Annotated in this window: 41 protein-coding genes (1 of these 41 running past the window's edge); 8 read left to right on the top strand and 33 right to left on the bottom strand. The window is 72.8% G+C overall.

The window, feature by feature from the left end; genetic code table 11:
• Positions 1 to 648: 648 nt before the first annotated feature.
• Both DVR05_RS23540 and DVR05_RS23555 read right to left on the bottom strand, forming a co-directional pair.
• The gene (locus DVR05_RS23540) at positions 649 to 999 is read right to left on the bottom strand and encodes a MerR family transcriptional regulator (protein WP_116248091.1); all 351 of its coding nucleotides are present in this window, start codon (positions 997 to 999) and stop codon (positions 649 to 651) included.
• 2,340 nt (positions 1,000 to 3,339) lie between these two features.
• Positions 3,340 to 3,975 carry an NAD(P)H oxidoreductase gene (locus DVR05_RS23555; RefSeq protein ID WP_116248093.1) on the bottom strand — a complete coding sequence of 212 codons (636 nt, stop codon included), beginning with the start codon at positions 3,973 to 3,975 and terminating at the stop codon, positions 3,340 to 3,342.
• Positions 3,976 to 4,055: 80 nt separating this feature from the next.
• On the opposite strand from DVR05_RS23555, the gene DVR05_RS23560 reads away from it, so the two are divergent.
• Both DVR05_RS23560 and DVR05_RS23565 read left to right on the top strand, forming a co-directional pair.
• Positions 4,056 to 4,904 carry an AraC family transcriptional regulator gene (locus tag DVR05_RS23560; RefSeq protein WP_304598602.1) on the top strand — a complete coding sequence of 283 codons (849 nt, stop codon included), beginning with the start codon at positions 4,056 to 4,058 and terminating at the stop codon, positions 4,902 to 4,904.
• A 342-nt stretch (positions 4,905 to 5,246) separates the two neighbouring features.
• On the top strand, positions 5,247 to 6,242 hold the full coding sequence (locus DVR05_RS23565; RefSeq protein ID WP_157982519.1) for a LuxR C-terminal-related transcriptional regulator: 996 nt from the start codon (positions 5,247 to 5,249) through the stop codon (positions 6,240 to 6,242).
• 13 nt (positions 6,243 to 6,255) lie between these two features.
• Here the strand turns inward: DVR05_RS23565 and DVR05_RS23570 are convergent, their stop codons facing one another.
• The 7 genes from DVR05_RS23570 to DVR05_RS23595 all read right to left on the bottom strand — a co-directional run bounded on the left by DVR05_RS23570 (position 6,256) and on the right by DVR05_RS23595 (position 21,459).
• Entirely contained in the window at positions 6,256 to 9,006 is a 2,751-nt protein-coding gene (locus DVR05_RS23570; RefSeq protein WP_116248096.1) for a LuxR family transcriptional regulator, read from the bottom strand.
• A gap of 76 nt (positions 9,007 to 9,082) precedes the next feature.
• Positions 9,083 to 9,292: an MbtH family protein gene (locus tag DVR05_RS23575; protein ID WP_116248097.1), complete on the bottom strand. Its 210-nt coding sequence runs from the start codon at positions 9,290 to 9,292 to the stop codon at positions 9,083 to 9,085.
• Between the two features lie 27 nt (positions 9,293 to 9,319).
• Positions 9,320 to 10,600, bottom strand: a complete 1,281-nt coding sequence (locus tag DVR05_RS23580) for a hypothetical protein (protein WP_157982520.1) — start codon at positions 10,598 to 10,600, stop codon at positions 9,320 to 9,322.
• Between the two features lie 190 nt (positions 10,601 to 10,790).
• On the bottom strand, positions 10,791 to 10,952 hold the full coding sequence (locus tag DVR05_RS26775; protein ID WP_157982521.1) for a hypothetical protein: 162 nt from the start codon (positions 10,950 to 10,952) through the stop codon (positions 10,791 to 10,793).
• A 441-nt stretch (positions 10,953 to 11,393) separates the two neighbouring features.
• Positions 11,394 to 12,770 carry a serine hydroxymethyltransferase gene (gene glyA / locus DVR05_RS23585; protein ID WP_116248099.1) on the bottom strand — a complete coding sequence of 459 codons (1,377 nt, stop codon included), beginning with the start codon at positions 12,768 to 12,770 and terminating at the stop codon, positions 11,394 to 11,396.
• The gene (locus tag DVR05_RS23590; protein ID WP_116248100.1) at positions 12,767 to 16,090 is read right to left on the bottom strand and encodes a non-ribosomal peptide synthetase; all 3,324 of its coding nucleotides are present in this window, start codon (positions 16,088 to 16,090) and stop codon (positions 12,767 to 12,769) included. Before DVR05_RS23590 ends, glyA begins: the two co-directional genes overlap by 4 nt.
• Complete coding sequence (locus DVR05_RS23595; protein WP_198659322.1) at positions 16,087 to 21,459, bottom strand: non-ribosomal peptide synthetase; 5,373 nt, start codon at positions 21,457 to 21,459, stop codon at positions 16,087 to 16,089. Before DVR05_RS23595 ends, DVR05_RS23590 begins: the two co-directional genes overlap by 4 nt.
• A gap of 202 nt (positions 21,460 to 21,661) precedes the next feature.
• Between DVR05_RS23595 and DVR05_RS23600 the strand changes: the two genes are divergently transcribed.
• The gene (locus DVR05_RS23600) at positions 21,662 to 22,924 is read left to right on the top strand and encodes an MFS transporter (RefSeq protein ID WP_116248102.1); all 1,263 of its coding nucleotides are present in this window, start codon (positions 21,662 to 21,664) and stop codon (positions 22,922 to 22,924) included.
• A gap of 51 nt (positions 22,925 to 22,975) precedes the next feature.
• Here DVR05_RS23600 and DVR05_RS23605 read toward each other — a convergent pair whose 3' ends face one another.
• From DVR05_RS23605 to DVR05_RS23655, 11 genes are all read right to left on the bottom strand, one after another.
• Complete coding sequence (locus DVR05_RS23605) at positions 22,976 to 24,595, bottom strand: condensation domain-containing protein (RefSeq protein ID WP_116248103.1); 1,620 nt, start codon at positions 24,593 to 24,595, stop codon at positions 22,976 to 22,978.
• On the bottom strand, positions 24,592 to 27,933 hold the full coding sequence (locus DVR05_RS23610; protein ID WP_116248104.1) for a non-ribosomal peptide synthetase: 3,342 nt from the start codon (positions 27,931 to 27,933) through the stop codon (positions 24,592 to 24,594). Before DVR05_RS23610 ends, DVR05_RS23605 begins: the two co-directional genes overlap by 4 nt.
• Positions 27,934 to 27,960: 27 nt before the next feature.
• Positions 27,961 to 29,304 carry a M20/M25/M40 family metallo-hydrolase gene (locus tag DVR05_RS23615; protein WP_116248105.1) on the bottom strand — a complete coding sequence of 448 codons (1,344 nt, stop codon included), beginning with the start codon at positions 29,302 to 29,304 and terminating at the stop codon, positions 27,961 to 27,963.
• A gap of 2 nt (positions 29,305 to 29,306) precedes the next feature.
• Positions 29,307 to 30,485, bottom strand: coding sequence for an acyl-CoA dehydrogenase family protein (locus DVR05_RS23620; RefSeq protein WP_116248106.1), 1,179 nt, complete (start codon positions 30,483 to 30,485; stop codon positions 29,307 to 29,309).
• 1 nt (position 30,486) lies between these two features.
• Positions 30,487 to 31,662, bottom strand: coding sequence for an acyl-CoA dehydrogenase family protein (locus DVR05_RS23625; protein WP_116248107.1), 1,176 nt, complete (start codon positions 31,660 to 31,662; stop codon positions 30,487 to 30,489).
• Positions 31,659 to 34,961, bottom strand: a complete 3,303-nt coding sequence (locus DVR05_RS23630; RefSeq protein ID WP_116248108.1) for a non-ribosomal peptide synthetase — start codon at positions 34,959 to 34,961, stop codon at positions 31,659 to 31,661. The genes DVR05_RS23625 and DVR05_RS23630 overlap by 4 nt, the downstream gene beginning before the upstream one ends.
• Positions 34,958 to 35,812 (bottom strand): [LysW]-aminoadipate kinase, encoded by an 855-nt coding sequence (locus DVR05_RS23635; RefSeq protein WP_116248109.1) that lies wholly within the window; start codon positions 35,810 to 35,812, stop codon positions 34,958 to 34,960. Before DVR05_RS23635 ends, DVR05_RS23630 begins: the two co-directional genes overlap by 4 nt.
• 10 nt (positions 35,813 to 35,822) lie before the next feature.
• On the bottom strand, positions 35,823 to 36,845 hold the full coding sequence (gene argC / locus DVR05_RS23640) for an N-acetyl-gamma-glutamyl-phosphate reductase (protein ID WP_116248110.1): 1,023 nt from the start codon (positions 36,843 to 36,845) through the stop codon (positions 35,823 to 35,825).
• A 34-nt stretch (positions 36,846 to 36,879) separates the two neighbouring features.
• Complete coding sequence (locus DVR05_RS23645; protein WP_116248111.1) at positions 36,880 to 37,050, bottom strand: lysine biosynthesis protein LysW; 171 nt, start codon at positions 37,048 to 37,050, stop codon at positions 36,880 to 36,882.
• A 200-nt stretch (positions 37,051 to 37,250) separates the two neighbouring features.
• Positions 37,251 to 38,255, bottom strand: coding sequence for a BtrH N-terminal domain-containing protein (locus DVR05_RS23650; RefSeq protein ID WP_157982522.1), 1,005 nt, complete (start codon positions 38,253 to 38,255; stop codon positions 37,251 to 37,253).
• Complete coding sequence (locus tag DVR05_RS23655; RefSeq protein ID WP_198659323.1) at positions 38,240 to 38,812, bottom strand: hypothetical protein; 573 nt, start codon at positions 38,810 to 38,812, stop codon at positions 38,240 to 38,242. The genes DVR05_RS23650 and DVR05_RS23655 overlap by 16 nt, the downstream gene beginning before the upstream one ends.
• A gap of 39 nt (positions 38,813 to 38,851) precedes the next feature.
• On the opposite strand from DVR05_RS23655, the gene DVR05_RS23660 reads away from it, so the two are divergent.
• Positions 38,852 to 39,724: a GNAT family N-acetyltransferase gene (locus DVR05_RS23660; RefSeq protein WP_116248114.1), complete on the top strand. Its 873-nt coding sequence runs from the start codon at positions 38,852 to 38,854 to the stop codon at positions 39,722 to 39,724.
• Between the two features lie 16 nt (positions 39,725 to 39,740).
• On the opposite strand, the gene DVR05_RS23665 is transcribed toward DVR05_RS23660, so the two are convergent.
• From DVR05_RS23665 to DVR05_RS23725, 13 genes are all read right to left on the bottom strand, one after another.
• The gene (locus DVR05_RS23665; RefSeq protein WP_116248115.1) at positions 39,741 to 40,748 is read right to left on the bottom strand and encodes a transketolase family protein; all 1,008 of its coding nucleotides are present in this window, start codon (positions 40,746 to 40,748) and stop codon (positions 39,741 to 39,743) included.
• A complete protein-coding gene (locus DVR05_RS23670) occupies positions 40,748 to 41,560 on the bottom strand; it encodes a transketolase (protein ID WP_116248116.1) in 813 nt (270 codons plus the stop codon). The genes DVR05_RS23665 and DVR05_RS23670 overlap by 1 nt, the downstream gene beginning before the upstream one ends.
• Complete coding sequence (locus DVR05_RS23675; protein ID WP_116248117.1) at positions 41,557 to 42,861, bottom strand: DegT/DnrJ/EryC1/StrS aminotransferase family protein; 1,305 nt, start codon at positions 42,859 to 42,861, stop codon at positions 41,557 to 41,559. Before DVR05_RS23675 ends, DVR05_RS23670 begins: the two co-directional genes overlap by 4 nt.
• Positions 42,858 to 43,190 carry a hypothetical protein gene (locus DVR05_RS23680; protein WP_157982523.1) on the bottom strand — a complete coding sequence of 111 codons (333 nt, stop codon included), beginning with the start codon at positions 43,188 to 43,190 and terminating at the stop codon, positions 42,858 to 42,860. The genes DVR05_RS23675 and DVR05_RS23680 overlap by 4 nt, the downstream gene beginning before the upstream one ends.
• Positions 43,187 to 44,065: a lysine biosynthesis protein LysX gene (lysX, locus tag DVR05_RS23685; RefSeq protein WP_116248119.1), complete on the bottom strand. Its 879-nt coding sequence runs from the start codon at positions 44,063 to 44,065 to the stop codon at positions 43,187 to 43,189. The genes DVR05_RS23680 and lysX overlap by 4 nt, the downstream gene beginning before the upstream one ends.
• Positions 44,062 to 45,162 (bottom strand): M20/M25/M40 family metallo-hydrolase, encoded by a 1,101-nt coding sequence (locus DVR05_RS23690; protein ID WP_116248120.1) that lies wholly within the window; start codon positions 45,160 to 45,162, stop codon positions 44,062 to 44,064. Before DVR05_RS23690 ends, lysX begins: the two co-directional genes overlap by 4 nt.
• Positions 45,162 to 45,911, bottom strand: coding sequence for a 2OG-Fe dioxygenase family protein (locus DVR05_RS23695; RefSeq protein WP_116248121.1), 750 nt, complete (start codon positions 45,909 to 45,911; stop codon positions 45,162 to 45,164). Before DVR05_RS23695 ends, DVR05_RS23690 begins: the two co-directional genes overlap by 1 nt.
• A 140-nt stretch (positions 45,912 to 46,051) precedes the next feature.
• Positions 46,052 to 46,831 carry a thioesterase II family protein gene (locus DVR05_RS23700; RefSeq protein ID WP_116248122.1) on the bottom strand — a complete coding sequence of 260 codons (780 nt, stop codon included), beginning with the start codon at positions 46,829 to 46,831 and terminating at the stop codon, positions 46,052 to 46,054.
• A 141-nt stretch (positions 46,832 to 46,972) separates the two neighbouring features.
• A complete protein-coding gene (locus DVR05_RS23705) occupies positions 46,973 to 47,773 on the bottom strand; it encodes a phenylalanine 4-monooxygenase (RefSeq protein ID WP_116248123.1) in 801 nt (266 codons plus the stop codon).
• Positions 47,774 to 47,804: 31 nt separating this feature from the next.
• Positions 47,805 to 48,539 carry a sulfotransferase family protein gene (locus DVR05_RS23710; protein ID WP_116248124.1) on the bottom strand — a complete coding sequence of 245 codons (735 nt, stop codon included), beginning with the start codon at positions 48,537 to 48,539 and terminating at the stop codon, positions 47,805 to 47,807.
• A 59-nt stretch (positions 48,540 to 48,598) separates the two neighbouring features.
• Entirely contained in the window at positions 48,599 to 50,908 is a 2,310-nt protein-coding gene (locus tag DVR05_RS23715) for a M20/M25/M40 family metallo-hydrolase (RefSeq protein WP_116248125.1), read from the bottom strand.
• A complete protein-coding gene (locus tag DVR05_RS23720) occupies positions 50,905 to 51,867 on the bottom strand; it encodes a GNAT family N-acetyltransferase (protein ID WP_198659325.1) in 963 nt (320 codons plus the stop codon). Before DVR05_RS23720 ends, DVR05_RS23715 begins: the two co-directional genes overlap by 4 nt.
• Entirely contained in the window at positions 51,864 to 52,835 is a 972-nt protein-coding gene (locus DVR05_RS23725; RefSeq protein ID WP_116248126.1) for an alpha/beta fold hydrolase, read from the bottom strand. The genes DVR05_RS23720 and DVR05_RS23725 overlap by 4 nt, the downstream gene beginning before the upstream one ends.
• A gap of 183 nt (positions 52,836 to 53,018) precedes the next feature.
• Here DVR05_RS23725 and DVR05_RS23730 point away from each other — a divergent pair, with 183 nt between their 5' ends.
• From DVR05_RS23730 to DVR05_RS23745, 4 genes are all read left to right on the top strand, one after another.
• Positions 53,019 to 55,061, top strand: a complete 2,043-nt coding sequence (locus DVR05_RS23730; RefSeq protein ID WP_116248127.1) for an amino acid adenylation domain-containing protein — start codon at positions 53,019 to 53,021, stop codon at positions 55,059 to 55,061.
• A 60-nt stretch (positions 55,062 to 55,121) separates the two neighbouring features.
• The gene (locus DVR05_RS23735) at positions 55,122 to 55,694 is read left to right on the top strand and encodes a TetR/AcrR family transcriptional regulator (RefSeq protein WP_232832283.1); all 573 of its coding nucleotides are present in this window, start codon (positions 55,122 to 55,124) and stop codon (positions 55,692 to 55,694) included.
• A 70-nt stretch (positions 55,695 to 55,764) separates the two neighbouring features.
• Complete coding sequence (locus DVR05_RS23740) at positions 55,765 to 57,573, top strand: alpha/beta fold hydrolase (RefSeq protein WP_116248129.1); 1,809 nt, start codon at positions 55,765 to 55,767, stop codon at positions 57,571 to 57,573.
• 91 nt (positions 57,574 to 57,664) lie between these two features.
• Positions 57,665 to 57,671, top strand: partial view of a hypothetical protein gene (locus DVR05_RS23745; RefSeq protein ID WP_116248130.1) — the 5' portion only. 758 nt of this gene lie beyond the right edge of the window; only the first 7 of its 765 coding nucleotides appear in the window; its start codon is at positions 57,665 to 57,667; its stop codon lies off the right edge, out of view.

A 57,671-nucleotide genomic window follows, 5' to 3' on the forward strand; every position in this document is an offset into this window, starting at 1 on the left:
GCACCGAACTCCCGCGAACGTGATCAACACGGTTCAAACCAGAAGTCCAACTGGAGTACCGGGGACAGCTAGGGGACACACGACACCCCTACCTGCGAATTCTCGCGTTTTCTCAGGTCATGACACTTGCCGACCCCAGTTCGATTCCCGTCATCCGCTCCGTTCGAAAGACGGCCCCTGAACTGCGAACATCGTTCGCACACCAGGGGCCGTCTTCGTGTTGGGGGTGCACCAGCGGGTGCACGGGGTCAGGATTCGGCCGGTGGGTGTCCTCCGCCCATCCCGTCATACACACCCCGGGCCCACCGATCTGACGGCCGTGCCCGATCCGGCGCTCGCGCGGCTATCGGGGTCTCACTGGCCCCGGCAACAGCCGATGGCCCGCACCCACGCAGAACGCGTCGGTGCGGGCCATCGGTGCGGCGCGACCCCGCAGGGCCGTGGTGGAGCGAGTACCGCCTGCCTCCGCCCCCGTGCGGCCCGGACACGGCCCAGCACGCGACACGAGATGGATCCGGGGATCGCTGTCGAACCCGTCATGACGACGTGGCGGATGGCCCGGTTCTTCCGGGGCCACGTTGGGGGCGAGGTATCCCTGAGTAGCCGCGAGAGGACTGCGGACGTACCGAAGGCGGGTGCGGTGCGCGCTCAGGCCTGGTCGTCGTCGACCTTGTCGGGGTCCTGTCCCCGACCGGTGGCGCGCAGCTCCTCGTTGATCCGGTGGGCTTCCTCCAACTGGTCCTCCAGGATGATGATCCTGCACGCGGACTCGATGGGTGTGCCCTGGTCCACGAGTTCCCGTGCCCGGGCGGCGAGCCTGAGCTGATAGCGGGAGTAGCGGCGGTGCCCGCCCTCCGAACGCAGGGGCTCGATCAGTTTGGCCTTGCCCAGGGCGCGCAGGAACGCCGGTGTGGCGCCGATCATCTCCGCCGCGCTGCCCACGGTGTAGGCGGGGTAGTCGTCATCGTCGAACCGGTCACCGGTGTCGGGACGGGACAAGTGCGTGTCTTCCTTCTCGTGAACGCACGTCGAGGGCCCCAACGCCGTTCGGCGCTGGGGCCCGAGAGTTCAATACCACCTACCGGCAGCTGCCGGTCTTCCGCTTCCCGAGGTCAAGCTGGGACGGGATAGCGGGGATCGCGGTTGTGTGACCGTGGACCACCCTCTTCCAGACCAGGGCCCTGCGGTACCCGAGCGGGATTCTCGCCTCGCCCGGGCGATCCTGATGGCATCTACTCCTCTCGATCTCATTTCGTGCACTGATCCGACCGCGGTCCTGGCGGCTCGACCGGCGCGGTTGGAGCGTGCGCCGGTCGAGCCCGACCGCGTCCTTCTTCCTGCTGCGGCCTTCCCCTGTACGAGCGGGAGGCCGGTACTGCGGTACTGCTTGACCTTCTGTACTGCGGTCCTACCGGCTCCCGACGCCATACAACCAAGCGCGCCGGTCGAGCCGTCCTGCTCCCACCGGCGTGTCCGGTGGTCCAGCCGTGTATCTCGATGGCTACGACAGAGAAGTTAGCAGTGCGGGGAGGCCATGTCTACTCTCGCCACTACAAGTTTCCTGTGTTTGTCGGGGAAGGCTTCCTAGAATCCCGAGATCGTTCGGCTGATGCCCGGCTCGACCTCCCGACGGGACCGCGAGGAGTCGGCAGATCCGCGCTCACCGACACCCGTGTGCGGGGCCGGCGCGTTGGGGAGTCGCGCGGCAGGGCGGGCCCACCGCCGATCGGTAAGGCCCGGCGTCAGGGCATGCGTACATGCCTCGCGTCGGGCTTCCGCGGGAGCTACCGGAACCCCGGGCACACGGATCGGACGCGTGAGTGCGGCATCCTGCGCGAACACGGATGGATCGCCCACCCTGGCAGCCGGTTCGAAGGTTCTCGAAGGAGCTTCGCGGATTCCGTCCCGGCGCCCACCCAAGCGATGGTCCACGCATGGCAGCCGTCAAGCAGCGCACTCCGGGCGGAGTGCGCGCACAGCCGGCCTTCCGGCCGACCACCGCAATCGTGTGGGGACTGCGGATCGCGACAGCGACGACCCAGGCGTTCCGCACCTACCGAGCATCGCCGCTGTAGCGGTGGCGAGTAGGCGGCCGAGAGAGCGCCGGCCGCCCCGAGGCCCCGCGTATGCAAGGCTCACACGCAGCACGTCCGTCCCCGAATGGCTGAGCGCGCAGTAGTGCTGCGCGGCGGCTTGGGACCGCCCCGCACTGACCGCCCCCTCGCGCTCACCCCTTCTCCCGGGTCCTCGAGAGCCGGTTCCGCGAACGCGGCCAGCACCGGGTCCGTGGACCGTGCGAGAACCTCCGCCGTACCGACGACGGCCGCCGCCCGGGGTCTGATCCGCGTATCGATCATCAGGGCGTACTCGGCGTCGACGGACTCACAGGTCTGCCGACCGTTCAACGGCTCCTCTGGGCTGAGGGACGTCCTCGGCGGACCGGTCGGCGCCTGATGCGCGACCACGCGCTGGGCGAGGGAGTCGATCGTCAAGGGGAGGGAGGGGTCAACGCACATCCGCCTCGAGGGTCGCGAGAACGCTGTTGTGTGAGAACACGAGGTCACCCAAGCCCCGAAAATCGGACCTTTTCCGACTTGCAATAACAGCCCCAGATGCAAACACGAACTCAGACACCGTCACTGTCACGGGGCCGTGGTTCCGGGCTCTCACCAGGAAATCCGGGTGCACAGCGCGATCATCCGTCAGCCTACAGAACCTGCCCTGCAAGGTGACGCCCACCAACAGCCTTCCCACGCAGCAACAAAATTTCACATACAAGACAAATGAGTTATAGGTGAATCCATTGTCCAAAATGGCCAATACACATGAGCTGCTTCTCCAAGGCGTGGCTCAGATCGACGGCCGCCCATCGTGGTGGCCGGGACGGGAGCGGGCCCGAGGGGGTAGCCGCCCCCGGGCCCCGTGATGCCACCCCGTGCGCACACCGGCAGGCGGGCAGGGCACCGGAGAACTTCACGGTGGTCCAGTACCCGATGGGCATGTCCTCGCAGTACAGCTCGGCCTGCGCCGGGTGCTTGTCGGTGGCCTCGGCCTTCACCTGGACCCGTGTCGATTCGAGGGGCGACTGCTCCCCCGACTCGTCCTCCGGCTGATACGCACGCGAGACTCCAGCCGACAGCGCGGGCTTTCGCGGCCCGTGGTGGGCAGCGGTCAGTTCCTGGTGAGATCTGGACTTGACGCCCTTCTCGACCGAGATGATCTGGTTGAGTTTCACCACGACGCGAACGCCAGCAGCCCTGGGCGGACATTCTCGAACAATTTCTTTCGGAGACCTCCCCCGGGCCCCTGGGGGTTCCGTCACCGCGCGCCGCGCTCCTCTCACCCGGCGACGAGTTTGTCGACCGCGGTGTCGACGTCGGCGAGGAGCCCCCGGTAGTGGTGCTCGCGCGCCTCGCCGGTGAGCCCCTGCCCCTCGCTGTCGAACAGGACGGCCGTGTGCACGCCACGGACCCCGCAGAACTCCGAGATCCCCCGCCGCAGCGTCCCGTCGAGCAGCCCCACGATGAGGTCCGCGTTCGGGTCCTCCTCGGTGAGCCCGGCCAAGCCCACCCACAGCATGCGCTTCTGCGCCATCCGCGACTCCCTGCGCCCGTAGGCCAGACCGTAGTTCCACACCCGGTCGAACCAGCCCTTCAGCAGGGCCGGGAGGCCGAACCACCACACGGGGAAGACGGGGACGACGACGTCGGCGTCGCGGACGCGGCGGAAGTGGGCGTGCACCTCCTCGGAGTAGGTCTTGTCGCGGTCCTCGTAGTCCGGTTCGTCGGCCACGCGGTTGCGGGGGTCGAACCCGTCGGCGTGCAGGTCCAGCAGATCGACGCGGAATCCGGCGGACGCGAGGCGGTCAGCGGCGCGCGCGGCCGCGGCCGCGGTCAGGGAGTCGGAGCGGTGGTGGGCGAAGACGACGAGGGCGGTGCGCCCGGAAGTCGCGGTCTCAGGGCTCTCTTGGGTCATGGTCCCAGTACAGCCCAGGAGCCGTGGACGATCCATGGCTGAGAAGCCGCATTTTCTTGGCGATCGTCTACGCTCCTCCTGTGGACCCCTTGAGTGACATGCTGAGCGGCATCCGTGCGCGGGGAGCCTCCCTGTGCGAGGCGTCGCTCAGCCCTCCGTGGACGCTCCGGTGCGCGGACGGCGCGTCGCTGACCATGGTCACGGTGCTCGACGGCGGCGCCTCGCTGCTCCCGTCCGGCGGTCCCACCCTCACGGTGGGGCCGGGCGACACCGCGCTGGTGCGCGGCCCCGCGCCGTTCCGGCTGGTGGACGCCTCGAAGGAGCGCACCAGCCTCGTCATGGGCGGCTACCAGTCGGCGCGGGGCCGCCACGACCGGCTGTTGGACACCCTGCCGCCCGCGCTGGTGCACCGGGAGGAGTCCGACGACGTCCTGTGGCTCGCGTCGGCGCGGGACGCCCTGGAGCGAAGGGACCGGCCGGGCGGTCAGGCCCTGGTCGACCGCGCCCTGGACATGGGGCTTGTCTGCACGCTGGGCTGCTGGTTCGAGCGGGAGGGCGCGAATGCCCCCGCCTGGTACCGGGGGACCCGGGACCCCGTGGTCGGGCCCGCGCTCGACGCCATCCACGAGCACCTCGACCAGGCGTGGACGGTCGGCTCACTGGCGGCCAGGGCCGGGGTGTCGCGGGCGCACTTCGCCACGCGCTTCACCGAGGTCATGGGGCAGACACCGCTGGGGTACCTCACCGAATGGCGCATGTACACCGCCGAGGAGCTTCTGGCCGAACCGGACGCGGGTGTGGCCCGGGTGGCCGACGCCGTCGGGTACTCCGACGCGGCCGCGTTCAGCACGGCCTTCAAGCGGCTCCGGGGGATGAGCCCGAGAGAGTTCCGCCGGCGCGCGACCGCGGTCGTTCCGGGGTCCGGCTGACACCTGCCCGGAACAGCCCACGCCCCGGACCGGAGGCCCCGCGGCGCCCGGACCCGGCTACACCTCGTGACGTAGGTGATGGCGAGCACAGAACACCCCCGGAGTGAAACAGGTGCTGTTGTCCGATTCCGGACACAGTGCCCCATCGCGAGTATTCTGTCTCACCTTTAGCATGCCTTGTCAACGAAGCCCCGAGTCGCTGTCGGGATCCCCCACACGATCAGCGACCCGCGTTCACCCCCGGTGGCGCCCGGTTCCGCCGGTCCCACCAGGAACCAGGCGCACGGCGCGGACAGTGACCCGGGTTGGCGGTCCACTCCTTCCAGAACGGCTCTTCACACGATGGACGTAGACAAGCCGACCATCCCTCCCGAAGCAGTGGAGCTCTACCGACTATCGGTGGAACACCCCTCCTGGACCACGGAGGATGCCCTTGAACGCCTTCAGGTCAGTGAGGCCCGGCTGACCGAACTCGTCGACCTGCTCGTCGACCTCAGGCTGCTGCGGCCGTCCCAGGACTCCCACCGCGAGTTCTCCACCAGCGGCCCTGAGTCGGCGGCGGTGGAACTGCTGAACGAGGACCGCAGGCGTCTCCTCGAGGAACAGCTCCGGATGGAGCGTCTCCGGGACGAGATCCTCGCGCTCCAGCCCACGTACTTCAAGGCCCGGCAGACCCGGCGCAGTTCCGAGGCCTTCGACGTCATCGAGGACGTGCACCTGGTCCGGCTCCTGCTGTCCGACCAGGCGCAGAGGACGGAGCAGGAGCTGTGCATCGCTCATCCCGGCGGCGGCATGAGCGAGGGCGGGCTCTCCCGGAGCATCGCCCTGGACCGCATCATGCTGGAGCGCGGGGTGGTGATGCGCTCGGTCCTCCAGCACGCCACCCGCCACCACACCCCCACCAAGGAGTACGTCAACGACATCACCAAGTACGGCGCCCAGGTACGCACCATCCCGGTGGTCCCCCGCCGCATGATCATCTTCGACCGGAAGGTCGCCTTCATACCGAAGGAGGGCGGCGAGGTGACCCAGGGGGCCGTCCTGCTGCGCGAACCCTCCGTCGTGGACAACTTCCTCGCCTCCTTCGAGCTCATGTGGCAGAACGGGCGCCAGTTCCCCGTGGACACGGCGGACAAGCGGACCGAGGCCACGGAGGACATCCGCCAGACCATCCTGGAGTACCTCGCCACGGGCACCAAGGACGAGGTGATCTCCCGCAAGCTGGGCATCTCGGTACGCAGCTGCCGACGCCACATCGCCGAGATCATGAGCGACCTGAAGGCGGAGAGCCGGTTCCAGGCGGGGGTGCTGGCGCACCAGCGCGGGCTGGTCACCTGAGGCCCCGCCCGGTTCACTCGGCGGCCGAGGTCTCCCGGGCCCTCCGGCGGAAGGGGCGCACACCGATCTGCGAGCGACCCATCATCGCCGCGATCTCCGTGCGGGAGGACACCTCCAGCTTGCCGAAGATCCGGCCCAGGTGCGTCTCCACGGTCTTGTGGCTCATCCCGAGCTGGCGGGCGATCTGCCGATTGGTTCGCCCCTGGCTCACCAGTCCGGCGATCTCGAACTCACGCTGACTGAGCTGGTACCGCTCCTCCTCCGGGGGCTGCCACACGTCCTCCGTGCGCGCGATTTCCGCCCGCAGCGCCGATGACAGCCCGGCGAGGGAGCCCGCGCCGGTGCGCTCGGCTACCGAAGCCAACCGGTCAGCGTGCCGTCGCGCCGAATCCGGGTCTCGCAGTTCCAGGAGCGCGCGTGCCGCGACCGCGTGCGCCCGCCCCGCCTCGAGAGAGCAGGTCAAGGCGCCGCCGCCGACGGCGATCGCGTCGAGCGCGTGCACGAGGGACTCCGTGGGACGCCGGGCCGCGGCGGCGTGCGCGAGATCGGCCAGGCACCTGCCCCTGGCCGTTCCCAGCCGCTCGGCCGCGTCCGTCGCCCACGCCGCCCACGCCGCCGCGGCCTCGTGGTCGTTTCGGGCCGACTCCGCCCGGCACAGCAGCTCGGCGACGGCGGGGTGGTCCCAGACCGGCGACTCGGAGAGACCGCCCCCCGCGCCGTCCAGCAGTGCCGCGACGGCCGCGTCGGCGTCACCCCCGGCCAGACGGGCCTCCCCGTGGATGATCCGGGAGTGCCGCCACCAGGGACTGTCCGGGGAGACCTCGTTGCCCGCCCGCTGGGCGTCGGCGAGCGCCGCGAGCACCGCGCCGTCGGCCAGCCACACCCGCGCACGCGCGGTCAACGACATGGCGATCAGGTCCGCGGCCTCCGCCGACTCGGCCAGGCGTACCGCCTCCTCGGTGTGGGAGAGGGCCTCGGCGACCCGCCCCTGGCGCAGACGGCAGGCGCCGAGCCCGACGAGCATCGGAACCGTGTCCAGGTGGCGCCCGCCCCGTCGGGCGACGGACAGCCCCCGCGCGAGGTGTCGGATCGCGGCGTCGCAGGCGTCCAGGTGCGTCTCGACCCAGCCGAGGTGGGTCAGTGCCTCGGGTCGGCGCGAGAGTTGCCCGTCCGACTGGCTCTCCAGCACCCGCGCGGCCTCGGCGGCGCTGTGCCCGGCGGTTTCGACGTCTCCGTGCGCCAACCGGTTGGTGGCGTGGACGCCGAGCACGACCGTCTGTGTGGCGGGGTCCGCGCTGCACACGGCGGACAGGACCGCCCCGTCGGACCAGTCCCATCCGGTGTCCCACAGGGAGGTGGCCGCCAGCGCGGTACGCAGCCGGAGGGCGTTGCGCGTGCCCGACCGGCGGATCCCCGTACGGAGGACGGAGCGGGCCTCGGTGTAGCGGCCGGCCATCTGGGCCAGCACGGCCCTCAGTTCGATCAGCTCGGTCTCGTACTCCGCGTCCGCGCCGGCGGGGTCCAGGAGGGCCTCCGCGTCGTCCAGGAAGACGCGGGCCCGCCCGATCCGCCCGCAGGTCGTGTACGCCCGGGTCAGGCCGACGGCCGCGGTCAGCCGCCGTGCCCGGTGCGCGGCGCCGTCGCCCAGCCGGTCCAGGACGTTCTCGTACCACCGGGCGGCCGCGCCGGGGTCGGTGGCCTCCACTTTCCCAGCCGCGTCGAGCAGGTGTTCCCGGACGGAGTCATCGTCCTCGGACTGGATCAGGTGTTCGGCGTACTCGGTCACCGGTCGGCCCGCCGCACGCAGCGCGATCGCCGCCCGCTGGTGCGCGGCCAGCCGTGCGCCGACCGGCGCCGACTCGTAGGCGGCCTGACGCAGCACCGGGTGGCGGTAGACGAAGCCGCGCGGCCCGACGTTCGGACGAAGCACGTCGGCGTCCACGAGTTCACCCACCGCGGTGAGCGCGGCGGAGGGCGCCACGTCCGCGACCCGGGCGAGCAGGTCCGCCGGGAACGGACCGCTGAGCACGGCCGCCGCGTGGGCGACCGAACGGGTCGGCTCGGGCAGGCTCTCGATCTCCAGGACGAGCGGCGCCAAGGACTCGGGGTCGGGAGCGGGTTCGGTGTGGGGACCGCACCCGGCCGTCCGGCACATGGCCGCCAGGGCTCTGACGTGGAGGGGGTTGCCGCCGCTCCGCTCGTGGATGGAGGAACGGTGTCGGGCGCACACGCCCTCGGGAACCAGGGACAGGGTCTCCTCCCTGCTGAGGGGGCCGATCTGGAGCCGCTCGTGTCGCCAGCGCCCGGCGGAGCCGCCGATGGCGGCGAGGAGGCGGGTGGGGCACTGGCGCGGCCGGTGCGCCAGCACGACCGTCACGCGTCGGAGCGGCGGTCTGCGCAGCAGGCGGACCAACGCGGCCTCGGTCGGGGGCGCGGCCAGGTGGATGTCGTCCACGACCAGCGTCACGTGCCCGGAGGCTTCCTCCGCCGCGAGCGCGCCGATGTCGTCGAGCCGATCGCGGAGGGGGGCGAACGCCCCCCAACCGCCCTCGTCGGCCGTACCGGCGATCACCGTGCCGCCGTCGTCGACGGCGGCCAGTGCCTCGACGAGCAGCCGGGTCTTCCCGACACCCGGTTCACCGACGACCTCGACGATCCTCGGGGCGCCTGCCTCGGGCTCCAGTGCCCGGCACAGGGCCATGAGTTCCCTCATCCGGCCGACGAACGGCCGTCGGCCGCCGCCGCTCTCGATCTGAACACTCATCTCGTCACCGCCATCAGGGGTCGTTGGCTCCCGCCGCCCTGGTCGGCGGCGGTACGGGTCGGGGCGCCCTCCGCCGTCAGGCGTCTCCCATGGCCATGCGCAGGCTCAGCGGACGCATGTCGGTCCAGGTCCGGTCGATGTGGGCCAGGCACTCCTCCTTGGTGCCCGTGGTCCCCTCATCACGCCAGCCGTGCGGGATCTCCCGGGTGGCGGGCCAGATCGAGTACTGCTCCTCGTCGTTGACGACGACGCTGTACTGGGGGGTGTTCTCCTGGGTCTGCGGCATGGTTCGTCTCCTTCTCGTAGGACCGGTTCAGAATCGGGTGGTCATGGCGGCGATGGCGGAGCGGACGGAGTCCCCGACCGATCCGTCCAGGACGTAGTCGTGGTCACCGGTGGGAGCGACCGCCTGGAGGGCGGTGTGCGTCAGCTCGGCGCAGCGGCGTATGTCCGCGGTCTCGAAGCCGCGCATCGTCAGGGTGGTCACCGAGAGCGACAGACCGTGGCGCTCGTCCTCGCGTTCGGGGCCGTGGAACCGGCTGCCGGTGACCTCGATCCCGACCTCGGCGAGGGCGCGTTCGGCCACGGCGCCGCTCAGACCGGAGCCGTCGAGGTCCACGAGTACCAGGTGGGTGTCGGTGCCCCCGGTGACCGGGCGGTACCCGTACAGGCTGAGCTCCTCGGCGAGGGTGCGGGCGTTGTCGACCGTACGTTCGGCGACCTCGCGCCACCAGGGGGTCGTCGCGGCGGCCAACGTGTGCGCCTGTGCCGCGAGGAAGGTGTCCGTCCGGCCCCGTGAGTTCCGCAGGCTCGCCCGCCACAGGCGCGGGGCGATGGCGCGCCCCCGGTACTCGGTCCCGGCGTCGCGCCCGCAGAGGATCAGCCCGCCGGGCGGGCCGCCGAGCTGCCCGTGGGTGCCCGCGACGACCACGTGGGCGTCGTCGATCGGGTTGGGCAGCAGACCCGCGGCGATGAGTCCCGTGATCCCGGTGACGTCGGCGACGAGCAGGCTGTCGGCTTCGTCCGCGACACTCCGCAGGAGCGCGAAGTCGGTGCTGCGCAGGCGGTTGGCGGCGTCGTAGACGATCGCCGAGGGGCGGTGGTGGTGCACGGCGTCGACGAAGCGGGCGTAGTCGAGATCACCACCCGGCGGAATGTCGAGGTCCACGCGCTGGTGGAAGCCGGGGAACGTGGGACCCAGCGGGTCGATCCCCGTGGTGCGGATGCGCAGGACCACGTCCTCGGGCTCGAGGAGCGCCGCGCAGGCCAGCTGGAGGGCGTCGGCGGGCGACGACGGGCGGACGTCGGCGTAGGCGGCGCCGAACAGCCGCTGGGCGCGGTCGGCGGCCATCCGCTCCAGGGCGGTGCGGGAACGGTCGAAGCGCACGGGCAGGTGGTCGGCCATCAACCCGCGGACGGCGGGGGGAACGTATCCGTCGGACAGCGCCATCGTCAGGGATCCGGTCCTGCGTCCGCTCTCCCGTGCGACGAGGTCCCGGAGCCCCGCGTCCCACAAAAGATCCCGCCCGCCGACGAAAGAGGAGAAACCGTCCGTCGTCCCGAGATAGGAGATGGGTGATTCGTTGGTCGTCACGAAAATGTCCGCCTTCCAGTCATCAGTTTCCTCAACCGCACCGCGCGCAGGGTGGTATTCGCCTTCGGTCCGCGGTGCACCGCGGAGTTCCGGATCTTCGGTCCGGGTCTGCCGAATTTCCCGGGAAGAGTGCGGTGGCCGAATCCGTCGAGACGGGTCCGAACGCCACCGAACGGTGAACCCCCGGCCCCTACCAGTCCGTACCACCGTCGGTGACGGTAAGCTCGGCGTTGGGCCAATCGGTACCGCCGGCGGCGATCTCGACAGCGGGCTCGTCGGCCGCGGAGAAAACCGAGGCGGCAGCAAAAGCGAGCCCGAACGAAAACCCGAAAGCGACGACGATCTTTCTCATGGAAAACCCTCTTCCGAAATCGTGTGGATCTTGTTGAGCCCCGGGCCCCTTATCCTCCCGGCCGGCGATTTCCAGTCTTCATGAACGACCCCGCGGATCCCAGACCTGACGGGGTTCATGAAGCTGCATGGCAACAAGTCACCGCGACTGGCGCGCCGTTGACCTCGCGTTCTCGCCGTCCGGCACCGGGCCCTCACGGCCGCGGACGACGGAGGGGCCCGGCCGGTCGGCCGGGCCCCTGGGGGCAGCGCCCGCGTCTGGGGCCTGTTTCCTGGAACGGTCGCCCGGGGGGTGTCGTTCGGACGCCGGCAGGGTTCTCAGAGGTCAGGACTGCGCCGTCAGGCGTCCGTCGAGGGTGCCCGCCCCGCCGTGGAGCGGCCCCTGGGGCGGTGGTGGGCGACGGGCGGGCCGAAGCGAGGCGGAGCACCCGGAAAACACCGCCTACCCGGGCACGGGGGCGAGGACGCCGCCGACCCCGGTGTGGAGGGGGAACCGTCGGCACAGGCCGGCGACCTCGGCGCGAACTCCGTCCCGCACCGCGTCGGGGAGGACGAACTCGTCGTCTCCGAGCGCGCTCAGGGACCGCCACACGCGGTCGACGAGCCGAGCGCACTCGACCATGGTGTCCGGCCCCATCCCGCGCAGCGCCAGGACGTTCGTGCCGAACCGCACCCCGCCGGCGATCCGCGCCGGGAACCCGTCGCCGGGGATCTTGTTGCGGTTGACGATGATCCCGCACGACTCCAGGGACCGCTCCGCGTTCGCTCCCGTCAGCCCCGAGGCACCGGTGTCCACCACCACCATGTGGTTGTCCGTACCGCCGGTCAGCACCGGCCAGCCCAGCCCGGCCAGGGAGGCCGCCAGCTCACGAGCGTCGTCGAGGACGCGCTCCGCCAGCGACCGGAACCCCGGCGACCCCACGATTCCCAGGGCCCTCGCCTTCGCCGCGATCCCGTTGACCCTCGGGGTGCCCTGGAAGTACGGGAACACGCCCTGTTGGATCACCGAGGAGAGTCTGCGTCCGTCGGGCCCGGGGGCGTGGGCGTCCCGTCCCATCAGTATGAGGCCGCCGCGGGGACCGTACAGCTGCTTGTACGTGCTGGTGGTGGTGAAGTGCGCCGCGTCGATCGGGCTCCGGTGCAGGCCGGCCGCGACCAGTCCGGCGATGTGCGAGATGTCGGCGAGGAGGTAGGCGCCCACCTCGTCGGCGATCTCCCGGAACCGGGCGAAGTCGATCTCGCGCGGGTAGGCGCTGGCTCCGCACACCAGCATCCGGGGCCGGTGCAGGCGGGCGAGTTCGGCGATCTCGTCGTAGTCCAGTCTTCCGTCGGGTCCGACCCCGTAGGAGACCGAGCGGAAGTAGCGACCGGAGAAGGACACCGGGGCGCCGTGTGTCAGGTGTCCCCCCGCGCTGAGCTCCAGCCCCATGACGGTGTCCCCGGGGTTCAGGAGCGCGGTCATCACCACCTGGTTGGCGGTGCTTCCCGAGTGCGGTTGGACGTTGGCGTAGCGGGCGCCGAACACCGCCTTGGCCCGTGCCACGGCCAGGCGTTCGATCTCGTCCACGACCGAGCAGCCGGCGTGGTACCGGCGCCCCGGGTAGCCCTCGGTGGTGACGTTGCCGACCGCGCTGCCCTCACAGGCGAGCACGGAGGGGTCGGCGGCGCTCGCGGACGCGACCATCGCAAGCGTCTCCTCCTGGCGGGACTGGTCGCGTTCGAGCATCGTGAAGAGCGCCGGATCGTGCTCGCTCAGGCTCCGCGCCCCGTACAGCGCGGTGGCGGTCACCGGGTCGCCGTGCGTCAACTCGACGGTCATCGGACGCCCTCCTCCTCAAGCATGGCCATGACCTCTTCCTCGCTCATCCGGCCGACGTCGAGCGCCAGCTCGGCCGCGGCGTCCACGTCGACGCCCTGTTCCCGGCCCACCTGCGAGACGACCCGGGCCTGTTCGGCGATGGTCGGAGCGTCGAACACCACACGCAGGGCCAGTTCGATCCCGAAGACCTCCCCGGCCAGGACGGCGACGCGCGTGGCGGCCATCGAGTAGCCGCCCAGTTCGAAGAAGGAGTCGTGCGCCCCGACCCGGTCGACTCCCAGGACCGACTCCCACAGCTCCGACAGGACGATTTCCACCGGCGTGCCCGGTTCGACGTAGGCGGTGGCCAGGCTCGGTCGGCCGGTCCCGGGGTCGGGCAGCGCGGAGCGGTCGACCTTCCCGTTGGGCGACAGCGGCAGCCGGTCCAGCCCGACGAGGGCCGAGGGCACCATGTACCCGGGCACGATCCCGCTCATGTGGTCACGCAGGGACGCCACCGTGGGCTCGGCCCCCTCCTCCGCCACGTAGTAGCCGACCAGACGGACCTCTCCGCCTTCCCCACGGGTGGCCGCCACGCACTCCGCGACCTCGGGATGCGACCGCAGGGCGGAGGCGACCTCGCCCAGTTCGACGCGCAGACCGCGGATCTTGGTCTGGTGGTCGACGCGGCCGAGGAGTTCGAGCACCCCGTCGGGGCGGTAGCGCGCCAGGTCTCCCGTCCGGTACAGGCGGGCTCCCGCGGACACGTTGGGATAGCGTCCGGCGAACGGGTGCGGCACGAACCGGTCCGCGGTCATCGCGGGCCGGTCCAGATAGCCGCGGGTCAGTCCGAGTCCGCCCAGGTACAGCTCACCGGGCACCCCGACCGGAACGGGGGATCCGTGCTCGTCGAGCAGGAGCACCTGCTGGTTCTCCATGGCCACGCCGTACGGGATGCTGGTCCAGTCGGGGTCGGGGTCCGTCACTTCGTGGATCGTGGAGTGGATGGACGCCTCCGTGGCCCCTCCCATCACCACGAACCGTGCGCCGGGCGCACACCTGCGGAACCGTTCGGGCATGCTGACCGCCACCCAGTCCCCGCCCAGGAAGGCCAGCCTCAGGGAGGCGGCCGCCCCCTCCCCGCGTTCGCCCATCTCGTCGACGAACGCCTCCAGGAGCGCCGGCGCCGAGTTCCAGACGGTCGCCCCGTGCCGCTGGACCAGGTCGGCCCAGTGCCGGGGGTCCTGGGACCGCTCGGGGTCGGGCAGGAGGACGGCGCCCCCGGCCAGGAGCATGCCGAGCATGTCGTACACGGACATGTCGAAGCTGGCCGAGGACAGCGCCAGGAGACGGTCCCCGGGGCCGACCCCGCCCACCATGTTCAGGTCACGGATGTTGTTGACCACGCCCCGGTGGGGTACGGCGATGCCCTTGGGACGTCCCGTGGAGCCCGACGTGTAGATGACGTAGGCGAGGTTGTCCGGGTGGGCGCGCTCCCCGTCCCGCCCTCCTTCCACCGGGCCGTCCCCGTCCGGGAGGTCGTCGACCCGCAGGACCCGGGCCCCGCCGAGATCGTCGGGCAGGCGGCCGATCAGGGCGTCGTCGGTGAGCAGCACCCGCGGTCGCGCGTCCGTGAGCATGTGGGAGAGGCGCTCGGAGGGGTACTCCGGATCGAGCGGCAGGTGGCCCCCGCCCGCTTTGAGGACGCCGAGGAAGATCGGCAGGCGCACGGGGTCGGCCGGTCCCAGGCAGGAGCCGACGAGGGTCTCCGGCCCCACCCCGACGGCGCGCAGGCCGGACGCCACGCGCTCCGCACGGGCGTCCAGTTCGGCGTAGGTCAGCGCCCCTCCCGGATACACCAGGGCGGGTGCGTCCGGGGTACGGGCGGCCTGTGCCTCGAACAGTTCGTGCAGACAGGCGTCGGGGGTGTCGGCGGAGGTGGCGTTCCACCCCGAGACGGCGATCTCGACCTCGCTCGGGGAGAGCAGCGGGAGCGCGGACAGGCGACTTCCGGGGGCCTCGACGGCGGCGGTCAGCAGCCGCTCGAACTGGGCCCACAGACGGGTCACCGTGTCCCCGTCGAACATGTCGGTGCTGTACTCGAAGAAGCCCTCGTAGTGGCCGCCCGCGTCCCACATCTGGAGGTCGAGGTCGACCTGGGTGGCGTGCCGGGGCACGTGTACGGCCGAGATCTCCAGGTCACCGACCACGGGACTGGGCATCGGCGCGTTCTGCATGACGAACATGACCTGGGTCAGCGGCTGGTGGCTCAGGTCGCGGTGGGGCGCGATCTCCTCCACCAGGCGGTCGAAGGGCAGCTCCTGGTGCTCGAAGCCCCGCAGCACGGTCCCGCGCACCCGCTCCACCAGTTCGGTGAACGTCGGATCCCCCTCCAGGGACGTGCGGAAGAGCACGATGTTGATGAAACAGCCGATCAGGCTCTCCGTCTCCGCCGTGCGCGTGGCCACCCCCGTGCTGACCACCACGTCCCGGGTCCGCGCCCAGCGTCCGACCACCGCCTGGAAGGCGGCCAGGACGGTCATGTACGGCGTGGCGCCGAGTTCGCCGCTCAGTTCCCGGATGCGTCGGGACACCTCGGGCGACAGGCGGATCGGCAGCATGTCGCCCCTGAAGGTCTGCACGGGGGGCCGGGGGCGGTCCGAGGGCAGTTCCAGAACCGGGGGCGCTCCCCCGAGTTCCTTCCGCCAGAACCGGGCGAGGTCGGCGAGCACCTCCTCGGTGAGGTTCTCGTGCTGCCAGGCGGTGTAGTCCACGTACTGCACCGGGGGCTCCGGAAGGCGCGGCGCCTCCCCGGCCAGGAACGCCGGGTAGCTCTCGGCGATCTCCCGGACGAAGATCCCGCAGGACCACATGTCCGAGACCAGGTGGTGCATGGTCACCGCGAGTACGTGCTCCTCGGGCCCCAGGCGCAGCAGAGCGACGCGTACGAGGGCCTCGTCGATCGCGAAGGGCACTCGGGCGTCGGCGCCCAGTCGGGCGACCAGACGTTCCTCGTCGGCCGCCTCCGGTGTGCCGCTGAGGTCCTCCTCGTGCAGGGGCGGGCGCAACCGGGGCAGGACCATCTGGACGGACCCCCCGTCGACGGTGGTGAACACCGTGCGCAGGGACTCGTGCCGGTCCACCACGTGACGCACCGCGGCGAGCAGCGCGTCCCGGTCGAGGACGCCTCTCAGACGGAGGGCGAACGGCACGTGGTAGGCAGCGGTCCCGGGGAAGAGCTGTTCGATGATCATCAGCCGCTGCTGCGCGAACGTGACGGGGAACACCAGGGGTTCCGCTTCGGGGCCGTTCTGCATGGTCTCCTCCTCGTGCTGACTCATGAGTCCGCTCCTGTCTGGGTGCCGCGCGCGGCGCGGAGCCTGCGCAGGACGTCCGCGCGGCCGGACCCCGCGTTGCTGGCGAACCCGCGCCGGTCCACGCGGGTGATGCTCCGTGCGGGCGGGGGCGCGGCCTCGTCCGCGCCGTCCGCCTCGTCCACCAGGGCGGCGACGCCGCGCAGGGTCGGTTGTTCGAAGAGGCGGTGCAGCGGCGGCCGTACCCCGAAGGAGTCCCCCATCCGGAGGAGGAGTCTCGACAGCAACAGCGAGTGCGCGCCCAGTTCGAACCAGTTGTCGTCGCGCCCCACCCGGGCTCCGCCGAGCAGCTCGGAGACGATCCCGGCCAGGGCGCGTTCCGTGTCGGTCGCCGGTGCCTCCGAGGAGGTCGAGGCCGCCACCTCCGGGGCGGGCAGCCGACCGCGGTCCAGCTTGCCGCTGGTGTTCAGGGGCAGTTCGGCGAGCCAGACGAAGTGGGTGGGGACCATGTAGGCGGGAAGTCTGTCGCGCAGGACCTCGCGCAGCGCGCGGTCGGCGGCCTGGCGGTCGAAGGCCGCCGTATTCACACGGCTGCGGGCCTCGACGTAGGCCACCAGGGCGGAGACCGACTCGGTCTCGTGGAGCAGCACCGCCGAACGGCGCACGATCGGGTGCTGGTCGAGCGCGCTCTCGATCTCGCCGAGCTCGATCCGGTGGCCGTGGAACTTGACCTGGTGGTCCGCCCGCCCGAGGAACTCCAGGTGACCGTCGGATCCGAACCGGGCCAGGTCCCCGGTGCGGTACATCCGGGCGCCCGGGGGGCCGGTGTAGGGGTCGGGCACGAACCTGTCGGCGGTCAGGCCGGGGCGGGCCGCGTAGCCGCGGACGACGCCCAGGCCGCCGATCACGACCTCGCCGATGACGCCCTCCGGCACCGGTTCCAGGTCCGGCCCGAGGACGTAGACGCTCGTCGCCCCGAGCGGGGACCCGATCGGTACGGGGCCCTCCCCGACCTCGTCGATCCTGGCCGCGGCCGACCACACCGTGGTCTCGGTGGGTCCGTACAGGTTCCACAGCGCCCTGCCGCGGCCGACGAGTCGGGCGGCGAGGGCCGGGGAGAGGGCCTCCCCCCCGCTGGAGACGACCAGGTCGGGGTGGCCCTTCCAGCGGGCGTCGCCGAGCAGCTGCCAGGTCGCGGGGGTCGCCATGGCGTGGGAGAACAGCCCGCTGTCGAGTCGGGCGCGCAGCTGTGCGCCGTCGGTCTTGACCGCGGTGTCGGCGATGTGGACGGTACCGCCCGTGATCAGGGGGAGGAACACCTCCATGACCGAGATGTCGAAGGAGAAGCTGGCCATCGCCAGGACGCGGTCCCCGGGGCCGTGGTCGTGCGCGAGCCGCATCGCCTCCAGGAAGTGGGTCATGGCGCGGTGCGGGACCTGGACCCCCTTGGGCCGCCCGGTCGAACCGGAGGTGTAGATGAGGTAGGCGGTGTTCTCCGGGTTCAGCCGGCAGGGCGGCGTGCCCGGGGGCTGCGCCGCGAGGGTCTCGCCCATGGTGTCGAGGGCGACGACCTCCACCCCCCGTCCCAGGGGCCGCTCCGGCGCGGTCGCGGTGAGGACCGTGCGGGCGCCGGAATCCTCGATGATGTAGTCGATCCGCTCGTCGGGCAGGTCGGCGTCGATCGGCAGGTAGGCGCCGCCCGCCTTGAACACGGCGAGCATGGCCACGACCGCGTCGGCCGACCTCGGCAGGAGGAGGCCGACCACCTCCTCCGGTCCCACGCCCCGGCTGACCAGGTAGGCGGCCAACCGGTCGGACGCCTCGTCCAGTTCCGCGTAGGTGAGTGTGGGCACGTCCGCGACGGTCTCAGGAGCCGACGGCGTATCGGTGGCCAGGGCGGCGGAGTCGAAGGCGACCGCCGGGTCGTCCGGACGGCTCCTGGCCAGCGCACCGAATCTGTGGAAGACGTACTCCTCCGGGCGGTGGTCGACGCTGGTGCCGGTGAGCCCGTACAGCACGCGCTCGCGCTCCTCGGCGTCGAGCATGGGGAGTTCCCCGACCGGCCGCTCCGGGGCCGCCCCGATCTGCGCGAGCAGTGTGCTCAGGCGCCGCGCCATGCGTTCGGCGGTCTCCCGCGTGAACAGGTCCGTGTCGTACTGGAGCAGGCCGCCCAGACCGTCGGCGGACTCGGCGAAGGTGACCGACAGGTCGAAGAGTCCGTTGGGCGGGTCGAGCGGGACCGGCCTCAGTTCCAGGCCGCCGAGCGCCAGACTGCCGTCCCGGTCGCCGAGGACGATCGAGCTCATCCCCTCCGGCTGCGCGCCGACCGGGCGCTGGAACGTGAAGAGCGTCTGTACCAGGGGCTGGCGCCCCAGGTCCCGGTTCACCCGCAGGCGCTCGACGAGCAGGGGCAGGGGAAAGTCCCGCCGCAGCGCCTCGCGCACGCCGTGGTCGACGGCGCGGGTGTGGTCGGTGAAGCTCCGGCCGGGGTCGATCCGGCCGCGCAGCACCGCCGTGTTCACGAGGTTGCCGACGGTTCCGGCGGTCTCGGCGCGACCGCGACCGTGCACGGGCGTGCCGACCAGGACGTCGTCCCGGCCGGTGTGGCGGGACAGGAACACCTGGTAGGCGCCGAGCAGGACGGAGTAGAGGGTGGTGCCCGTCGCGGCCGCGCACTCCTTGAGCGCTCGGGTCAGGTCCGCGTCGAGCCGGAAGCGGGCGGTGCCGGTGCGGAAGCGCTGCTCCGCGGGGCGCGGATGGTCGGTGGGCAGGTCCAGCTCGGTGGGCGCGCCGTCCAACCGGTCCCGCCAGAAGTCCGCGAGCCGGTCCGCGCCGTCCCCCTCCAGGCGGGCGGCCTCGTGGCGCACCGCACGCAGGTGGCTGGGGGCGAGCCCCCACTCGGGCACGGGGGCACCGGTGTCGAACGCACGGTAGAGCCGGTCCAGTTCGTCGAGGAGCACCTCCATCGACCACAGGTCCGAGACCAGGTGGTGCAGCATGAGCACCAGCACATCGTCGTCCGGGCCGTGCAGGAGGCAGAGGCGCACGAGCGGACCGGAGGCCACGTCGAACGGCCGGTAGGCGAGGCGGTGCGCCTCCTCCTCGACGAGGTCGGGACGGGTGTCCCGGAGGTCGTGCTCGGTGAACTCCGGTTCGAGGACCGCGTGCACCCTCTGGGCCGGTGCGCCGTCGACCACGGGGAAGGAGGTGCGCAGGGCGGTGTGCCGTTCGGAGAGCAGGGCGAGGGCGCGGCGCATGGCCGGTGCGTCCACCCGGCCGGAGACCCGGGCCGCCATACCGATGTTGTGGGCGGCGCTCGCCGGAGCGAACTGGTGCATGAACCACATGGCCCGCTGGTTGTGGGAGAGCGGGTGGTCGGTGGGGCCGTCGGCGGTCTCCGCCCCGGGTGACACACGCGCGGTGGCGGACACCAGGAGCACCAGTTCGTCGATGGTGGCGGCGAGCGCGTCCTCCAGCTCCAGGTCGATCTGGAGCTGCGTCTGCACGCGGTGCTGGAGCCGGACGGCGTCGAGGGAGTCCAGGCCCAGTTCCACCAGGGGCCGGTCCGTGGCGATCTCACTCGGCGCCGATCCGACGACGTCGGCGATCGCGGTACGCAGGAAGGACACGAGGCTGTCGGGCTCCCCGTCGACCTCCGCGCCTGCGGGCGAAGGGGGCTCCTCCGTCTCGGAGCGCAGCTCGGAGAGTACCGTCAGCCTCCCCTCCCGGAGGGCCTCCCGGCAGGCGCGCCGGGCGATCTTTCCGCTGGTGGTGCGCGGGATGGTCAGGGCACGGACGAGGACCACCGCGTCCGGCCGCACCTCGTGCTCCTCGGCGACCGCGGCGCGGATCCGCCGCGCCGCCTCGTCCAGGTCCACGTCCTGGCCGCCCCGGACCTCCTGGACGACGGCGATCCGCTCCCGTCCGTCCGCCTCGTCCAGGGAGAAGGCGGCCCCGCCGTTGGGCTGGAGGGCGGGCGAGGTCCGCTGGGCGGTGAGTTCGATGTCCTGCGGGTAGTGGTTGCGCCCCCGGACGATGATCAGGTCCTTGCTGCGTCCGGTGACGTGGAGCTGCCCGTCCCGGACGAACCCCAGGTCGCCGGTGCGCAGGAAGGGGGTTCCGGGCTCGTCGGCCAGGGTGCGGCCGAAGGGGTCGTCTTCGGCCTCGGGGCGGTTCCAGTACCCGTGGGCGACACTCGGGCCGCAGACCCAGATCTCGCCGACCACGCCCTCGGGAAGGGTGGTCCGCGTGGACGGGTCCACGATCTCGACCCGGTGCACGTCCGGGATCGCGCCGCTGGCGACCACGCCGGAGGCCGCGCCGCCGCCGTCGCCCTCCGCCGGCGGCTCGCACACCCTCACCCCGCCGCCGTGCGGACCGGCCGAGACCATGAGGGACGCCTCAGCCAGGCCGTAGCAGGGCAACAGCGCCGACGCGCGAAAGCCCGCGACCGCGAACTTGTCGGCGAAGGCCCGCATCGTGTCCTCACGGACGGGCTCCGCCCCGTTGAAGGCCACCTCCCACCTGCTGAGGTCGAGGTGGGCGGCCTGCTCGTCGGTGACCCGTTCGACGCACAGGTCGTAGGCGAAGTTGGGGGCGCCGCTGACCACGGCCCTCTCGTCGCTGACGGCCTTGAGCCAGCGGTACGGGTCGCGGACGAAGGTCGTGGGCGCCATCAGGGCCATGGTGCCGCCGCGCCGTACGGTCCCCATGACCGAACCGATGAGGCCCATGTCGTGGTAGACGGGGAGCCAGGAGACTCCGCGCATGTCGGGGCGCAGACCGAACGCCTCCTGGATCAACGCCGTGTTGGCCAGAAGGTTGTCGTGGGTGAGGGCGACCCCCCGGGGCGCGGCGGTCGATCCCGACGTGTACTGGAGGAAGGCGAGGGAACCGCCGTCGAGCACGGGGGAGGTCCAGTCGGCGGCCTCCGTGTCGGGCACGTCGTCGGTGGCGATCAGCCGCAGCCGCTCCAGTCCGGGGACCAGGCCGATCCTCCCGTCCATCCGGTCGCGCCCGGCCGCCGTGGTCAGAGCGACCTCCGCCCCGCTGTCCCGGACCATGCCGACCACGCGCGTGAGGGAGCGCGGGTTGCGGGTGGGAGGGTAGGCGGGAACCGCGACGACACCCGCGTACAGGCAGCCGAAGAAGGCGGCCACGAACTCCAGGCCGGGCGGGTAGAAGAGGAGCGCGGAACGGCCGCCCAGCCCCAGCCCGAGCAGGCGCGCCCCGATGGCCCTGGCCCGCCGGTCGAGTCCGGCGTAGTCGATGCGCTCGGGGGTCGCGTCGACCTGTTCGGGGTGGAAGCTGAACGCTGTCCTGTCCGGCTGGCCCTCTGCGGCGCTGGACAGGACGTCCCGCCATGTCCTGGGCGCCTCCGTCGCGGAGATGGTCATACCTCGTCCCTCGTTCGTCTGATCCCGGTCGTGTGCGCGCCGGCACCAACCGGTCGCGACCGCTTCCAGACTCCTTTCGGAGGGCGCCCCGCCGAAATAGGGGGTTTCCCGGACTCCACGCGCGGGAGCGGCGGTGCGACTTTGCGAGGGTGCGGACCCCTGTCCGCTCCTCCCCGTCGACTCCTTCCGTGAGAGGTGCACCATGACGACTCAGAGACCCGTGTCGCCGCCCGGAGCCGGAAGGGGGGCCGCACCGCTGCGCGACCTTCGGCTGTTCTGGGGCGGAGATCTCTTCTCCCAGCTGGGTTCGCAGACCACGCTCTTCCTGCTGCCGGTCCTGGCCGTGGCCGCGTTGGACGCCTCGGGCACGCAGGTCGGACTGCTCCAGACCCTCTACATGGCGCCGTTCGTCGTCCTGCCGCTCCTGGCGGGGCTGGTGCTGGAACACCGGCCGCTGCGTCCGGTGCTGGTCCTGGTGGACGTGGCGAGGGCCGCTCTCGTGGCGGCCGTGGCGGTGACGGCGCTGAGCGGCCGGATGGAGCTGCACCACCTGTGGGTCGCGGCTCTGGTCGGCGGGTGCCTGACGGTGGTCTACGACATCGCCGTGGCCTCCTACGTACCGCGTCTGGCGTCCACGGAACTGCTCGACGTGGCGCACAGCCGGGTGTCGGCGAACCTGGCCGTCGGCGGGACCGCCGGGCCCGGCGTCGGCGGGTGGGCGGCCAGCCTGTTGGGCCCGGCGGCGGCGATGGGGCTGGGCGGCGCGGCCTACCTGGGGTCGGCGCTGACGCTCGTGTTCGTCCGCCGCCGAGAGGTGGTCCCGGTCCGCGAGCACGAGCGCGACCTGCGGCGCGAACTGTCCGACGGCGTGCGCGCGGTGTTCGCCAACCCGCCGGTCAGAGCCGTGTCGATCCACGCGGCGATCTACAACGCCGGGATTCCCCTGATCACCGTCGGCGGCCTGATGTACCTGGTCGGCGACCTGGGGATGAGCAGCGGCGGGTACGGAACACTCCTGCTGACGGGCGGTGCGGGCGCGATCACCGGTGCGCTGAGCGTGCCCCGGCTCATCGCGCGGATCGGCTACGGGCCGAGCATGCTGACGGTGCTGGTGTTCTCCACGCTCCCCTACCTCCTCCTCCCCGCCTTCGGAGGCACGGACGCCCCGGGGCTCGCGGCGGCGGGCACGGCCCTGTTCGTCGGCTCCGGCGGCGCCGCGGCCGGAAGCGTGGTCGCGGCCACCATCCGGCAGCGGCTCACGCCCCAGCACCTCCGCACCCGGATGAACGCCACCTACCGCCTGGTGAGCTTCGGCGCGATTCCGCTCGGCTCGCTGGGCGCGGGCGTCCTGACGGACCTGATCGGCGCCCGGGAGACCTTGTGGCTGGCCCCACTCGTACTGCTGGTGTCCTGCCTCCCCGTGCTCCTGGGTCCGGTGCGGGGCCTGCGCGAGATCCCCGGGTGAGCGCCGGGGTGGGGCCGTGCGCGCCCGCACGGCCCCACCGGCCCCGGCCCCTCAGCCCGTGGCCGACGCGAGCTGTCGGACGGTGTGCTCCCCGAGCACCATGTCCACCGGCAGTTCGACGCCCTTGTCCCGCGCCCGCATGACGATCCGGACCGCGCGCATCGAATCGCCGCCGAGTGCGTAGAACTCGTCCCGCACACTGGTCACGGGTGTCCCGAGCTCCTCTCCCCAGAGTTCCAGGAGCAGGTGCTCGGTCGGGGTCGCGGGCAGGGTGTCCTCGCCGTCGGACTCCTCCGGTCCGGCCTCGTGCACCGGGGCCGCGGCGGGGTCGTCGCGCTCGGCGACCGGACAGGGCAGCGCGGACAACGGTGTGTCGGGGGCGGCGGCCCAGGTGCGCAGGACCGAGCCGATCGACTCGGCGAGGAGGTCGGCGGTCTCCTGGTCGAACCGGTCCGCCCGCAGACCGACGGTCCCGCTCAGCGCGTCCCCGCCCTCCACCAGGTCCACGGTGACGTCGAAGACCGCGGTGCTCTGCGCGAGGCGGACCGGCTCACCGGTCAGCCCGGGGAGGGAGAGGTCCTCGGGGAGCGGGGTGTTGTTGACCGCGAGCATGGTCTGCGCCAGCGGGAGGCGGCCCGCCGCGCGCTCGGGCCGGAGTTCGCCGACCAGTACCTCGAAGGGCACGTCGGCGTTGTCGTAGGCGCCGAAGCTGCTGTCGCGCACCCGCTCCATCAGGGTGGTCAGGGACGGGTCGTCGGACAGGTCGACGCGCACCGGCAGGGTGTTGACGAAGAAGCCGACCATGCCCTCCAGCTCGGGCTCCCCGCGTCCCGCCACGGGTGAGGCGACCACGACGTCGTCCTGACCACTCCAGCGGGCCAGAACGGCCGTGTGCGCGGCCATGGCCACCATGGTGGGGGTGACGCCGCCCGGCGCGATCGCGCGTAGGTGCCGCACCGCCATGGCCGGGACGCGGAGCGGAGCGGTGACCGAGGCGTGCGGCGGGGCGTCCGCCGCCCGGGGGCCGGCGGGCAGCGCGAGCGCCCGCGGAGCGCCCCGCAGGCGCTCGCGCCAGTAGTCGACCTGGCCGCTGAGCGAACCGCCGTCGACCTGCTCCCGCTGCCAGAGCGCGTAGTCGGCGTACTGCACCGGGATCTCCGGGAGTTCGGCGTCCGAGCCCCCGACCACGGCCGCGTACAGGGCCGCGATCTCGGCGAGCATCACCCCCAGGGACCAGCCGTCGGTCACGGTGTGGTGGGCGACCAGGACGAGGACGTGCTCGTCCTCCGCCACCGCCAGCAGGTGGCCCCGCAGGAGCGGGCCCTCGGCCAGGTCGAACGGCAGCGCGGCGAGCTCGCCGATCCGGGCGAGAACGGCCTCCTCGGAGCCGTCCACGGATTCGGCGACCAGGTCGAACGGCAGCGCCTCCCGCACGACCTGTGTCACCTCTCCGTCGCGCATCTGGAGCACGGTGCGCAGCACCTCGTGCCGCCGTACCAGGCCGGAGACCGCCTCGGCCAGGGCGGGTGCGTCGAGCCGCCCCCGCAGCCGTACCGCCAGGGGCACGTTGTACAGCGCGGTCTCCGGCGAGATCTGCTCCAACAGCCACAGCCGTTCCTGGCCGTAGGATGCCGGGAGGACGTAGAGGTCCTCCCCCACCGTCGTCGTCATCTCGTTCCTCCGTTGTCGCGAACCGTCCGTGTGTGCGCGGCCCCCGCCCTGTACCGGCTCCGGTCGACCCGGCGCAGGACCGGACCCCGTACCTCGGCGCGGTGTCCGGCGCTTTGGACCTGCGCGGCCATCGCGCCGACGGTGGGTGCGGCGAACAGCCGTTCCATCGGCAGCTCGGCGCGCAGGTCCACCCGGATTCGGTGGGCGAGTTTGACCGCGAGGAGGGAGTTGCCTCCGAGCTCGAAGAAGTCGTCCGAGACACCGACGCGGTCCGCGCCGAGGATCTCGGTCCACAGGCGGGCCACGTCGCGCTCGGCGGGGGTGGCGGGCGCCACGTGCTCCCGTCGCCGGGCGGACGCGACCGGGTCGGGGAGCCGCCGCCGGTCGAGCTTGCCGTTGGGGCTGAGCGGCCACGCGTCGACGAGGGCGAACGCGACGGGGACCATGTGCCGCGGGAGCCGGCGGCCCAGGGCCTCGCGCAGGCGCGCGGCCAGTTCTTCGGGGTTCTCATCCCACCCGTCGTCGCGCCGCGGGCGGACGTAGGCGACCAGCCGGGGGCCGGCCGAGCCGCTCGCGCGCACGTCCGCGACCGCGGACTCCACCCCCTCCAGGTCGGTGAGGGCGGTCTCGACCTCGCCGAGTTCGACCCGCATGCCACGCAGTTTGACCTGACCGTCCATCCGCCCCAGGTACTCCACGGTCCCGTCCGGCCGCCACCGGGCGAGGTCGCCGGTCCGGTACAGGCGGCCCCCGTCCGCGCCGAAGGGGTCGGGCACGAACCGCTCCGCGGTCAGGCCGGGGCGGTCCCAGTAACCGCGGCAGACCTGGACGCCGCCGATCAGCAGCTCCCCGGGGGCGCCGACGGGGACGGGCTCCAGGTGCTCGTCCACCACGCGGATGGTGCAGCCGTCGACGGGGCGGCCGATGGGGACGCGGTGCCCGTACCCCTCGCGGCAGTCGAACCAGGTGACGTCGATGGCCGCCTCGGTGGGTCCGTACAGGTTGTGCACCGGGACTCCCGGAAGCCTGCGCCCGGCCTCGTCGACCAGGCGGGCGGGCAGTTCCTCGCCGCTGCACACCAGGCGGCGCAGCCTCCGGCACCCGTCCAGGGAGGGCGCGGTGAGGAAGGCCGCGAGCATGGAGGGCACGAAGTGGATCGTGGTGACGTCCGCCGTCTCCACCAACGCGGCCAGCCTGACCGGGTCGGCGTGCTCGCCCGGCCGCGCCAGGACGCACCGCGCACCGGTGATCAGCGGCCAGAACAGCTCCCAGACCGAGACGTCGAATCCGATCGGCGTCTTCTGGAGGACCCCCTCGCCGGGTTCCAGGCCGTAGCGCCGCTGCATCCACAGGAGCCGGTTGACCACGGCCCGGTGCTCGTTCATCGCGCCCTTGGGGCGGCCGGTGGAGCCGGAGGTGTGGATGACGTAGGCCAGGGAGCGGTCGTCCACCCGGACGTCGAGCGGTTCGGCCGACTGGGCGGCGATCTCGTCGGCGTCGCGGTCGGGGCAGACCAGCCGGGTGCCGGACAGCGCCTCCGCGACCTCCGGTGCGAGCGCGTCCGCGTCGGCGACGACCACCCTCGCACGGGTGTCCTCCAGCATCATCCGGAGGCGTTCGGCCGGGTACTGGGTGTCCAGGGGCAGGTAGGCGCCGCCCGCCTTGAGGACCGCGAGCAGGCCCGTGAGCAGGTGCGGTCCGCGCGGCAACCCCACGCCGACGACGGTGTCGGGCCCCACACCCTCCTCCCGCAGCAGCCGGGCGAGCCGGTTGGCCCGGCGGTCCAGCTCCGCGTAGGTGAGGACGGTGTCCCGGTACTGGACGGCGACCGCCCCGGGATCCAGGGCGACCCGCTCCTCGAACAGTCCGTGCAGGGTGGCCGAGCCGGTTCCCGGCACCGGTTCGGGCGACCCGCCGAACCCTTCCAGGAGCCCGGAGCACTCGTCCGCGCCCAGCAGGCCGAGCCGTGAGACGGGGAGGTCGGGGGAGGCGTGGGTCAGCACCCGGCGCAGGGAGTCGGCGAGGCTCCGGGCGGTCTCCGCGTCGTACAGCTCGGTGCTGTACTCCACGCGGGCCTCCCAGCCGCCGCCCTCCAGCGGTTCGAGGTTGACCTCCAGGTCGAACTTGGCGGTACCGGTGTCCAGGGCGAACAGCTCGAAGTCAACCCCGCGGGCCGTGAGCAGCGGGCGGGGCGACTCGTCGACCTGGAACAGGTGGCGGACGAGGGACGGGCGCCCGCCGGGGTCGCGTTCGGTCCGCGCGGCCTCCACGATCCTCTCGAAGGGGGCCTCCGCGTTGGAGTGGGCGTCGAGCATGGTGTCGTGGATCCGTCGCACCAGGTCGCCGAAGGTCGGATCCCCGGAGAGGTCGACCCGCACCGGCAGGGTGTTGACGAAGAAGCCGATGAGCGGGGCGGCCTCGGGGCGCTGCCGGCCCGCCACGGGAACCCCGACGACCAGGTCCTCCTGGCGCGACCAGCGGGACAGCACGACCGCGAAGGCGGAGAGGCCCACCGCGAAGGGGGTGGTGCCGCCGCGCCCGACGATCCGGTCGATCGCGGAGCGGCCGGGGACCGTGAAGACGATCGAACCGCCGGAGAAGTCCGGAGCGGCCGGACGCGGCCGATCCGTCGGTATCTCCGTCAGGGGCGCCCCGGCCAGACGGTCGCGCCAGTGATCCAGCTGCCGGGCGACCTCGGGTGTGTCCCCGCGCTCGTTCTGCCACACGGCGTAGTCGGCGTACTGGATGTCCAGGGAGGGCGCGGCGGACGCGGTCCGCGCCTCGTAGGCCGCGACCAGCTCCGCGATCAGGATCTCCAACGACCATCCGTCGGAGACGATGTGGTGGAGGCAGACCACCAGCGCGTGATCGTCCTCGGCGACGCGCAGGAGGTGGAACCGGACCACGGGCCCGTGCTCCAGGTCGAAGGGCTCGGCGGCGAGCTCCCTGGCCGCCGGGAGCGGATCACCGTCCACGTCGGAGACCGGCAGGTCGACCGCCTCGGGGGGCAGCACCCGCTGGACGGGTTCGCCGTCCGCGCGCTGCGAGAAGACCGAGCGCAGGACCTCGTGCCGCCCGACGATCCCGGTCAGCGCGGCGCGCAGCGCGGCCGTGTCCAGGGGGCCGCGCAGACGGGCTCCGCCGCTGACGTTGTACAGGGCGCTCCCCGGCCGGAGCCGTTCGAGGACCCACAGTCGCCGCTGTCCCGGGGAGAGCGGGACCGGTTCCTCCGGGGCGGTCCTGGGACGGACACGCCCGTCGCCGTCGCCCATGCCGCGCCTGCGCCGCAGTTCGCGGAGCAGTTCCCGGCGCTCGTCGCTCATCCATTCAGTGCCCATGGTCAGCCTTTCCTCGTGCTCCGGACGTCATCGGTAGTCACGCAACAGGGCGGACAGGCACTCGGTACCGAAGTGGAGGGCGTCGACGGGGACGCGCTCGTTGGCCTGGTGCAGCATCCCCCGGTGCCGGGACCCGGCCGGCAGGCGCATCGGCAGCCACCCGTAGCACCGGATACCCAGTTGGGCGAAGAGCCGGTTGTCGGTGGAAGCGGGGGTGATCATGGGCAGCGGCACCGCGTCGGGGTCGGCCTTGCGCAGGATCCCGACCAGGGTGTCGTAGAAGCCCCCGAACTCCGGCTCGGCGATCCCGCCGGGATCGATCCGGGAGCCCTCCAACAGCAGTTCGAACTCGATGCCGGGTCCGGCCAGGGAGCGGACCTCGGCCTCGAAGTCGGCCGCGGTGAAGGCGCCGGGCAGGATCCGGCCGTCCATGTCGACGCTGACGCTCTCGGGCACCATGTTGATCTTGTCGGAGGCGCGCACGACCGTCGGGTTGACGGTGTGCCGCAGCACCGAGTCCAGGTAGAGCGCCTGCTCGACGGGGAGGTCGGCGGGCGGCCGGTCGTGGGGTCCGTCGGTGCGCAGCCGGTGCACCGCCTCCCCCGTCGGTCCGGGCAGGTGCTGGGACAGCTCGGCGAGCATCCGGTCCGCCGCGGGCACCGTGTGTCGGGGCAGGCGTGCCCCGGTGAGCGCGCCGAGCAGCCGGGCGAGCCGGATCATCGGCGTGTCCGGAGGCATCATCCGCGACCCGTGGCCGCCGGGTCCGCGCAGCGTGGCACGCAGCCAGCAGGCGCGCTTCTCGGCGACGACGACGGGGTGGAAGCGGACACCGTCCAGCTCGATGTCGGCCCCCGCCTCCTCACCGATGGCGTAGCGCACCCCGTCGAACAGTTCCGCGTGCCGCTCGACCAGGTGGCGGGCGCCGACGGCGCTGCCGTTCTCCTCGTCGGCGACGACGGCCAGCAGGACGTCCCCGGCGGGCCGTTCACCGCGTTCGCGCATGCTCAGGAGGGCGGAGAGCATCATCGCGAGGCCGCCCTTCATGTCGATGGCCCCGCGGCCCCACACCTCCCCGTCCACGATCCGCCCCTCGAAGGGCGGATGCAGCCAGTCTTGGCCCGTGACGGGGACGACGTCGCTGTGCGCGTGCAGCAGCAGCGGGGGCGCCTCGCCCCTGCCCCGGAACCGGGCGATCACGTTGGGCCGACCGGGGGCGGCGGCGATGACCCTGACGTCGATCTCCTCGTCTCCGCCGAGCAGGTCGGCGACGTAGGCGGCGCAGGCCCCCTCGTCTCCGGGCGGGTTGGTGGTGTCGATCCGGATCAGGTTCTGGAGCAGGGCGACCGGATCAGTGGTTCTCGCCGTGGACATCGTCATCCTCTTCCGGGGTCGTCGGCGTTGTGGGCGGCCCGCAGCAGACGCGCGGCCTCCTTGCGGAGGCCGGTGCCGGTGCCGAACCTCGGCGCGTCCACCGCCGCCCTGCGGTAGAAGAAGGAGGCGTCGCACCGCTCCGTCATCCCCAGCGCCCCGTGCAGGTGGACGGCCTCCGCGGACACGGTGCGGGCGAGGTCGTTGGCCAACAGCGCCGCCTGGACCGCGTGCAGGACGATCCCGTCCGTGCCGGAGTCGGCCACCCGAGCGGTCCGGCGGACCAGGGCGAGCAGGGCGGCGTTCTCCGCGCTGAGCGCGGCGAGCCGGTGGGCGGGGGCCTGCATCCCGGCCAGGGGGCGGCCGAACGCGACGCGTTCCTTCAGGTGGGCGACGGTGAGGTCGAGCGCGCCCCGGCACAGGCCGGACAGATAGGCCGCGTGCCGGAGCCTGGCCCGGGCCAGGGCGGACGCGTAGTGCCGGTCGACCCGGACGAGGCCGTCGGGTGCCAGGGCGGCACGGTCGAGGGAGACGCCGTACAGGTCGCCCCGGCCCAGGTCGTCCTGGCGTCGGACACCCACCCCGGGCTGGTCGACGGGCACCAGGCAGGCGTGCATGGCTCCGTCGACGGCGCCCACGGCCAGGATCAGGTCGGCGTCCGCGGCGAAGGGGACGAACCGGCGTGAGCCCGTCACCGTGCCGTGGTCCCGGTCGACCTCCAGGGCTCCGGGGGCGTCGGGTTCGTCGGCGCCGCGGTCCCGCAGGGCCAGGGCCACGGTGGTCCGCCCGTCGGCCACCTCGGTGAGGAGCCGGTCGTGGCGCCCGTCGCGGGCGAGGAGGTCGGCGGCGAGGAGCGTGTCGGGGAGAAGGCTCTGGTACAGGCCCGGCCCGGTCAGCTCCGCCACCTCGACCAGGATCCGCTGGGCCTGTTCGGAGCCGCCCAGGTGCGCGGGCAGGGCGGCGCTCAGGACGCCCATGTCGGCGAGGGTGGCCCACACACTGGCCCGCACGTCGGTGTCGTCCTCGGCCGGGGCCGCGCGGCTCCCCGCGCCCCGCGGCCGGTCCCCGATCCGGCGGAGGACGGGGTTCAGGTCATCGTGGAAGAGCTCCGCGCACTCGGCGCGCACCTCGTCCGGGGTGGCTCCCGCCAGCGTCCGGGCGGGCGGCTGTGTTCGGGTCGTCATCTCAGAGCATCCCCAGACCGTTGGTCGCGATGAGGTAGAGCATGACCTCGGACGTGCCGGAGGCCAGCCGGTGCGCGGGCCCCATCCGGTAGTCGGCCTCGTGCCGTGCGGTGGTCCCCGCCTCCTCGTCCCAGCGGGACAGGAGCGCGTCGGCCCCGCCGACCTCCATCCCCGCGTCGAGGACGGGCCGGAACTGTTCGCTGGCGTACCACTTGCTCATCGCCGACGCCACGGGGTCGGCGGCGCCGCGGTCGAGGTCGTGCACCATCTCCCACGCCAGCGCGTGGCTGGCCCGCAGCTTGGCGTCCAGCTCGGCCAGGCGGACCGCGTACACCGGGTCGTCGAGTCGGCCGGAGCGCGCGGCGCGCTCCACCACCAGGTCCAGCAGGCGCCGGGCCTTGCCGTGGAAGTCGACCCCCGTGCGCTCCAGTTGGAGCAGGTCGTTCATGAGCCGCCAGCCGTCGTCCACCCGGCCGACGACGGACTCCGGGCCGAGCCGCACGCCGTCGATCGCGACGAGGCAGAAGCACTCGTCGGCCATGCTCGGCACCGGTTCGACGTGCACGCCGGGTGAGCGCAGCGGCAGCAGGAACAGCGTGATCCCGTGCATGGGCACCGGCCCGTCGCTGGTGCGCGCGGCGCACAGGGCGATTTCGCCGTACTGGGACTTCATGTTGTAGACCTTGGAGCCGTACAGCCGCCAGCCGTCGCCGTCGGGTTCGGCGCGGGTGGCCAGACCGGACAGGTCCGATCCGCAACCGGGCTCGGTGAACAGCACGGTCGCCACACGTTCGCCCGCGGCCAGGGCGGGCAGATGCTCCCTCTTCTGCTCCTCGGTCCCCTCCATCAGCAGGAACAGGCCGACGATGTCCACGCCGAGGACGTGCACGTCGTCGGGCACACCGGCCAGGGCCATCTCCTCCGTGACGATGGCGGCCTCCACGGCGCCCAGGCCGAGGCCGCCGTACTCGACGGGCCAGCTGGGGGCCAGCCAGCCCCGCTCACCCAGGAGCCGGTAGGTCTCCAGGAGGACGGGCTCGTCGCCCGGCGGTCGGGCGGCCAGCCCGGTGAGCTCGTCGCGCACCTCCGGCCGCGTCAGCAGGGCCCGCACGTCCGCGCGGAAGGAGCGCTGGTCGGCGCTGAGTTCGGGGATGGGCTCCCGGATCGTCACCGTCATCGGTTCGTCCCCTCCGTCTCGTCCAGGAGCGCCATCAGGTCCTCGTCGGAGGTCGTGTCCAGCTCGTCGGCCTCGATCAGGTCGGCGAGGGAGGCGATGCTGGAGTTGACGAACAGGTCGCGCAGCTCCAGGCGCACCCCGAAGGCCGACTCGACGCGTGCGGCGAGCTCGGTGACCTTGAGGGAGTTACCGCCGACCTCGAAGAAGCCGTCGTTGATGTCCACTTCGTGCTGGTCGTCCCGGTTCAACAGGGTGCGCCAGATCTCCGCGAGCGTCCGGTGGGTGGAGGTGCTGGGGGGAACCCGGACCTTCCTGGCGGCGCCCGCGTCGGGAGCGGGCAGCCGACCGCGGTCGACCTTGCCGTTGGCGCCGCGCGGCAGCTCGGGCAGCACGACCATGGCCCCGGGCACCAGCGAGGTCGGCACGTGCTCGGCGGCGGCACGGCGCACGCCGTCCAGGTCCAGCTCCCCCGCGCCGGGGTCGGCCGGAACCAGGTAGGCGGTCAGGCGGGCGTCGGCGCCCGAGCCGTGGCAGACCACCAGCGCCTCCGCCACACCGGGGTGGGCGGTGACGGCGCGTTCCACCTCACCGGGCTCCACCCGCAGGCCGCGGATCTTGATCTGGTCGTCCACCCGGCCGAGGAAGCGCAGGTCCCCGGTGCTCTCCCAACAGACCAGGTCGCCGGTGCGGTAGGCGCGGGACCCGGGAGGGCCGTAAGGGTCGGGGACGAAGCGTTCCGCGGTCCCGGCGGGCCGACCCGCGTAGCCGCGCGCCACACCGGCGCCCGCGACGTACAGCTCCCCGGGGACTCCCTCCGGGACGGGTGCGCCGAAGCGGTCCAGGACGTAGACGCGGTACCCGCGCAGCGGACCACCGATGGGCGGCATGCTCGTGTGCTCTTCGAAACGGCACGCGTAATCCGTGCAGGCGACCGTCGCCTCGGTCGGCCCGTAGCCGTTGTGGAACTCCCGGTGCTCGGTGCGCCAGGCGTTGACCAGTTCGGCGGGGAACGCCTCCAGTCCGACGAACAGCGCGCGCAGGTCCGGGAGTTCGTCCGGGTCGAGCAGGCCGAGCACGGCGGGCGGCAGGTCGGTGACCGTGACGCCCTCCGCGCGCATCAGCTCGGTGAGCGAGGCGGGGTCGAGCAGGGTGTCCCGCGGTGCCTGGACCAGGGTGGCCCCGCTGGCCAGCGCGGCGAAGAAGTCGAAGAGGCTGACGTCGTAGGCCGGGTTGGCGAACTGCAGCACCCGGTCCCCGGGGCCGAGCGCGAACCTCTCGACGATGGCCTCGGTGAAGTTCGCGATGGAACGCTGCTCCACCTGGACGCCCTTGGGTCGCCCGGTGGAACCGGACGTGAAGATCACGTAGGCGAGGTTGCGCCCCGTCGACTCGGCCGGCGGGGGGCCGGCCGGGGCGTCGGACCGCTCCGCCTGCGCGACGGTCACCGCGCGCACGTGCCCGGGCAGCAGAGCCGCGAGCTCGTCCGTGGTGATGACCACCTCGCAGCCCGCGTCGGCGAGGACGGCCGCCCTGCGCTGCTCCGGGTGGTCGGGGTCCAGCGGCAGGAAGGCGGCACCGGCCTTGCCCGCGCCGAGGTAGGCGGCGGGGATGTGGGGACCGCGGTCCAGCAGGACTCCCACGACGTGCTCCGGTCCGACACCCGACCGGTGCAGCGCCCAGGCGATGCGGTCGGCGCTCTCGTCGAGCTCCCGATAGGTGGTGTCCTCGCCCGCGAAGCGCAGGGCGACACCGTCCGGCCGTTCGGCGGCCCTGGCCTCGAACAGCGAGTGGAGGAGCTCCTCCCGCCCGCCGGCGCCGCCGTCGCTCCACGCGCCCGTGACCGTGGCCAGTTCGCCGCCGGTGAGCACGTCGACCTCGCTGAGCCGCAGCCCGGGGTCGGCCACCATCGCGCGCAGAACCTGCTCGTAGTGGTCGAACAGCCGGGCGATCCGGGCCGTGTCGAAGAGCTCCGTGGAGTACTCGGCCCACAGACGCAGGCCGTCGGGCAGCTCCGTCAGCTGGACGGCCAGGTCGAAGCGCGCGGTGCCCGACTCGACCGGGTAGGTCTCGATCCTCAGGCCCTCGACCTCCGCGGACTCGACCGCGGCGTGTTGGAGGGTGAAGGAGGTCTGGAAGAGCGGGTTGCGGTCGGGGTCGCGGTCCGGGCTGAGCTCCTCGACGAGGCGGCCGAACGGCACGTCCTCGTTGAAGTGGGCGCCCATCACGGTGTCCCGGGTACGGGCGAGGAGCTCGCGGAGGGTCGGGTCCCCGGCGGTCGAGGTGCGCAGCACGAGGGTGTTGGAGAAGAAGCCGACCAGCCGCTCGACCTCCGGCCGGCCGCGCCCCGACCACACCGAGCCGACGACGATGTCGTCCTGCTGCGTGTACTTGGACATGACCACGGTGAACGCGGCCAGGACGACGGTCATCAGGGTGACGCGTTCGGTCCTGGCCAGACGGTTGAGGTCGTCGCGCAGCCGTGCGGGCAGCACGCGGTCCAGCGTCGTGCCCGCGTGTGTGGGCGTCCCGGGTCGCGGGCGGTCCGTGGGCAGGTCGAGGACGGGGAGGTCGGTCAGCCGGTCGCGCCAGTAGGCGAGCTGCTCGTCGGCGCGTCCCCCCGTCATCCGACCGCGCTGCCAGACCGCGTAGTCGGCGTACTGCACCGGGAGTTCCGGCAGGTCGGCACCGCCTCCGGAGCGTTCCGCGCCGTACAGCTCCACCAGCTCCCGCGTGACGATCGACGTCGACCAGCCGTCGGTGGCGATGTGGTGGAGGGACAGGAGCAGGACGTGGTCGTCCGCGGCGCAGCGCACCAGGTGCGCCCGGAACACGGGACCGTTCTCCAGGTCGAAGGGGGCCGCGGCCAGTTCGGAGACGTGGGCGCGGGTCCGTTCCCCGGAACCCGGGGCCTCGACCACCGGCAGCGGGACCTCGGCCACCGGATCGATCTGTTGGAAGGGCACCCCGTTCTCACTGGGGTAGCGGGTGCGGAGGATCTCGTGGCGGGCGACGAGTGCGGTCAGGGCCCGTTGGAGCGCCGCGGTGTCGAGGTCCCCGCGCAGCCGTAGGGCGATCGGGGAGTTGTACACCGACCGACCGGGGGCCCACCGGTCCAGGAACCACAGCCGCTGCTGGGTGAAGGACGTGGGCAGGGCCCGGTCCCGGGCCGTCCGCGTGATGGCGTCCCCGGTGCCCAGGCCCGAGGAGCGCTGGCGTTCGCGGAGCGCCATCAGCCGCTGGCGTGTGTCGGACAGACTCGAACGGCCCGCGGCGGGGCGACTGGTGCTTGGTGTGGTCATCGGGGACTCCCAACGGGTTCGGCCACCCGGACCCGCGTCCCCTCGCCCGCCACGGCGGCGAGCACGGGCGACTCGACCCTGCCGTCGGAGATGACGGCGGAGGACGCCCCGCCGAGCAGGGCGTGCCGGGCGGCGCGCAGTTTGACGGACATGCCGCCGACGGCGGCGCCGCCGACACCGCCCTCGGGGGCGAGCAGGGTCTCGGTCAGCAGTGAGGATTCGTCGGTGTGGTCGGCGAGCAGCCCGGGGGCGGCGGTGAGCAGGACGAGGCGGGTCGGCAGCCCCGCGCCGGAGAGCGCGGCGGCGACGGCCGCCGCCGCCCGGTCCGCGTCGACGTTGACCGGGTGGCTGTCCTCGCCCAGGGCCGGCGGGGAGAGCACGGGAACCGCCCCGGCCGCCAGCAGCGACATCGGCAGGGACGGGTCGACCCCGGTGATGCGGCCGCTGTGGTCGTCCCGGACGACCCGGGTGCGACCGTCCACGAGCGCCCGGTAGGCGCGCGGCCGACGGGCCCGGATCAGGCCGCCGTCCATGCCGCTCAGCCCCACCGCCGACACCCCGTTGCGGGCGAGCTCGCACACCAGCTCGGGTTTGAACCCGCCCAGGAGGGCGAACCGCAGGACCTCCATGGAGGCCGGGTCCGTGTAGCGGCTGGACGTGCCGCCGGGGGTGGTCAGCCTGCGCTGGGGAACCCCCAGGCGCCGGGCCAGGTCGTCCAGGTCGGCGGCGCCTCCGTGGACCAGGACGACGCGCCGCCCCCCGGTGACCAGGCGCCCCAGGTCCCGGCAGACACCCGCCCGGTTCAGGGCGCGGTCCCCGCCGATCTTGACCACGAGTACGTCATCGGACATCGCATGCTCCTCAGATCGGGTGGAGTCCGGGGAACCCGAGCCCGGTCCGCTCGTCCCAGCCCATCCGGATGTTCAAGCTCTGGACCGCGTTGCCCGCACCGCCCTTGACGAGGTTGTCCAGGGCCCCCACGAGGGTGAGGTCGCGGGTGCCGGGCGCCGCCGCGAAGCCGACGTCGCAGAAGTTCGATCCGAGGAGGATCTTCGGCTCCGGCAGCCGGTAGTTGCCCCGCTTCTGGGCGACGAGGCGGACGAACGGCTCGTCCCGGTACCGGTTCCGGTATGCCGCGCGGATCTCGCGTTCGCTCACCTCCCCGACGGTCCTGGCACGGATCACGACCTGGACGCCGCGCACCGCGTCGACCCCGGTCGCCGCCATCCTCGGCGTGGTACCGGTCGCCTGGGCGATCTCGGCCTCGTGGCGGTGCCCCGCGGGTGCGAAGAGCCGCAGAACCCCGCTCCGTTCGGCGTGGAGGTTCATCTCCCCCGCCGAGGCGCCGGAGCCGCTGGATCCCACCCGGCCGTCCACCACGACCTCGGGCTCGACCAAGCCGGCCTCGGTGAGGGGCGTGAGCGCGAGGATCGCGGCCGTGGCCATACAACCCGGGACCCCGATCCGGTCGGCGCCGGTCAGCGCCTCGCGGTCGAGTTCGGGGAGCCCGCGCACGGCGGAACCGAGCAGCTCCGGAGTGGGGTGCTCACCGTAGTGGCGGCGGTAGACCTCGGGGTCGGACAGCCGCAGGTCAGGGCTGAGGTCGAGCACGACCTTGCCCCGGGCGGACAGCTCGGCCCGAGCCGCGGGGTCGGACGTCCCCGAGCCGGTGAAGAACAGCGCGTCGCACTCGGGTAGGCGTTCGGGCGCGGTGTAGACGAGGTCGGTCATACCTCGCAGATTGGGGTGGGTCAGGTCGACCCTGCGCTCGGCGAGGCGCGTCGACGTGACCGCGACGACCCTGACCTCGGGGTGGCCGAGGAGGAGCCGCAGCAGCTCCCCTCCGATGTATCCCGCCCCGCCGACGATTCCAACACTGATCACCGGTGCCCCCTTCGCCACTCCGTTGAGCCGGTACTCACTCGCCCCAGTCCTCTTCGGGCTCGGGCGCGACCGCGATGGTCAGCGGGTCGAGGGAGACGACCTCCAGTTCCCCGGCGCACTCGCCGCACTCGATGATCTCGTTGCGCTCGATCGTCTCGGAGACGACGACGTCAGCGACGCATTCCGGACAGGATTTGACAGCCATGGCTTCCTCTTTCGTGTTCATGGCGGATTCGGACAGCACTCCGGACGATGGTTCGCCGCGGCGTCCGAGTACCTTGAAATGAATCCTCGGGAACCGAGGCCGACGGCGTGCTGATCCGTTTTCCTTTCACCGGGTACGAGGATTCCGGAGAGCGAATGGCGCCGGCAGTAGGGGATATCCCCCACACAGCCCGCCGGGGGTCAGAGGGAGGCGGGCACGCGCTCCATGAGGGCGGCGGCCCGCTCGTGGGCGGCCACCAGCCGGTCCGCCCGGACGCGCACGCCCTCCCGGTCCCCGGGGGTTCCCGCCGTGGCCACGGCGATGCGCAGGGCCGACCAGTGGTGCGCCACCGCGTCGACGGCGCGGGAGAGCTCGGCCAACCGCCGGTCCCCGGAGTCGTGCCCCGCCCGCGACAGGAACTCGGCGTGCAGTCCCGTGACCGCGAGGATCGGGCCGATGACGACGAACGCCTCGTCCGCGTCGACCGGGGATGCCTCCGGCGCTCCGCCGACCCGGTTCAGGAAGGCCCGGAGACCGGACAGTCCGCTGGTGGAGGGGGTGTCGGGGGCGAGCAGTCCGCGCACGTTGGCCTCGACCACCCGGCCGACGAAGTCGGGGGTGAACTCCGGCTGGTCCGCGCCGACGGTCACCTCCAGCCACCGGTTGCCGATCGGGTTGGAGGTGAAGAACATGTCCCGCTCGTGAACCACGGGGTTGCCCGAGTCACGCGCGGCGTTGAACTCCTCCAGGGGGATCGGCCCCTGGTAGGACGGCGGGGTCGGGTCGGCCACGAGGACCTCTCCGCGGGCGTCGTCGAAGCCGTACACCGCCAGCAGGTGGTTGGTGTGGACGTCCCGGTAGGCGGGGCGGAACGGCAGGTGGTAGTTGTCCGCGGCCACGCCGACGATCTCGCCCGCGGCGAGGCGTTCGCGTACCTGGCGCCATCCCTGCTCGACGTCGTCCGGCCGGTGCCAGCGCGAGCTGATGTCGTGGTGCGGAGCGAGCCCCGCGAACAGGTCGTCGGCCGCGCCCGGCAGGTAGTACTCCTCCCGGCGCATGTCGCCGGGGTAGTGGAAGCCCCAGGCCGCGCCGAGCGCCTGGACCGGGTCCAGGCCGTGGTGGTCCAACAGGACTCCGGCGGTGTTGTGCAGGCAGTGCGACAGGTCGTGCCGCCAGTACCGGACGGGGCTCAGTTCGACGCGCACGACGCCACCTCCCGGTCGTCCCGGACGAGGGTCACGGCGAAGACGTGCATCGCCGGATTGTCCGGCAGCCGCAGCGCGCGGAGCCGGCCCCGCACGGACACCGGCGAGCGCTGCTGCCAGATGGAGGGCTCGTGCGGGGTGTGGGTGTGCCTGGGGTAGCGCAGGGCCGTCGTCCGGAAGGCGAGCGGTTCCCCGAAGCGGCTGCCGGTCTCCGGCCAGAAGTCGGACATGCGCAGGTGCTCCGCCAGCTCGGTGCCGTCGGCGTAGACCAGGCCGAGGTGGTCCTCGGTGCGCCGTTCAGCGGCGCCCAGCAGGTAGACCCAGTCGTAGTCGCCCGGCGGCACCTCGACGAGCTGTCCGCGGCAGCGCACGTTGTCGCCGCTCGGGGCCGCCCCGACGGGGAACTCGAAGGGCACCCCGCAGACGCCGACCCGTGTTCCCGGCTCCGGGAGCTCCTCGGCGGGGAACGTGTTCCCCCAGATGTTGAAACCGTATTCCCCAGACGAACCCGGAGGCTGGATTCCCCGGTTGTTGCAGTACCGCGAAAGGTCGACCACTGCTGTTTTCATTTTCTCTCTTTCGTCTATATTGAGAACATGAATAAAACACTTGACGCCACCGGATCACCCGTGGTCTCCGAAATTCGCGACCTGACGGGGGAGACCGCCTCGGAGATCTCCGGGCTGACCCGTGCCGCCTATGCCGCCGGGGACCTGGTCCCCGGACTCCCGACGGCGGACGGCGCGCTCGCCGGCCCGGAGGAGGTCAGGTCCGACCTGCTCGCGGGCGCCCGTCTGTGGGTCGCCGCGGCCGGGGGACGCCTGGTCGGCGCCGTCCGCGGGATCAGGGGCGACGACGGCGCCTGGGAGGTGCGGCGGCTGGCCGTGGCTCCCTGGTACCGCCGGGGCGGCACCGCCAGGACGCTGCTGCGGCGGCTGGAGGAGGAGGGTTTCGCCGCCGGGGCCGACCGCGTGGTGCTCGACGCCGTCGTCGAACGCGGCAACCCGGCCTTCTACGCCCGGGTCGGTTACACGGCCGTCCGCCACTTCGGAGCGGAGGACAAGCCGCTGTCCGAGGTGCGTATGGAGCGGACCCCCGACGCCCCGGAACGGGGTGCCTGCTCCGCGCCGGACGGCCGCGGAACGGCGGTGTTCTGGTGGTCGGTGGGAGGGCGGACGCTGTGCGCGGTCACCCCGGTGGCGCGGGCCCCCCTCCCGGGCACCGGCCGACCCGCGCCCCTCGGGTACGCGGAGGCGGTCCCGGTGGGCGCGGACTTCCGGAGGGGAGCCGCGGACACCGCCGCGCTCCTCGACTCCCTGGCCGGAGGCGCCGTGCTCCGGGAGGGGGACGCCCTGGTCTTCGACTCGCCCGTCCACGACCTCACCGCCTTCCGACAGCCCCGGCTGGTCCACCCCGACCTCCTGGCCCGGTGGCGCGACCCCTCGGTACGGCTCCTCCAGCGGGCGTGAAGCCGGTGGCCCGGCCTCAGAGCCGGGCCACCTCCAGGGCCTCCCGCTCGATCCGTTCGGGGCTGACCCCCGCGTGCACCAACAGGTCGCGCTCGTCGGCGACGAAGTCCAGGTAGGCGTCCGGAACCCCCACGCGACGCACGGGGCACGGGTGCTCGGCGGACACCGCCTCGCACACCGCCGCGCCGAGGCCGCCCACGACCAGGTGGTCCTCGACCGTGACGATCCCGGCGGTCTCCCGAGCCGCGTCGACCAGGGCGCTCCTGTCGAGGGGCTTGACCGTGTGCATGTCGAGCACCCGCGCCGAGACCCCGCGTTCCGCCAGTGCCCGGGCCGCCTCGACCGCCATGTGGACCGGGTGGGGTCCGGTGGCGACGATGGTCACGTCGCCGCCCTCGCGCAGCAGGCGTGCCCGGCCCAGCGTGAACTCGGCGGAGGCGTCCCCGATCACCGGAGTGGCCCCCCTGCCCAACCGGAGGAACAGTGGCCCCTCCAGTCCGGCCGTCGCGCGCACGGCTCGCTCCGTCTCCGCCGCGTCGCAGGGGACGACGACCGTCATGTTGGGCATGGTCCGCACGATCGCGATGTCGTCCAGGGCGTGGTGCGTGGGACCGTAGTGGCCGGAGGAGGCGCCGCCGTGCGTCACCACCACGCGGACCGGGAGGTCGTTGCCCGCGATGTCGACCTTGAGCGCCTCACAGGCGCGCGTGGCCGCGAATCCGGACAGGGTGTTCGCGTAGGGCAGCAGGCCGCCGGCGGCCAGCCCGGCCGACACCCCCATGAGGTTCATCTCGGCGATGCCGACGTTGACGTACTGGTCGGGCAACCGTTCGGCGAACCCGTCCTCCAGTCCGCCCATGTCCGTGTCCAGGCAGAACACCCGGGGGTCGGCCTCGGCCAGTTCGGTGAGCGTGCGCCGGTAGACCTCCCGGCTGGGCACCGAATAGCGCTCCACCCAGTCAGCGTCCACGGGATCGTCCACCCGGCTCGGGGCCGTCAGGACACCGTCGCCACCGTTCGTCATCACACCGTCACCTTCCTGAGCCCGAACAGCGCCCGCTTGTGCAGTCGCCGCGTCAACTGCACGGAGTGGCTCTTCTTCTTGTCCTCGAACATGGGGACGCCCTTGCCCTTGACCGTCCGGGCCAGCAGGACCGTCGGGCGGCCCCGCTCCGCGGGAAGGGCGGTGAGGTGCTCGCGCAGCGCCTCCGGGTCGTGTCCGTCGACCTGGATGACCGACCATCCGAAGCTGCGCCACCGGTCGGCCAGGGGCTCCAGTCCGACGCACTCCTCGGTCGACCCGGTGATCTGGAGGCCGTTGCGGTCCACGATCGCGACGAGATTGGCCAGGCCCTGGTGGCCCGCGAACATGGCCGCCTCCCACACCGAACCCTCCTGGAGCTCCCCGTCGCCGAGGAGCGCGAAGGCCCGGGCCCGGCCGCCGGTGCGCCGTGCGGCCAGGGCCGCGCCCGCCGCCAGGGAGAGCCCGTGCCCCAGCGAACCGGTCGGGAACTCGACCCCGGGCAGCCGCCTGAGCGGATGGCCCGCCAGGCGGCTCCCGTAGGCGCCGTAGGTGGCCAGTTCCTCCTCCGGGAGGAAACCGAACTCGGCGAGCACCGCGTAGAGGGCGGCGCTGGCGTGCCCCTTACTGAGCACGAACCTGTCGCGGTCCGGCCACTCGGGCTGTTCCGGGCGCACCCTGAGCACGTCCCGGTAGAGGACGGTGAGGATGTCGGCGCAGGACAGACTGCCTCCGATGTGCGCGCCGTTGGGGGTGGCCCCCATGTCCAGGACGCGCTCGCGCACCCGGTACGCCACGTCGTCGTGCGTGGTCATGCCGCCTCCTTGAGGGCCGCCACCTTGTGCCACGGCGGCAGGTAGGGGGTGTTCCGGCCGACCTCGACCACGTCGTCCAGATGGGTCCAGACCTTCTCGAAGGCGTCCGCGCACAGGTCCAGGACCGGCCCGGAAGCGGGGTTGAGGTGCCAGCGCTGGAGCGTGAGCGTCTCCTCGATGACGCCGAGGCTCACGGGGAAGTCCTCGACGCGGTACCCGTAGGAGGCGAAGAGGGGCTGCCCGGGCAGGGGAACCACCTGGTAGGGCTGGACCGGCACCCCCTCGGCCCGCAGCGCCTGCCGCAGGGTCTCGCGGAACACGCCGGGGGCGACATCCGGGAAACCGGCGGCGACCGGGTCGAAGCGCAGCCGCAGGATGTGCCAGGCGTGTGTCCGGCCCTCCGGTACGCGCGGCACGGTCACCCCCGGCAGTTCCGCGAGCCGGGCGAGGAACCCGCGCACGACGCGGTCCCGGCGCTCGGAGTCGGCGTCGAGCCTGCGGAGCTGGCAGGACGTGAACGCCGCCTGCACCGCGCTGAGCTTCTCGTTGCCGGCCATGACGCGGGAGAGGTAGTCGCGCTCGGCGCCCGCGCGCAGGTCCTCACCGAACTGGCGGTGCAGGACCACACGCTCGTACAGGTCCTCGCGGTCCGTGGTGACCAGTCCGCCCTCGCCGCAGGTGGGCAGGTTCTTCACGACGTTGAGACTGGTCGCGTTGATGTCGCCCATCGACCCCGCCCGGCGGCCCTCGTGGCGGGCGCCCTGGGCCTGGGCCGCGTCCTCCAGCAGGTACAGGCCGTGCCGGTCGGCCAGGGCTCGCAGCGCGGTCATGTCGCAGGGCAGACCGTGGAGGTGTACCGCGATGATCGCCCTGGTGCGCGGGGTGACGGCGGCCTCCGCGGCCACCGGGTCGATCGTGTAGTCGACGGGGTCGACGTCGACGAACACCGGCACGAGCCCGCGCTGCACGACGGGTACGGCGGTACCGACGAACGTCAGGGCCGGGACCAGGACCTCGGCCCCCCGTTCGATGTCGAGCGCGGCGAGGGAGAGTTCGAGCGCCGCCGTGCCGTTGGCGACCGCCGCGCAGTGCTCCGTGCCCACGTACCGGGCCCAGTCGGCCTCCAAGGCCGAGACCGCCCCCCGGCCGGCGTCGTTGGACGTGTACGGCCCGCGGGTGAGCACGTCGGCCACCGCGTCGCGTTCCTCGTCCGTGACCACCGGCCAGCCGATCCGTGCGCGTGTGGTCGCCGCCCGGCGGACCGTCTTCCTACCACCGAACATCGCTGGTCGGTCGGTCATGTCCCACTCCATTCCGTACGTCGTGCCGAAGGGACCGGTTCCAGCGAGAGCACCTTCATGTCCGGGCGCTCGGGAAGGCGCAGACCGACGAGGTTGGAGCGCCGGGGGACCGCGATCCTCGCGGGGCCGGTCCCGGCCGCCCCGACGTGCAGGTACTCGGGTTCGGCGGCGTCCTCGTAGTACAGCCAGACGGTCTCGGTGCCGGGCGCGTCCGTGTCCAGCTCCACCCGAAGCCAGTCGTAGTCCCCCCGGGGCAGTTCGACGTAGCGGCCGTCGCACGGCAGGGGCGCGGCCGAACGGTCGGAACCGGTGTCGTGGCGGGTGCTCACGGGACCTCCCACAGGTCCAGGCTCTCCAGGACGTAGTCGACGTAGGCGCCGACGAGGTCGCTGCCGAGAACCTCGACGGCGCCGTGGAACTCCGGCGTGTGGTTGACCTCGTTGACGAACATCCGGCCGTCCCGGTGCTCGATCACGTCCACTCCGAGCACGCCCTCGCCGACGGCCGACGCGGTCTCGCGCAGCAGCTTCACCAGGTCGTCGGTGAGCGGGCACCGCTCCGCCCGCCCTCCCCGCGCGGTGTTGGTCCGCCAGTGGTCGTGCACCTTGTAGATGGCCCCGACCACCTCGCCGCCGAACACGTACGCCTTGATGTCGCGGCCCGGCTTGTCCACGTACTGCTGGACGAAGGTGATCTGGTGCTGGGGTCCGTTGAAGGCCGCGCGGTGTTCGAGGACCGCCTCGGCCTGTTCGTGGTCGTGCACCCGTGCGGCCAACCGCCCCCAGGAACCGGTCAGCGGCTTGACCACGGCGGGGTAGCCGAAGTCGTCGAGCGCCTCCAACGCGGCGTCGGGGACCAGGCCGACCAGTGCCGGGATCGTGGGCAGGCCGCCGCGTCGCAGGGCGAGGGTGGTGAGGAGCTTGTCCCCGCACAGGTCGATGACGCTGGAGCTGTTCACGACCGGGACCCCGGCGTGCTCGAACATGCGGCTCGCGTAGGAGTTGCGCGTGTGCGAGATCTCCCGGCTGAGGACACCTCGGTAAGGGGTGGTGAGCGGTTCGCCCGTTTCCAGGCGGAAGGTCAGCGAACGGGTGTCCACCTGCTCGAAGTCGATGTCCCGCCTGCGCAGTTCCTTGAACAGCAGGCGTTCCTCCAGACGGACCCGCGATGTGAGCACCGCCAGGGGTCGTCGATCTGCGCTCATACGGTACGGCCTCCGATTCCGATGGGTACGTCGCCGGCCGCGGCGACAGGGGGCTCCATCGACTCCGCCAGCCCGAGCAGGGCGCCGGTGAGGATGTCGATGGAGGCGAGGTACTCGGTGAGGTCCACGCGCTCGTCGGCGGTGTGGCAGAGCCTGGAGTCGCCGGGACCGTAGGCGGCGGTGGGGACCGGCCAGTGCGCGCCCACGACGTTCCAGTCCGAGGTGCCCAGCTTGAGCTTGGCCGCGGGTGTGCCGCCCCGCTCACGGATCCGCGCGCTGAGAGCCCTGACGACGGGGTTGCTCCGGGAGGCGCGGACCGCGGGTACGTACTCCAGGACCTCGATACCGGCGCCCCCCGCCAGTCCTTCGAGCAGGGCGGCGAAGGCGTCGGCGTCGAAGTTCGACGGCACCCGGCAGGAGACCTCGGCGGTGGCGGACTCCAGATCGCCGTCCATGCGGACGAGCGAGGGCAGCGTGCGGTCGAAGAGAGGGGCGCTCCGCCCCGTGTCGGCGCGGCGCCGGAGCGCCTCCCAGAACTCGGACGCCGCTTCCGCCGCGGTCTGCTGGTCGGAGCTGGTGTGCGCGGCGGGGCGGGTGAACCGGGCCCGGAAGCGAAACACGCCCTTGTAGCCGATGCCCACCGCGTGCGCACCGCTGGGCTCACCGATGATCAGGGCCTCGGGACTGGATCGCTCGAGCAGGTGACGGGCTCCCGGGGAGTCCGCCTCCTCCCCCACCGCGCCGATGACGGTCACCCGGGCGGCCGCCCCGGTCCGGGCGAAGCGCTCGGCGGCGCAGACCATGGCGGCCAGCGGCCCCTTGGCGTCGACGGTGCCCCGGCCGTGGAGTACGTCCCCGTCCCGTCGGACCGGAACCTCCCCCGGCACGGTGTCGACGTGCCCGAGGAGGACGATCTCTCCGCCCTCGCTCGGCCCGACCGAGCCGTGGACGTTGCCCGCCTCGTCGACGTGGACCCGGAATCCCCGGTCGGCCATGTGCGCTGCGAGACGGGCGACGATCGCGTGTTCGTCCCCCGACACGGAGGGGGTCTCCACCAGGGAGAGAAGCAGGTCCACCTCGGGACCGACCGCAACCATCAGGAGGCCTCCGTGTCCGCGGGGTTGAGGTCGACGAGCAGCATGTCCCGGACGCCTTCGGTGTCACCGACGGCACGCGTCGGGGACACCTCGTGGGTCACCCGTCCGTCGTCGACGAACATGGCCTCCAGGACGTCGGTCATGGTGAGGCTGACCGGCCCGCCCCGCTCCGGGTGGACCGTGGAGAGGCCGCCGAAGCAGCCCTCACGGCGCAGCATGTGCATGCCGACGTACATGTGGCCGTCGCGGTGTCGCCCCTCCGGGGTGGGGTTGCCCTCGGCTCCGGGACGGGCCACGACCCGCACCAGGTGCAGGCCGACCTCCCAGTCGGTGACACCGGACAGGGCGGTGGCCAGCAGGGCGTCCCAGCCGACCAGAGCGCGCATACCGGTGTGCAGCAGCACCTCCTCCGAGATCGGGGCGAAGCTGCGGTCCTTGCCCGCCCAGAGCGGGATGACGTCCTGGCGGAACGCGACGTGCGGCAGCGCCTCGAAGGCGGGCTCGCCGTCCACCACGCGCACCCGGAGCCGTCCGTACCGGCGCTGGCGGTAGGTCCCGCCGTCGGCCAGTTCGCGGTCCAGGGGCAGGTCGTCCCAGGCCGAGCGGAAGTCGTCACCGTCGGCCGCGCTCTGGTGCTCCAGGACGTCGGCTCGTCCGACGTGGACGAACCCGTCCTCCCGGACACGCTCGATGCTCCTGTCCATCGCGGGTCTCGGTTCGCGGCGTGTCGATACGTCGGTGACCGTCATGTACGTCTCCTCGGAGGTAGGGGGATCCGCGTCTCACGGGCGGGACGGGGAGCCGGACGCCTCCCGCTCCGCCGGAGCCTCTGACAGGTTCACGGTGGCACGGCGAGGATCGACGGTCCTGTCGGTTATTACCCTGACGATCACGTGACGGCGCCGGACGCCAAGGCCGAGCGGAGGTCGTCGGCCAGCCAGCGGACGACCTCGCCGACCCGCCCCTGGAAATAGAAGTGACCGCCCTCGAACAGGTGCGGTCGCGGTGCGTGCGCGAACTCCCGGTGCCGCCAGGAGTCGAGGTCTCCGGGGGTGGCGACCGTGTCTCGGGTTCCGCCGAACAGGGACACGGGCACGCCCCGCGGCCAGGCGCCCGCCCCGGGCGCCCACCGGTCGACCAGGCGGTAGTCGGCGCGGATCACCGGCTCGAACAGCGCCCAGAGCTCGGTGTCCTCGATGAGTTCGGCGGGCAGTCCGCCGAGGGAGGCCACGCTGCGGCGCAGCTCCGGGGTGGGCAGGAGGTGGGTCCCGGCGCCGTCCGCGTGCCTACGGGGGCACCAGCCGGACAGGCCCACCCAGGAGGGCGGGGCTCCGCCCCGGCGGCCGAGGCCGCGCACGAGCTCATACACCACGAGCGCGCCCATGCTGTGGCCGAAGAAGGCCACGGGGCGATCGGTCAGCGGTTCGATCCCCGACCACAGGTAGTCGACGAGTTCCCCCGCGTCCGACGGGATCGGCTGCCCCGTGAGCCTGCCCCGTCCGGGGGCGTCGAGCAGGCACACCTCCCACTCCGGGGGGAGGTGGGGCAGCCACGGACGGTAGACGACGTGTGAGCCGCCGGCGTGGTGCATCAGGAACAGCCGCAGTTCCGGGTCGGGCACCGGCCGCGGCACGAACACCGGTCCGGGTGCCACCGCGGGAGTGGTCATCTGAGGTCCTCTCTGAGCCGGGAACCGCGCCGTCGGGCCGGGCTCCGGCCCGTCGAGGGCGCGGACGGGGGCTGGTCACGCGTGGCGCCGGTGCCGGACGGGACGGTGCCGTCACCGGCGCCACCGCACGGGGGGGCGGAGTCAGGCGAGGGTGTCCAGGAAGCGTCGGACCTCGGTGTCGAGCTGCCCGAAGGAATCGGCGGCGAAGAGCACCGGCTGGTGGTCCGAGATGTCGTACGGCTGGTCGAGCATGTCCTGAACGGAGAAGTCCCGCAGCGGCGTGGTGGCCAGGCCCTCCAACTCGCCGACCGAGGAAAGCAGGGCCGCCCCGTAGGCGCGGGGCCCGCCCCCCTCCCGGAACACCCCGACCTCCATGGTGAACCAGAAGACCTTGCTCAGGGCGTCCAGGTCCGCCTCGGAACGCACCCGCCCGGCCGTGCGGCCGAAGCAGCGGTAGAGCTCGGCGAAACCGGGGTCGGCCAGCATGACGGCGTGGCCGACCAGTTCGTGGATCAGGTCCGGTTCGGGCGTGTAGTAGGGGGTGTGGACGGGACGCAGGTACTGGGTGCTGTGGAACCGGTCGTCGGCGAAGGCCTCGTAGAACTGGCGGGCGGGGACCAGGTCCCCGGCCGGAAGCAGCCCGAAGCCGGTCACCTCGGTCAGTTCCTCGGACAGGTCGGGCAGAGCGGGCACGCGGTCCAGCCCCAGGTCGAGCCGCTGGGCGGCGTCCAGGTAACGGGAGCAGGCGGTGTCCCGGTGCACGCTCCTGAGCGTGCCCACGACCTTCGACCAGAGGGCGTCCTCCTCCGGGGTGTAGGCGATGCGGGGCAGCGGGTCACCGGGTGTGTGCCCGGCGACCAGCCGCTGGATCTCCTCCTTGCGGCGTCGGAACCGGGCCTGGGCCAGTTCCTCGGAGGACGGAGCGTCGAGCGAGACGGACATGGGTACCTTTCCTCGGTGGGTTCTCGGCGGTTCAGGTCAGGGCGAGCTTGTGTCGGCGCAGCGCCTGGTAGTACGGCTGGTGCCGTGCGCTGAACGAGGCGAGTCGGGGGTTGTTGTCCACGGTGTCCGCGTACTCGGTGACCGAGTCGCGGAAGCCGGAGCTCTCGCTGACATCGACGTGCCAGCGCTTGGACCGCTCCCATTCGGGACGGTCGCCCGGCGCCCACCTCAGGGCGGCGGGGTCGAAGGGCAGGCCCACCTCCCGGCAGTAGGCGGCCAGGGTGCGCTCGGGGTCGCGGACGAGGTCGTCGGAGTCGACGACGACGGCCCGGCCGCCCGCCGCCACGACGGCCGTGTGGAGCTCGTGCAGCTGCTCCAGGCCGAGGGCGCCCGCCTCCATGTCCGGTTTGAGGGCGTAGAAGGAGGCCGCGATCTGCTCGGGCCTGCGGATCAGGAAGGTGTGCGTCGCCTCGCGCAGGAACTCGGAGTCCTCCAGGACCGCCGGGAAACGGTGGTCCGTGGTGTCCTTCAGGAACACCGTCCGGTGCGCCGACAGGGCGCGGACGGCCCCGATCAGCTCCCGGTGCGAACGGACCTCGCGGCCGTCGACCGTGGTGGCGCCGAAGTCGGTGACGTTGCAGAAGGGCTCGTGCAGGCCGACGAGGTCACCGCGCTCCAGCATCGCGCGGAAGAAGGCGGTGGATCGTGCCCGTGGCGCGCTCCAGAGCGCGAGGGTTCGGGGGTGCGGGGCGTGGTCGTTGTCCATGGCGATCACCTTCGTGCAGGGCGGCGCCCGCCCCCAGTCGGGAGATTCCCCGACCGGGGTCAGACGGTGACGGTGTTGGCCGCGACGGCCCGGCCGAATCCGCCAGCGGACCACGTGACCGTGTCCGGTGGCGCTTCGCCCAAGGCGCTCTCGGGGACGTCGGCGGTGTAGGAGATGAGGCGCAGGGGCAGCTCCTGCTCCCCCCGCACGCGCAACACCACGTCCACACCGTCGCCGGGGGCGACGAAGTGGAAGCCCCAGTTCCACTCGGTGCGGGTGTCCGGCCGGTTGACGGAGGCGGAGATCGGGAGGCCGTCCACCGAGACCCGCGCCAACCGGTCCTGGCCGATGGCCGAGTACAGGGACAGCACGGTGGTCCGGTCCTCGTCCGCGGTCAGGCGCACCCGGACCTCCCGGAGCCCGTCGCCCACCGCGCGTTCCCCGACGATCTCGGCCTCCGGGACGGGGAGCGCGACGACGGGGGCGGGCCCGCTCCGGTAACCGCCGGACTGGTACAGGGCGGGGTAGGTGTCCTCGACGTCCCGCGGCTCGCCCGTGACGTACCGGTCCAGCCAGGACGAGCCCGCGGGGGTGGGACTCAGCCAGACCGCCTCCCCCGTGTCGTCGTCGTAGACGTAGTGCAGGTTGACCTGTGCGGGATGTTCGGCGTCGACGCCGTCCGCCGCGACCCCCGCCGCGGCCAGCAGCACCCCGGCCGCGGTGACCGCGGCCAGCAGCGCACGCGGTGCCCGGCTCTCCGGGCTCGACGCGAGGTTCGGCATGACCGGCAGCAGGGCCAGAACGAGCACCGCCAGGACCACGGGCGCCAGGGCGAGGCCGACGGTCGGGAACAGGAGCGCCACCACGGGTGTGAAGAGGGCCGCCGAAACCAGCGCGGCTCCGGACAGGAGGAGCGTCCGCAGCGGTGACGCCTCCTCCGTCCGTCCCACCAGCGAGAGTCCGACCGCACCGGCCAGGGCGGGCCACGTGAAGAGGTAGGCGGCCTCCGGGAGCAGCGCGGTGGTGACGGCCGTCAGCAGCGCGTACCAGACCAGGGCCGCGGCCAGCAGCACCGGGGTCCCGTGCCGTCGCCGCGCGCGCCCGGCCCACAGTCCGCACAGCGCGACCGCGAGGAGAGCCAGTCCGGCGGCGATCGGCGCGGGTCGGTAGGTGTCGCCGAACGGGAAGTCCGCGAAGTGGGGACGGGCGAGCACACCCAGCCGCCACACGGCCCAGCCGACCGCGGCCGCGGCGACCAGGGGAACCGCGTACCCGGCGGCGGCCCGGAGGGTCGCCCGGAGCGTGAGCACCTCCCGCCGCCGCGCGGTCCACAGCGCCGCCGCGACCCCGGCGACCACGAGCGCCCCGAGCCCGGTCGCCGCCCAGGCCGGATAGTGGACGAGCAGCCCGAAGACGGTCAGGTACGTGCTGTCTCCCCCGGCATCGAGTTCGATGTCGTCGTAGGCCAGGGCGGAGGCGGCGGCCAGCGCCGCGTCCCCGAGGTCCTGGAGGCTGCGCTCGTCGAGGGCGTCCAGGTCGTCGCGCGGGGTGTCGTAGCGCGCGGACCCGCCGACGACGGCGAAGTTCATGCCCGTGTAGCCCGCTTCCTCGAAGACCGTGAAGTCGGTGTGGTTGGGCATGAGGCGGTAGACGCCGTCCGAGAAGGAACCCGCGAAGGGGGTGTTCTCGGACAGCGCCGGGACGAAGGCGCTGGCGCGCTCACCGGCCTCGAACATCAGGGCCGGGCCGCTCGTGCCGCGTGCCTCCATGTTGAGGATCACGGTGTCGTCGGGGTCCCCGGCGACCTCGGGGTCGAGGGTGAAGGCGCGGGCGCCCAGCTGTCCCGACTCCTCGGCGTCGGTGAAGAGGAACTCCACGTCGTTGCGGGGCGTGGGCCCCGAGGTCAGCGCACGCGCGACCTCCAGGAGCGTGGCCACGCCCATGCCGTCGTCCGTGGCCCCCGGTCCGATGGGCACGGAGTCGTAGTGGGCGACGAGGAGGACCCTCCCACCGCCTCCGCTTCCCGGGAGGACGGCGTGGACGTTGGCGACGTTGCCCGCCAGGTGCGGGGTGAAGTACACGTTCCGTTCGGCCGCGGCCTCCAGGATCCTGGGCTCCAGACCCAGGGCCTCCAGTTCACCGACCAGGTACTCCCTGGTGTCGGCCGCGCCCCGCGATCCGGACGGACGCGGGCGCTCGGCGATCTGTTCGACGTGGGCGCGCGCCCGTTCCGCGGAGAACTCGTGGTCGGCCGCGGTGGCCGGGAGGGGGGAGGGCGGGATCAGGGGGAGCAGGCTCAGCAGGCAGACCGCGAACACCGCCGTGAGCGCCGCGAACGGCGCGGGGGAGCGCCCCCGCCCGGCGGTCACCGCGACCCCTGCGGCGCGGCCGAGCGCACGACGCGGATCTCGGTGAGCCGGTAGCCCGTCGCCTCGATCGCCGCCGCCATCGGCGCGTTGGCGGTGTCCGTGACGGCGGTGACGTGCTCGGCCCCGTCCTCGGCGACCAGGATCCGGGTGGTCTCCGCGAGCATGTCGCGGACGTGTCCGTGCCCGCGCCACTCGGGAACGACGCCGATATAGCCGACCGTCGGACCGTAGGGGTTGCGGGTGGGGACGATCAGACCGACGAGTTCACCCTCGGGGGTGCGCGCCAGGCGCCACCATCCGCGGTCGCCGGGAAAGCCGCGGTAGAGTTCGAGGTCCTCGCGCGCCTGGCGCTCGGGGGTCATGACGCGCAGTTCCTGCCGGGTGGCGAAGTCGAGACTTCCCACGGCCACGCGCCGGAAGACCTCGGCGAAGGCGTCGTCGTCGGGTTCGGGCGTGTAGACCAGCCGCCCCTCGGGGGCCGGCAGGGGGGTGTCCGGAGTCCACTCGAAGCGCAGGCGCTCGTTCTCCTCCTCCAGCCCGGCACGGGCGGCGGCCTCCCGGCGCCAGTCCAGCGCCCGCACCACCTCGGGGCGTTCACGCCAGCCCACCGGCAGCTTCAGGTGGTACCCGGGGAGCTCCTCCGCGCCGGCGCCGGTGATGGCCCGGTGCCCGGCCGCGAGGAGTCCGGCCGCCAGGCCCACCGGGTCGTCCGCGCCGGGGGCGGTCGAGAGGCAGTTGAGGGCGAGCGGAGACCCGCCGTCCGGGAACCCCCACCACAGGGCACGGGCGAGGACCCGGCCGTCGCGTTCGGCGATCCAGGTCCACTCGGGGCGGTAGCGGCGGTCCGCGGCCTCCCGGGCGTACTGTTCGGCCGTGACACGGCTGATGGGTTCGCCGACCTCGTACTCGAAGGCGTGGGCGATCTCGTCCCCACGGACGGGGCGGAACTGTGTGGTCACTCGCGGACTCCTCCGACGTGTGCTGATTCGGTCGCCGTCCCCGCCACGACGGTGTCCAGCACCTCGGCCAGGCGGTCGACCGCGGGCGGCCGCATCATGCCGTAGTGGTCGCCTGGGACGGTGTGGTGTGTGACGCGGCCGCTCACCCGGGCCCCCCACCGGGTCACGGCGTCGGCTCCCTGGACTCCCCGGTCGGCGGTGACCAGGTGGAGGTCACCGTCGTAGGCGGGCGGGGTCCACCCGGCGCCGGCACGCATGAGGGCGAGCCCCACCCCGAGCCTGCGGATCGTCGCCCCGCGTTCGCGCCCGTGCACGCACCCGGCCCGGACCAGGGCGTCCGCGGCCGCCGCCAGGCGCTCGGGCTCGCTGTGCCCGGCCAACGCGTCGGGGTCGAGTCCGGGGGGACGCCCGCCGAGGGTGAGGGCGAAGCTCTCGGCGAGGTACGCCAGCAGCGCGGCCCTGTCGGTGGTCACGTTCTCGGGAGGGAGGCTGTCGAGCAGGACGAGCGTCTCGACCGGGAGGCCCTCCGCGCGCAGGGCGCAGGCGACCGCGTAGGCGAGGCTGCCACCGGTGGACCAGCCGACCAGGTGGCAGGGGCCGGACCCGGTGATGGCGCGGACCGCGGCGACGTGTCCGTCGACCACCTCGGCCAGCGATGACGGGGGCGCGGAACCGGAGTCGATCCCCGGGGCCTGGAGTCCGAGGACCGGCGGGCCCTCCGCCAGCGCCTCCGAGATCGGGAAGTAGGGGAAGACGGTGCCGTTCGCGGAGTGAACGAAGACGACCGGAGGGCCGTGGTCGCCCTCGCGCATGGAGACGGCGTTCTCCGGCAGCTTTGTGCCCCGCGCCGGCGCCGCGGCGGCCACCTCGCCGGAACGACGGCGCGTCCGCAACAGCCGGACGAACTCCTCACGCTGCCGGGGGCTGAGTCGCGCCAGGCGGCGCTCGACCTCTCCGTCCTCGATCATGCCTGCCTCTCTCGGGGTCCGGACGCCCGCTGCGGGCGGATGTCACGCACAGTCTGGGCACCGCGGCCGCCCCGTCGGCATCGGGGAAACTCCCGACGGGACGCGGGCGGCACGGGCGCGGGAACATGGCACACCGGCAGAAGTGAGCCGAATCGAGGCACCCCAGACACGAGTGGAGAGACCGTGAACGACAGGCGTTCGGAGCCCGGCGTGTGGGAGGCGCCCCGCACCGTGCTGACGTCGGGGCTCGCGGGCGTGCTGGCCCGCGTCACCGGCGCGGCCGAGGTCAGGATCGACGTCGCCCTCCCGGAAACCGCCCCTTCCGGTCCGCACCTGTCCGTGGTGGTCGCCACGGGCGACGACCCGGCCTTCGACGACCTGCTCGGCCGGGTCGGACGCGCCTTCTCCTCGGCCGGTGTGAGGGAGCGGCCGCTCGCGGCGCCGGGCTCCGTCACGGTGACGACGGACGAGGACCTGTCCCCCGACGAGGAGGACCGCGCCCTGGCGGTGGTCGGGTGGGACGATGACGGCGACGGGCCGGAGGTCCGCTGCTCCCCCGGGCTCCTCGACGACGTCTGGGGGGACGGGGTGGCCGGCCGGCTCCTCCGTCTGCTGGAGGAGGGCGTGGCGCGTCCGGACACGCGGCTCAGCGCGCTGCCCGTCATGGCCCGCAGTGAGTACAAGCGATCCGTGTCGGGCTGGAACGACACCGCTGTCCCCTACCCGAACACCGGCCTGTGCCTGCATGAACTGTTCGAGCGGTGGGCCGACCGCACGCCGGACGCCGTCGCGGCCAGGTTCGAGGGCGTGGAGGTGAGCTACGCGGAGCTGAACCGGCGTGCCAACCGGTTGGCCGCCCACCTGAACCGCCTGGGCGTGGCCGCCGAGCAGGCGGTCGGTGTCCTGCTGCCGCGCGGGCTCGAACTGCCCAGGGCCGTCATGGGTGTGCTCAAGGCCGGAGGCGCCTACCTGCCGCTGGACCCGGACCACCCGCCGGAGCGGCTGGCGCGGGTCACCTCCGACGCCGGGTGTTCGGTGGCGGTGACCACGACGTCGCTCGCCGGTGCGCTGCCCCCCGAGGTCCTGCCCCTGTGCGTGGACTCCCCCGCGGTCTCGGCGGCCGTCGACGCGGCGCCGGACGACGACCCCGGCCACGCCACCGACCCGAGGAACCTGGCCTACGTCCTGTACACCTCGGGCTCCTCCGGTATGCCCAAGGGCGTACTCGTGCAGCACGACTCGGTGGTGAACATGGTGGAGTGCAACCACCACTCCTACGGTGTCGGACCGGGGGACCGGATCCTCCAGTACTCCAACCCGTGCTTCGACGTGAGCGTGGTCGACTTCTTCGCCAGTCTGTGCAACGGGGCCACGCTGGTCCTGGCCCCGCGGAGCACGCTGGTGGACCCCGACGCCCTCGTCTCCCTCATGCGCCGTGAGCGGGTGACCTTCCTGGAGATCACCACGGCGGTGGCGCGGCTCCTGGACCTGGACACGCTGCCGGACCTGCGGATCATCAACGTCGGCGGGGAGGCCCTCACCGGCGATGTCGTGGTCGGTCTGCAGAACGGTCACCGGGTGGTCCACAACAAGTACGGCCCCACGGAGACCACCGTGTTCACCACCGCGTACCTGTGTGTCAACGGTGACTCCGAGAGCAGGACCCCCATAGGCACCCCGGTGCCCAACCACCGGGCGTACGTGACGGACCCCCTCCAGAACCCCGTGCCGGTGGGCGCGGCGGGGGAGTTACTGATCGGGGGAGCCGGAGTCACCCGGGGCTACCTGGGCAGCCCCGGCCTCACGGCGGAGCGGTTCGTCCCGGACCCGTGGTCCGCCGACGGCGGGCGCCTGTACCGGACCGGGGACCGGGCCCGCTGGCGTCCGGACGGCAACCTGGAGTTCCTCGGCCGTGTGGACAGCCAGTTGAAGATGAACGGGCTGCGGATCGAACCGGGCGAGGTGGAGACCGCCGTGTGCGGGCTCGACTCCGTGGAGGCCTCCGTGGTCGACCTGGACGAGGCCTCGGGCGGCCATTCCCTGGTCGTCTTCATCCAACCCGCGTCGGGCCATACGGCGCCCACCACGGGTGAGCTCCGCCAGCGGTTGAGGGACGTGCTGCCGTCGGCCTGGATCCCGGCCAGGGTGGTGGCGGTCGACGCGATGCCGCTGAACCGGAACGGGAAGATCGACCGCAGGCGGCTGGTGCGCCCGGCGGGACGGTAGTCACGGTCCCCGGTCCCCTCCGGTTGCCAAAAATATGCAGACCGGTCTAGTCTTGCCCCCATGGGAACCAAGGGAGCGGCCACACGGGCACGGCTCGTGGACGGCGCGCGCGAACTGCTGGAGGCGCACGGGTACTCCGGCACCGGGCTCAACCAGGTGCTGTCCGCCAGCGGCACCCCGCGCGGCTCCCTCTACTTCCACTTCCCCGGCGGCAAGGACGAACTCGTCACGGCGGCCCTGGAGGCGGCGGGCGCGGAGATCGGAACACTCCTGCGCGAGCTGTCCGAGGAGACGCCCGACACGGTCGGCCTCGTCCACGCCGTGATCGACCACTTCACCGCCAGGATGGAGGGGTCGGCGTTCACCAAGGGCTGCCCCCTCGCCGCCACGGCCCTGGACGTGGCGGCCACCAACGACGCCGTGCACGCGGTCTGCCGTGACGTCTACTCGTCCTGGCAGCGGGTGCTGGCGGACCGCCTGGCCGCGGACGGGCTCGACCGCGCCCGGGCGGACGCCAACGCCTGGTCCGTCCTGTCCGTCATCGAGGGGGCGCTCCTCCTGGCCAGGGCGACCCGCGACCGGGCTCCGCTCGACGCCGCGCGGGGGACGGTCACCCGGATCCTCGACGCATAGCCGAGACCCCGCGCGACGGGGTTCTCGCGTGTTCCAAAAATATGTAGATAGGTCTACTTAAGGAGTGGCCATGCCAGCAGCACGAACCCCGGACACCCTCGTCCTCGGGGCGACCGGTCTCATCGGCCGCCACCTGGTGGCCGAACTCCTCCGGGGCGGGCGCACCGTCGCCGCGGCGACCCGGGGCGGCCCCCGCCGGGAGGCGCTGCTGTCGTGGCTGCGCGACCGCGGGCTTCCCACCGACCGGTTGACCACCGTCCGGGTCGACGCCACGCGCCCCGGACTCGGCCTCGACGCGGACGACGCGCGGACCCTGGAGTCCGTCCGCGACGTCCACAACTGCGCGGCCGTGTACCGCTTCGGCATGGGCCGGCAGGAGGCCAGGACCGCCAACGTCGACAGCGCCCTGCACGTCCTCGCCTGGGCCGCGCGCCTGCCCGGCCTGCGGCGGCTCGTCCACGTCACCGGCTACCGCGCGGGCGCACCGGGCCTGACCGCGACGGACACGGACCGGCTCTACCGTGAGCACGGCGCCTACGAGGCGTCCAAGATCGAGGCCGACACCGCCGTCCGGGACCTGGCGGAGCGCGAGGGCCTGCCGCTGACCGTCGTCAACCCCTCGACGGTGATCGGCGACTCGGTGACGGGCGAGTCCGGCCAGTACATCGGCCTGGCCGAGACCATCCGCGACCTGTGGCTCGGGCGGCTCCCGCTCGCTCCGGGCGGCCCCGCGACCTTCGTCCCCGTGGTGACCGTCGACCACCTCGCCCGCTTCCTCGCCGCCGTCCCCGAACACGACACCGGCGGTGTCCGCGCCCACTGGGTCCTCGACGAGTCCACGCCCAACCTGCGCGAACTCCTGGACGGCCTCGCCCGCCACCTGGGGGTGCGCCCGCCGCGCGGATCCGTGCCCGTCGGGCTGCTGCGCCGCCTGCCCCGCGCGGTGACCCGCACCGAACCCGAGACGCTCACGTTCCTCAGCGACGACCGCTACGACACGGCGTCCGCCAACGCGCTCGCCGCGGCCGCCGGTCTGACCCACCCGCCGGTGTGGACGTCGCTCACCCGATGGGCGGACCGGCTGGTCTCCGAGGGCTTCGGGGCGCTGCCCGACGGGGTCGCCGGAGGTCTGCGCCCGGTCGCCGGAACCCGCACCTACCTCACCGGGGACCGGGTGTCCCCGTCCTACGTCCTGCTGCACGGCCTGCCCCTGGACGGCGAGTCCTGGCGTCCGGTGGCCGACCTCCTCGACGCCCCCGTCCTCGTCCCCGACCTGCCGGGGCTGGGGCGCTCCGGCCCCTCCCCCGTCCCGGACGGCGTGTGGCTCGGGGAGCTGCTCGGCTCGGTGGTGACCAGACCGGTCCTCGTCGGCCACTCGGCCGGGTGTGCGCCCCTGGTGCGGTACGCGCACGCGCACCCCGAGCGGGTCGGCGGCCTCGTCCTGGTCGCCCCCGCCTTCCTCCAGGGGCGGAGCTCCGGCCCCGGGCACGCGCGCCCCCTGGTCCGCGCGGCGCTGCCACGGCTGTCGGCCGAACGGCTGCGCCGGATGACCGGGGTCGAGGAGCACCGGACCGACCTGGACCGGGTCGTGGCCAGCGCGGTCCTCGGCCTGCGGCGCCCGGGATCGGCCGCCCGCGTCGCGCGCACGCTGTCCGAGGGGCGGCGCACGGCCCTCCGGACGGAACTGCGCGCGCTGCTCGCCTCCTGCCCCGTCCCGGTGACGGTGGTCGCGGGCGAGCACGACCCCGTCGAGACGGTGGACCCCCGGCACCGGGTGGTCCGGGTTCCGGGGGCCGGGCACCACCCCCACCTGGTCGACCCGCGGACGGTCGCCGAGACCGTCGCCGAGGCCGGAGCGGGCCAGGCGGCGGTGGGCTGAGGGGACCGCCCGAGTTGTACGATCGTTGCGGCACGACCCCCGCCCCGGCGGCCCGGGGCGGAATCCACGGCGACCACGGAAACGGACGGGCATGGACG

The sequence above is a fragment of the Nocardiopsis sp. FIRDI 009 genome, from assembly GCF_003386285.1.
Taxonomy (GTDB): Bacteria; Actinomycetota; Actinomycetes; order Streptosporangiales; family Streptosporangiaceae; genus Nocardiopsis.

Coding starts and splice junctions, on each gene's coding strand:
- DVR05_RS23555 (WP_116248093.1), bottom strand. CDS start 3,975: ATGACCCAAGAGAGCCCTGAGACCGCGACTTCCGGGCGCACCGCCCTC.
- DVR05_RS23565 (WP_157982519.1), top strand. CDS start 5,247: ATGGACGTAGACAAGCCGACCATCCCTCCCGAAGCAGTGGAGCTCTAC.
- DVR05_RS23570 (WP_116248096.1), bottom strand. CDS start 9,006: ATGAGTGTTCAGATCGAGAGCGGCGGCGGCCGACGGCCGTTCGTCGGC.
- DVR05_RS23575 (WP_116248097.1), bottom strand. CDS start 9,292: ATGCCGCAGACCCAGGAGAACACCCCCCAGTACAGCGTCGTCGTCAAC.
- DVR05_RS26775 (WP_157982521.1), bottom strand. CDS start 10,952: ATGAGAAAGATCGTCGTCGCTTTCGGGTTTTCGTTCGGGCTCGCTTTT.
- glyA (WP_116248099.1), bottom strand. CDS start 12,770: ATGACCGTCGAGTTGACGCACGGCGACCCGGTGACCGCCACCGCGCTG.
- DVR05_RS23590 (WP_116248100.1), bottom strand. CDS start 16,090: ATGAGTCAGCACGAGGAGGAGACCATGCAGAACGGCCCCGAAGCGGAA.
- DVR05_RS23595 (WP_198659322.1), bottom strand. CDS start 21,459: ATGACCATCTCCGCGACGGAGGCGCCCAGGACATGGCGGGACGTCCTG.
- DVR05_RS23600 (WP_116248102.1), top strand. CDS start 21,662: ATGACGACTCAGAGACCCGTGTCGCCGCCCGGAGCCGGAAGGGGGGCC.
- DVR05_RS23605 (WP_116248103.1), bottom strand. CDS start 24,595: ATGACGACGACGGTGGGGGAGGACCTCTACGTCCTCCCGGCATCCTAC.
- DVR05_RS23610 (WP_116248104.1), bottom strand. CDS start 27,933: ATGGGCACTGAATGGATGAGCGACGAGCGCCGGGAACTGCTCCGCGAA.
- DVR05_RS23615 (WP_116248105.1), bottom strand. CDS start 29,304: ATGTCCACGGCGAGAACCACTGATCCGGTCGCCCTGCTCCAGAACCTG.
- DVR05_RS23620 (WP_116248106.1), bottom strand. CDS start 30,485: ATGACGACCCGAACACAGCCGCCCGCCCGGACGCTGGCGGGAGCCACC.
- DVR05_RS23625 (WP_116248107.1), bottom strand. CDS start 31,662: ATGACGGTGACGATCCGGGAGCCCATCCCCGAACTCAGCGCCGACCAG.
- DVR05_RS23630 (WP_116248108.1), bottom strand. CDS start 34,961: ATGACCACACCAAGCACCAGTCGCCCCGCCGCGGGCCGTTCGAGTCTG.
- DVR05_RS23635 (WP_116248109.1), bottom strand. CDS start 35,812: ATGTCCGATGACGTACTCGTGGTCAAGATCGGCGGGGACCGCGCCCTG.
- DVR05_RS23645 (WP_116248111.1), bottom strand. CDS start 37,050: ATGGCTGTCAAATCCTGTCCGGAATGCGTCGCTGACGTCGTCGTCTCC.
- DVR05_RS23660 (WP_116248114.1), top strand. CDS start 38,852: ATGAATAAAACACTTGACGCCACCGGATCACCCGTGGTCTCCGAAATT.
- DVR05_RS23665 (WP_116248115.1), bottom strand. CDS start 40,748: ATGACGAACGGTGGCGACGGTGTCCTGACGGCCCCGAGCCGGGTGGAC.
- DVR05_RS23670 (WP_116248116.1), bottom strand. CDS start 41,560: ATGACCACGCACGACGACGTGGCGTACCGGGTGCGCGAGCGCGTCCTG.
- DVR05_RS23675 (WP_116248117.1), bottom strand. CDS start 42,861: ATGACCGACCGACCAGCGATGTTCGGTGGTAGGAAGACGGTCCGCCGG.
- lysX (WP_116248119.1), bottom strand. CDS start 44,065: ATGAGCGCAGATCGACGACCCCTGGCGGTGCTCACATCGCGGGTCCGT.
- DVR05_RS23690 (WP_116248120.1), bottom strand. CDS start 45,162: ATGGTTGCGGTCGGTCCCGAGGTGGACCTGCTTCTCTCCCTGGTGGAG.
- DVR05_RS23695 (WP_116248121.1), bottom strand. CDS start 45,911: ATGACGGTCACCGACGTATCGACACGCCGCGAACCGAGACCCGCGATG.
- DVR05_RS23700 (WP_116248122.1), bottom strand. CDS start 46,831: ATGACCACTCCCGCGGTGGCACCCGGACCGGTGTTCGTGCCGCGGCCG.
- DVR05_RS23705 (WP_116248123.1), bottom strand. CDS start 47,773: ATGTCCGTCTCGCTCGACGCTCCGTCCTCCGAGGAACTGGCCCAGGCC.
- DVR05_RS23710 (WP_116248124.1), bottom strand. CDS start 48,539: ATGGACAACGACCACGCCCCGCACCCCCGAACCCTCGCGCTCTGGAGC.
- DVR05_RS23725 (WP_116248126.1), bottom strand. CDS start 52,835: ATGATCGAGGACGGAGAGGTCGAGCGCCGCCTGGCGCGACTCAGCCCC.
- DVR05_RS23735 (WP_232832283.1), top strand. CDS start 55,122: ATGGGAACCAAGGGAGCGGCCACACGGGCACGGCTCGTGGACGGCGCG.
- DVR05_RS23740 (WP_116248129.1), top strand. CDS start 55,765: ATGCCAGCAGCACGAACCCCGGACACCCTCGTCCTCGGGGCGACCGGT.